Genomic DNA, 55581 nt, shown 5'->3' with positions numbered 1-55581 from the left:
ATGGTGCGCGGTTCCGATCTGGTGGTGACGGCGATCTACGAAGGGCGCCAGGCGGCCGAAGGGATCATGGACTTCCTCGGCGTCTGATCGCGGTTTCCGGGCTGCCTGACCTGAATCAAACCCTGGATAAAAGGCACGGTACCCGCCGTGCCTTTTGTTTTCCGCTTTGCGACAATGCACGGCACTTTTTTGCTGGAACCCTGCCATGACCGCCTTGAAGAACGACCGCTTCCTTCGTGCCCTGCTCAAGCAGCCCGTCGACGTCACCCCGGTGTGGATGATGCGCCAGGCCGGCCGCTACCTGCCGGAATACCGCGCCAGCCGCGCCAAGGCCGGTGACTTCATGAGCCTGTGCATGAATCCGGAGCTGGCCTGCGAGGTGACCCTGCAGCCGCTGGATCGCTACCCGCTGGACGCGGCGATCCTGTTCTCCGACATCCTCACCGTGCCGGATGCCATGGGCCTGGGGCTGTACTTCGAGACCGGCGAAGGCCCGCGTTTCAAGAAGGTCGTCGCCAGCGCCGCCGACATCGAGGCCCTGCCGATCCCGGACCCGGAAAAGGACCTGGGCTACGTGATGGACGCCGTGCGTACCATCCGCCGCGAACTCAATGGCCGCGTGCCGCTGATCGGCTTCTCCGGCAGCCCCTGGACCCTGGCGACCTACATGGTCGAGGGCGGCTCTTCCAAGGATTTCCGCAAGTCCAAGGCCATGCTCTACGAGAACCCGCAGGCCATGCATGCGCTGCTGGACAAGCTGGCCCGGTCGGTCACCAGCTACCTCAACGGCCAGATCCGCGCCGGCGCCCAGGCCGTGCAGATCTTCGATTCCTGGGGCGGCAGCCTGTCCGCCGCGGCGTACCAGGAGTTCTCCCTGGCCTACATGCAGAAGATCGTCGACGGCCTGATTCGCGAGCATGACGGCCGTCGCGTGCCGGTCATCCTGTTCACCAAGGGCGGCGGGCTGTGGCTGGAGTCCATGGCCGCGTCCGGCGCCGAAGCGCTGGGGCTGGATTGGACCTGCGACATCGGCGAAGCGCGCCGGCGCGTCGGCGACAAGGTCGCGCTGCAGGGCAACATGGACCCGAGCGTGCTCTATGCCAAGCCCGAGGCCATTCGTGCCGAGGTGGCGCGGATTCTCGCCAGCTATGGCCATGGCAACGGTCACGTGTTCAACCTGGGCCACGGCATCACCCCGGAAGTCGACCCGGCGCATGCCGGCGCCTTCATCGAGGCGGTGCACGAGCTGTCGGCGCAGTACCACGCCTGATTCGCTCCCGCCTGCACGAAAAACGCCCCGCTTTTGCGTAATGCTGTTCACTTAAGCGACAAGCTGGGTGCAGGATCTCGTAGGAGCGCGCCATGCCCGCGATTCGCGCGCATGGCGCGCTCCTACGAAGAAATCTCTGTGCTTATCTGAACGGCATTACCCGCGTTTGCGGGGCGTTTCGTTTCCGGGTCAGTGCGCGGCGCGCGCTTCGGGCAAGGCCGGTAGCCGCGCCAGATGCAGGGCCACGGCGAGCGATACCAGCAGCAGCGAAGCGATGAACAACCCGACGCCGTCCCAGCCGGCGGCGTGCCAGAACACCCCGCCCAGGGTACCGGCGATGCTGGAGCCCAGGTAATAGCCGAACAGGTAGAGTGACGATGCCTGGCCACGGGCCTGGGTGGCGCGGCGGCCGATCCAGCTGCTGGCGACCGAGTGGGCGCCGAAGAAGCCGAAGGTGAACAGCAGCATGCCCAGCAACACCATCGGCAGCCGCTCGAACAGGGTCAGGCTGATTCCCGCGAGCATCAGCGCGATCACCATCCAGAACACCCTGCGCCGGCCGAACCGGTCGGCCAGGGCGCCGACCTGCGCCGAGCTGTAGATTCCCGACAGGTAGACCACCGCCAGCAGCCCGACCAGGGTCTGGCTGAGCTGGAAGGGGGCGGCGATCAGCCGATAGCCGATGTAGTTGTACAGGGTGACGAAGCTGCCCATCAGCAGGAAGCCCTGGAGAAACAGCCAGGGCAGGCCGGCATCGCGAAAGTGCAGGGTATAGCCCTGTAGCAGCCCCCGAGGACGCAACGGGCGCGGTTGGAAATGTCGCGATTCCGGCAGCAGGCGCCAGAACAGCAGCGCGGCCAGCAGCGCCAGCCCGCCCATCACGGCGAGCACGCTGTGCCAGGATAGATAGTCGACCAGCACCCCGCTGAGCAGCCGCCCGCTCATTCCGCCGATGGCATTGCCGCCGATGTACAGCCCCATCGCCAGCCCGAGGTGCTGCGGATGGATCTCCTCGCTGAGGTAGGTCATGGCGACCGCGGCCAAACCGCTCAGGGCCAGGCCAACCAGTGCGCGCATCAGCAGCACGCCGTGCCAGCTGGGCATCAGGGCGCTGCCCAGGGTGAACAGCGCGGCGGCCAGCAACGAGGCGAGCATCACCGGCTTGCGGCCGATGGCGTCGGAGATCGGCCCGGTGACCAGCAGGCCGACCGCCAGGGTGATGGTCGATAACGACAGGACCAGGCTGCTCTGCGCCGCATTGATAGCGAAGGCCTGCGACAGCATCGGCATCATCGGTTGCACGCAATAGAGCAGGGCGAAGGTGGCGAAGCCGCCGGCGAACAGGGCCAGGGCGGTACGGGTGAAGCGGGGCGTGCCCTTTTCCGTATGGACAGGGGCAGGTTCCTCTTCGGCTTGCGCCGGCTCGCCGGCTGCGCGCTGGAGGCTGTTCATCAGGCTGGATCTCTCTGTTCGTTTTTCCGGCCAAAAGTTACCCGTCACGGGCATTCGCTGTTTCGAGCGTTGGCGCGAGGGAGCTGATCTGGCTTATGGAGAGAAATGATAGGAAGCTTGATTTAATGTATCCAATATATTATTCGACAGAATCAATAGGTATTACGAATCAATGAGGCGCTCATGGAGCTGCGACACCTGCGTTATTTCGTGGCCGTGGCCGAAGAGCTGCACTTCGGTCGAGCGGCGGAGCTGCTGCGTATTTCCCAGCCGCCACTGAGCCAGCAGATCCAGGCGCTGGAACAGGAACTTGGCGTGCGCCTGTTCGACCGGACCAACCGTCGGGTCTCGCTGACCGATGCCGGGCGGATCTTCCTCGAGGAAACCCGGCGGACGCTGGCGCAGGTGGACAAATCGGTGGACGTGGTGCGCCGCGCCGAGCAGGGCGAGATCGGCGAGCTGCAGGTCGGTTTCACCTCATCGGCGCCTTTCACCTCGATCCTGCCGCGGGCGATCCTGGCGTTCCGCCAGGCCTTCCCGGCGGTGCATCTCGCCCTGCAGGAAATGACCAGCAAAGAGGTGGTCGAGGCGGTGCAGGACGAGACGCTGCAGGTCGGCATGATCCGCCCGTTCGCCCTGCCATCCGGGTTGCAGACGGTGGAATTGTTCAGCGAGCCGCTGGTGGCGCTGATGCACGCCGCGCATCCGCTGGCTCAGACTGGCGAGGAGGGGCTGGCACTGGCGGAGCTGGCTGCCGAGCCGTTCGTGTTCTTTCCGCGCAGCTACGGCACCGGGCTCTACGATCAACTGCTCGATCTGGCGCGACAGGCGGGCTTCAGCCCACGGATCGCCCAGGAGGCGAACGAGGCGCTGACCATCATCGGATTGGTTGCCGCGGGGCTGGGGGTTTCGGTGTTGCCGGCGTCGTTTCGGCGCATCCGCATCGACGGCGTGGCGTTTCGTACCCTGCTGGACAAGGACGCCACTACCGCCGTGTGGCTGGTCAAGCGACGCCAGGAGCAGTCACCGCTGGCCCAGGCATTCATCGACCTGGTTACCCGGGCGGCGCTTTCCGGCAGCTGATGCCCCGAAGAGCGGCTCGATGTTGAACCGCAGGCGCCGTGCCGAGACTGCCCGGCACGGAGGTGGAGCTCAGTTGAAGCGGTACTTCGCTTCGATCTTGCGTTTCTGCAGGGTGAACTCGGTCAGATCGATCTGGTTCTGGGCCAGTTGATCTTCCAACTTTTCCATCTCGCGGTTTTCCAGCGTGCTGACGTGGTGCTTGGTGGCGTGATAGTTGATGGTTTCCGCTGCGCTGTGCCCGCTGACCGGGTCCCAGAGAATGGACAGCGGCCAGAACAGCAGGTTGACTACCCCGAAACCATATTCGCGGCCGTAGAACGAGCCACCGCCTGGCAACAGGCCAAGTGCGGTACCCAGGGCAGGGTTCTTTTCCTCGACCACCAGGCCGGCGGCTTCATAGTGGCGCAGTTCGGATTTCTGATAGGAGTTCAGACCGCTCGCGCAGCCGGTGGAAGCGAGAATCGCACCGGTAAGAATGATGGGGGTAAGTTTCACGACAGCTCCTTGTTATTGGCAACGTGCGCGCTCCATGGCGCGCTGGCGCGGAAACTACCATGAGTAATGTCAATATGACATGACCATGCGCAGGTTTACTGATCGTGTCTTGCCCACCGGATGAGTTGCCGACAAACTGGTCCAGCCGCTTTAGCTTGAACCATTCAGCAGTGCCGGGCTTTTCACCTTGACACCGCTTGGCGCTCTGCCAAAGCTACAGCGCAGCCGGCGAGGACGCCGGCTATTTCCCCCTGCACAAGAGAACGATTATGAAACGGATTCTGCTAGCGTCCCTGCTCTTCACCGCTTCCGCCAGCGCCTTCGCCACCGCGCCGGGTGGCCCGGGTTGCGGTTGGGGCAACATGTTGTTCGAAGGCCAGCGCGGCCTGCCATCCCATCTGGTGGCTTCGCTCACCAATGGCACGTCGGGTAACGCCACCTTCGGCATGACTTCCGGAACCAACGGTTGTTCGACCGACGGGGCGCTGCAGTACAACGGCAAGTCAATGCTGGTGCTCGGCAGCATCATGACCGAACTATCCGAGGACATGGCTATGGGCGAGGGCGAGGCGCTGACCACCTATGCCGTCGTGCTGGGTATCAAGCCCGAGGATCGTGCGCATTTCGCAAGCGTCACCCAGGCGCACTTCAGCGAGATCTTCAGTTCCGCCGACGTGACTGCCGAGCAGGTTCATGCCGCCACCCTGGCAGTGCTCAAGCAGGACGCCCGTCTGGCCCAGTACGCCGAGCAGGCCTGAGTTTCCGCCCCTTCCATCGTGCCCGCTCCGGCGGGCACTTTCGTATCTGCTTGCCATTGGCCGAATATGCTTCGACCCCTGCTACTGCTGGCGCTGTGCAGCGCGAGCGCCATGGTGCTGGCTGCCCCTTCCCCTGTTTCCGCCCCGCGGCGGTTGGCCGACGACGCCTACTGGCATTCGCTCGGCCACTACGAGCGCGGCAAGCTGGGCGGCTGGCGCAGCTATGTCGATGACGATGACTTCTTCCTCGCCGACGGCGGGGAACATGACCCGGCCGCCGAGCTTGCGGCCACCCTCGCTGCGCTCTACGCCCCGGCGAGCCAGGGCGATCGCCACGCCCAATGCGTCTATCCGGCGCGCACGCGCTGGCTGCGCGAACAGCTGGAGCTGACCGATCTGCCAGCGGTCGAATGTCCCGAGTTCAGAGCCTGGTACGCCGAGGTCGCCCCGCACGGCACCGTAATGGTCTTTCCTGCGGCCTACCTCAACAGCCCGTCGTCGATGTTCGGCCACACGCTGCTGCGCATCGACCAGGCTGATATCGGTTCCCAGGGCAGCCCACTGCTGAGCTCAGCCCTCAACTTCGGTGCCTTCATCGAGGGGGCGGACAACAGCATTCTCTATGCCTGGAAAGGCCTGATGGGAGGCTATCCGGGGCTTTTCTCGCTGCTGCCGTACCGCGAGAAGATCGGCGAATACAGCCGCCTGGAGAACCGCGATCTCTGGGAATACCGGCTGAACCTGACCGCGGAGGAAACGGGGCGCATGCTCGAGCATGTCTGGGAGCTCAAGCAGATCCGCTTCGACTATTTCTTCTTCGACGAGAATTGCTCCTACCGCCTGCTCGAACTGCTGGAGGTCGCTCGGCCCGGGCTCGAACTGACCGAGCAATTTCCATTGACCGCGATTCCGGCCGATACCGTGCGGGTTGTGATCGATGCCGGGCTCGTCGAAGGCATCGACTATCGGCCATCGCGCGAGCGCGAACTGCTGACCCGTACCGCGCCGCTCGACAGCGAGGAGCTGGAGTGGGTTAGCCAACTGGCCGGTGATCCACAGGTGCTCGGACAGCATGATTACCTGGCATTGCCGGACGAACGCCGCGCGCTGATCCAGGACGGCGCCTACCGTCTGGTCCGCTACCGGGTCACCGGAGAGGAGCGTGACTCTGCCAATGCGGCGCACAGTTATCGTTTGCTGCAGGCGATCAATCGCAACCCACCCCCGCGCCTGGACGTTGTGCGGCCGATCCTGCCGGAGCACGGCCATGAGTCGCGCACCCTGCAGTTCGGGCTTGGTGGCCGTGGCGAACATGCCTTCGCCGAGTACGGGCTGCGCATGGCCTATCACGACTTGCTCGACAATCTCGAGGGCTTTCCGCTGGGGGCGCAGATCGAAATCGCCCAGCTGCAGCTGCGCCAGTACGAAGGCAATCGCTGGAAACTGCAGCGGCTGGACCTGGCTGGAATCCGTTCGCTGACCCCGGTCACGCCGCTGTTGCGGCCCTGGTCCTGGCAGATCGCGGCGGGGCTGGAGCGCGTGCCGTGGGGGGATGGGGACGACCGCCTGGTCGGCCATTTCGATGGTGGCGGCGGGTTCACCTGGCAGCTCGGCGAGGATCTGCTCGGCTTCGCCCTGGCAACTGCGCGCCTGGAAGTGAACCCCGGCTTCAGCGCGGCCGTCAGTCCGGCGGCGGGTTTCGACGGCGGCCTGCTGTGGCGGAATGCGGCGGGCAACCTGCTGCTGGAGGCGCGGGGGGATTATTTCCACAACGGCGAAGTGCGTCGTCGCCTCGACCTGGCCCAGCAATTCGAACTGCGTGGCGATACCGGCCTGCGTCTGAGCCTGGGCCGCAGCTTCAGCCATCGGGCCGAGCCGGAAACGGAGTTCCAGTTGCAGCTGCGCTGGTATTACTACTGAGGCGCGCTAGCCGGCTGGACGGTGGGCCGGCTCATGTTCGTGTATCAGCCGCGTCACGCGAATATCGCTGATGCCGAGGATAGCCGCCTGCTTAAGTAACTCTTCGTCGCGGGCATCCGCTTCGGGCATCACCAGGCTGTTTTCCATGTCGGCATGGTGCAGGCGGATCAGCTGCGCGGCGGCGGCTGCGGTCGAGAGGGAATCGTCTTGCGACTCGATGATCTCGGCACGTGGATCGTTCTGGTAGATGTAGTTCACCTCGAACGTGTGAGTCGTCTTGCCGAACATGAGGCGGGCTCCTGGCAGGTTGCGGGCATGTTCTGTGGACTTGGCCAGGGCATCGATCGTTCCGATCGCCCGGACCCGCGGTCAGATGCCTTGCTGGCCGAGCCAGGCCAGCAGCTGCGGCAACGGCATGGCGCCGCTCTGGCGGGCGATTTCGCGGCCGTCGCGGAACAGGATCAGGCTGGGAATCGAGCGGATGCCGAGCTGGGTCGCGAGCTGCGGGTTGGCTTCGCTGTCCAGCTTGGCCAGGCGGCAGCGGCCCTGCAGCTGCGTGGCAGCCTGGGCGAAGGTCGGTGCGAAGCTGCGGCAGGGGCCGCACCAGCTGGCCCAGACGTCCACCAGCAGCGGCAGGTCGCCCTTGATCTGGTTGGCGAACTGGCCCTGCTGCAGTTCGAACGGCTGGTGCGGCAGCACTTCGGCCTGGCAGCGGCCGCAGCGCGGTGTGTCATGCAGCCGGTCGGCGGGGATGCGATTGAGCCCGGCGCAATGCGCGCAAGGGATGATCAGCGAGTCGCTCATGTGAGGGATTTCCGAGAGGATATTTCCTCCGGTATGGGGCCGCCGATCGAGATATCAAGGCTATGCGGCGCCTCGTGATGCGCGCGCGTTCGCAGGCCTGCCCGCGCCGAAGCGCGGACAGGCCCCGGGGCCGATCAGCGCTTGGCCGCGTCCAGCGCCTGGGCGAGGTCGGCGAGGATGTCGTCGATATGCTCGATGCCGATGGACAGGCGGATCAGGTCCTGGGACACGCCGGCCCTGGCCAGTTCCTCGGCGTTCAGTTGGCGGTGGGTGGTGCTCGCCGGATGGCAGGCCAGCGACTTGGCGTCGCCGATGTTGACCAGGCGCACGATCAGCTTGAGCGCATCGATGAAGCGGGCGCCGGCTTCCATGCCGCCTTCGATGCCGAAGCAGAGAATCGCCGCCGGCTTGCCGCCCATGTAGCGCTGCGCCAGGGCGTGCTCGGGATGCTCCGGCAGGCCGGCGTACTTGACCCAGGCCACCTGTGGGTGACTTTGCAGGTAGTCGGCGACTTTCAGCGCATTCTCGCAGTGGCGCTCCATGCGCAGCGCCAGGGTTTCCAGGCCCTGCAGGATGAGGAAGGCGTTGAACGGCGAGAGCGCCGCGCCCATGTTGCGCAGCGGCACCACGCGGCAGCGGCCGATGAAGGCGGCCGGGCCGAAGGCTTCGGTGTAGGTGACGCCGTGGTAGGACACGTCCGACGTGTTGAGCAGGGCGAAGCGCTCCTTGTGCTGCGCCCAGGGGAATTGGCCGGAGTCGACCACGATGCCGCCGATGCTGGTGCCGTGGCCGCCCATGTATTTGGTCAGCGAATGCACGACGATGTCGGCGCCATGCTCGAACGGGCGGCACAGCACCGGGGTGGCGACGGTATTGTCGACGATCAGCGGCACGCCATGGCGGTGAGCGGCGTCGGCCAGAGCCTGCAGGTCGATGACGTTGCCGGCCGGGTTGCCGATGGATTCGCAGAACACCGCTTTGGTCCTGTCGTCGATCAGCGCTTCCAGTGCGGCGATGTCGTCATGGGCGGCGAAGCGCACTTCGATGCCCTGGCGCGGCAGGGTATGGGCGAACAGGTTGTAGGTACCGCCATAGAGCTTGGCCACCGAGACGATGTTGTCGCCGACCTCGGCGATGGTCTGGATGGCATAGGTGATCGCCGCCATGCCGGAGGCCACCGCCAGGGCCGCCACGCCGCCTTCCAGCGCCGCGACGCGCTGTTCGAGCACGTCGGTGGTGGGGTTCATGATGCGCGTATAGATGTTGCCCGGCACCTTCAGGTCGAACAGGTCGGCACCGTGCTGGGTGTCGTCGAAGGCATAGGAGGTGGTCTGGTAGATCGGCACCGCCACGGCCTTGGTGGTCGGGTCCGGGCTGTAGCCGGCGTGGATGGCGAGGGTTTCCAGTTTCATGGCATGTTCCTGTTCTTGTTCGATGGGCCGAAAGCTGCGGAGCATGAAAGGGAACGCGCAAATCTTCAATGACCCAGCGCAAGCCCTGTGGTCATAGCGGGGTGAGCGGCCAGAACCGCGGGATGACCAACGTGGCGACCAGCCACAGCAACAGGTTCAGCGGTATCCCGACCCTGAGGAAATCGGTGAAGCGATAGCCGCCGGCGTTGTAGACGAAGGTATTGGTCTGGTAGCCGATCGGCGTGGCGAAGCTGGCGCTGGCGGCGAACATGACGGCGACGACGAAGGGGCGCGGGTCGACACCCAGGTGCTGCGCCAGGCCGATGGCGATCGGGGTGATGAGCACTGCCACCGCGTTGTTCGACAGCATCTCGGTGAGCAGCGAGGTGAGCAGGTAGATGAACGAGAGCATGAACAGCGGCCCGGCCCAGGGCGTCAGCGTGGTCACGTTCTGCACGATCAGCTGGACCAGGCCGACCTTGTCCATGGCGATGCTGATCGCCAGCATGCCGAAGATCAGGCTGAGGATCTTCCAGTCCACCGCCTTGTAGGCGTCCTCGACATCCAGGCAACGGGTCGCCAGCACCGCGGCGGCACCGATGATCGCCAGGCCCTCGATCGGCATCACGCCGAAGGCGGCCAGCAGCATGACGGCCAGGGTGGCGAGGATCGCGATGGGCGCCTTGTCCCGGCGGAAGGCGCGCTCCTGCACCGCGTTGAGGCTGATCAGCTCGCCGTTGTCGGCGAAGCGCTTGATCTGTGCCGGGGTGCCTTCGACCAGCATCACATCGCCGAACTGCAACTGGAAGTCGTCGAAGTTGCCCTGGATGTTTTCATCCTGGCGATGCACGGCGAGTACGTTGATGCCGTAACGGGCGGTCAGGTCGAGATCGCGCATCGGCCGGTGGCTGTAGCGCGAGCCGCGGCCGACGATGGCCTCGGCGAGGCTCACGTCCTCGCTGCTGATGGTCTCGAAGGCATCGCTGCGGTTGAACGTCAGGTGGCCGCTTTCGCGCAACTCCACCACATCCTTGACCTGGCCATGGATCAGCAGCAGGTCGCCGGCATTGAGAATGAAGTCGTGCTCGGGGCGGCTGAAATATTGATTCTCACGGCTGACCTGCAGCACCTGAAGGCCACTGCCGCCGTTGAGGTTGGCCTCGCCGATGGTCTTGCCGAGTACCGGCGAGTTGGGCGCGACCCGCAATTCGCTCATGAAGGTACGGTCGAGGCGCGGGCCGAGCAGCTTGGACAGCGTGTCGCGTTCGGGAAGCAGGTGCTTGCCGATCGTCAGCAGGTAGAGCATGCCGGCCGCGGCGAGAATCGATGCCGCCGCGGTGATCTCGAACATGCCGAATGGCGCGAGCCCGGCCTTGCGCGCGACGCCATCGACCAGGATGTTGGTCGACGTGCCGATCATCGTCAGCGTGCCGCCGAGGATGGTGGCGTAGGACAGCGGGATCAACAGCTTCGACGGCGTGGTGCCGGCGCGCTTGGCCAGCGATATCGCCACCGGCGTGAGGATCGCCACCACCGGGGTATTGTTCAGGCAGGCGGAAATCACCAGGGCGGTGATCGTCAGGCCGCCCAGTACGCGGGTCGGACTGGTCCCCACCAGGTCGCCCAGCCAGTTGCCCAGCGCATCGATACAGCCGGTGCGCTCCAGGGCGGCGGAGATAATGAACATGCAGGCGATGGTCACGGGGGCGGAGTTGGACAGCACTCCCAGCACTTCGCCCGGCGTCAGCAACTGGGTGGCCAGCAGTACCGCCACGGCGATCGCGACCACGATGTCCGGGCTCCAGCTCTCGCGCACGAAAGACACCAGCACCCAGATCAGCAAGGCGCAGACGAACAGCAGCGGCAGCGAATCCGGGAGCATGGAGGTCCTTAACGTGACGATGGCCAATAAACATCAGGCCGCACGGCGACCTCGCGCGCACGATAGTGGGCCGGACTTAGAGAGTCCAGAAACCAATACTGCTTTTTATATTCGATTTGGTTATTTGGTCTTTTTTCGGATGATGCTGCGGCCGATAGCCGTCATCCGTGAGCTACGAGCTTCGCCGTTGGCTCGATCGCAGAGCGTGGCGCGGGGCTTGGAGATGATACGGAAAAGCCGCGCAATGCGCGGCTTTGAAGGTGGTGGGCCCACACGGACTCGAACCGTGGACCAAAGGATTATGAGTCCTCTGCTCTAACCAACTGAGCTATAGGCCCCCAGAAGGCCGGCGGATTATACCGGCCGGGTCCGGGGGAGCCAACTGATTGCTGGGCTCAGCAGCAGTCGTCTTCCACCTGCTGCAACAGGGTGACGATCTCATGGTCGCCGTTGCGCTCGAAGAGTTCGTGGATGACGTTGATCTGCGCGTGGAGGATGAGCCGGGCATCGGGCTCGAAGCCATTGCGGTTGCCGATCTTGTCGCGCAAATAACCGCACAGGTGGCAATTGCCGTCATCCTGGCCGATGTAGTACTGAATGCGCGAGTAGAGGGTGCGGATGCTGCGGTCGCATTCGATGTAGGGCAGTGGCTGGTCGCCGGCGACGCTGCGATAGGTTACGACGCTGGGCATGGTGCGCCTCCGTGTCTGGTTGGGACGACTTCGGTTGGGGAGGCGCTGATCCTAGAAGATGCCTGCGCATGTGTCTGTCAGCCAGGCGACACCTGGCTGCGCTGTTTCAGCAGGTCGGGGCGGTGGATGTCGAGAATGCCAGGGGCGACGCGAGTGAGAATGCCCTGGCGGGCCAGGCGGCTGATCAGCGAGGAGACGGTTTGCCGGGTTGTGCCGAGCAGGTGGGCAATGTCTTCGGTGCTCAGGTTCAGTTCCAGGCGCTGTACGCCGCTTTCGTGCGAGAGCCCCCTGCGTGCGAGCATGCCGTCGAGGAAGCGCGCCAGGCGGCCTTCGACGTCGCGGAAGGCGAGGTCTTCGATCAGTTGCATGGAGTTGGCCAGGGTCTGGCCCAGTACGCGGATGATGGTCGCTGCGGCGCCGGGGAGTGCCAGCATGCGGCTCATCTGGGCCGTTTCGCCAATCAGTACCTCGCTCGGTTTGAGTGCCTGGAGATAGGCGCCGCTGTGGGTGCTGTAGATGTCGCCGCCCTCGAGAAAGGTGAGGGTGTATTCCTTGTCTTCGGAGGCGAGGTACACGCGGATGCGTCCGTTGCGCACGATGAACACGCTGTCGCTTGGGGCGCCTGGACTGCCGAGCAGCTCGCCTTCGACCAGGTTGCGCTGGCGGAAGCCCTGGCGCAGGGCTGCTTGTTCCAGAGCCTGGCGGTATGAGCTGTCGGATCCGTGCATGGCCGTTCGGTCCGTCGTGGGCGAGAGCGGAGGATAGCGCGGTTGGCGGGATGGCGCAGGTTGGTGGCAGCCGGCAGATAGCAAAAGCCCCGGTGGGACCGGGGCTTTGTTTTCACTCGTCGAGGAAGGAGCGCAGGTGCTCGCTTCGCGTCGGGTGGCGCAGCTTGCGCAGTGCCTTGGCTTCGATCTGGCGGATGCGTTCGCGGGTGACGTCGAACTGCTTGCCGACTTCCTCGAGGGTATGGTCGGTGTTCATGTCGATGCCGAAGCGCATGCGCAGGACCTTGGCTTCCCGGGCGGTGAGGCCGGAGAGCACTTCGCGGGTGGCTTCCTTGAGGCTTTCCACGGTCGCCACGTCGATCGGCGATTGCATGGCGGAGTCCTCGATGAAGTCGCCCAGGTGCGAGTCCTCGTCGTCGCCGATCGGGGTTTCCATGGAGATCGGTTCCTTGGCGATCTTCAACACCTTGCGGATCTTGTCCTCGGGCATCTCCATGCGCTCGCCCAGCTCTTCCGGCGTGGGCTCGCGGCCCATCTCCTGCAACATCTGGCGGGAGATGCGGTTGAGCTTGTTGATCGTCTCGATCATGTGCACCGGAATGCGGATGGTGCGCGCCTGGTCGGCGATCGAGCGGGTGATCGCCTGGCGAATCCACCAGGTGGCATAGGTCGAGAACTTGTAGCCGCGGCGGTATTCGAACTTGTCCACTGCCTTCATCAGGCCGATGTTGCCTTCCTGGATCAGGTCGAGGAACTGCAGACCGCGGTTGGTGTACTTCTTGGCGATGGAGATCACCAGGCGCAGGTTGGCCTCGACCATCTCCTTCTTCGCCCGGCGGGCCTTGGCCTCGCCGATGGACATGCGGCGGTTGATGTCCTTGATGTCGGCGATCGCCAGCGCGCATTCCTGCTCCAGCTCGACCAGCTTTTGCTGGCAGCGCTGGATGTCTTCCTTGCGATTGCTGATGGCTTCGGCGTACTTGCTCTTGCCGTTGGCCAGCTCATCGGCCCAGCTGAGGTTGGTTTCGTTGTTGGGGAACTGGCGCAGGAAGTCGGCACGCGGCATGCGCGCATCGCGCACGCACAATTGCATGATGGCGCGTTCCTGGGCGCGAATCTGGTTCAGGGCGTTGCGCACGCGCTCGACCAGGGCGTCGTACTGCTTGGGTACGAGCTTGATCGGCATGAACAGCGTGGCCAGGGCTTCGAGCTCCTCGGTGGCCTGCTGGCTGGCGCGGCCGTGCTTCTTCAGCGCCTTGTTGGCCTTCTCCAGTTGCTCGGCGACGGCACCGAAGCGCACGCGGGCGACTTCCGGGTCCGGGCCGCCATCGCCTTCTTCCTCTTCGCTGTCGGAGTCGTCCTCGTCCTCGTCGTCCTTGTCGTCGTCCACCGGCTTGCTGGTGGTCTGCGGCGTCTGCGGTTCGACTTCCTGAGGCGCGGCGGCGCCGTCGTCGTCGGGATCGATGTAGCCGCTGAGGATATCGGACAGACGGCCGCCTTCGCTGGTGACGCGCTCGTAGTCGGCGAGGATGCTGTCGACGGTACCGGGGAAGTGGGCGATGGCGCTCATCACTTCGCGAATGCCTTCCTCGATGCGCTTGGCGATCTCGATCTCGCCTTCGCGGGTCAGCAGTTCGACGGTACCCATTTCGCGCATGTACATGCGCACGGGGTCGGTGGTGCGACCGATGTCGGTCTCGACCGCGGCGAGGGCCGCTGCGGCCTCTTCGGCGGCGGCTTCGTCGGTATCGGCTTCGGCCAACAACAGGGCATCGGCATCCGGAGCGGTCTCGAATACGTTGATGCCCATGTCGTTGATCATGCGAATGATGTCTTCCACCTGTTCCGGATCGGAAATATCCTCCGGCAGGTGGTCGTTGACCTCTGCGTAAGTCAGGTAACCCTGCTCACGGCCACGCTGGATCAACTCTTTGAGGCGGGACTGCTGTTGCGCTTTTCCGGACATATAACCCTATCCACTGAAGGTTCTGGCGGGCTGAAAACAAGCTGAGCATTATAGCCGAGCTAGGACCTCACGCGCCAGTTGAGGTCGATGCAGCGGGTGTCGCGTTGCGACTCAGTAGGTTGCGCAGCTGGTCTTTTTCCTCTGCGCTGAGCTCACCCTGGCGCGCCTTGCGCAGCAGGCCTTCGAGGCTGCGTTCGCGTTGTCGGGCGGCAAGAGTGTTAATGGTGTCGAAAAACTGTTGTTCAAGGTTGTCGGCCGAAATCAGCCATTCCTTCTCGGCCAGGGCGCATAGCAGGCGCCCCTGGTCGGTGCCGTGCCAGCGAGCGATCAGTTGCAGGCTGCGCAGCTTGGGGTTCTTCTGCAGGGCGCCGAGCAGGGCGACCAGCAGTTGGGCATAGGTGTCGTCCTCTGCGGCGAAATGACTCACATCCTCGACCTTCTGCGCCAGTTCGGGGTGGTGCAGGAGCGTGCGCAGGGTGGACAGTGCCGGTGGCTCGACCGTGGCGGGCGTGCGTGGTGCCCTTGGCTTGAAGTCTGGACGCTGTCCGGATTTTTTCCAGTCCTTCTTCCATTCCTTCTTGCCGCCGCGCGGCTGCTGGGGCGGCTCCTGCGGCTCGAAATAGGCGGCTTCGTCGTACGCCGGGCTGGCATCGTAGTAGATGCTGTCGTCGTAGTGGGGGGCGCTGCCGGCGGATGACGGAGCCGGTGCGGCTGTCATCTGTTGCAATGCCTCGCCGTTCAGTCCGGTCAGTTCGGTCAGGCGCTGGCGCATCAGTGCGCGCAGGTTGGCGCCGGGGATCTTCTCGATGAGCGGTGCCGCCAGCGTGGCCAGGTGGGCCTTGCCTTCCAGCGAGCGCGGATCGGCCTCTTCGCTCAGTTGCTGGAAGAAATAGTCGGCCAGCGGTTGCGACTGCTGCTGGATGCGCGCGCGGAACGCATCGGTGCCCTCGGCACGGACCAGGGTGTCCGGGTCTTCGCCGTCGGGCAGGAACAGGAAGCGTGCGCGGCGGCCGTCCTGCAGGTTGGGCAGGGTGGCTTCCAGGGCGCGCCAGGCGGCCTTGCGCCCGGCGGCGTCGCCGTCGAAGCAGAACAGCACGCTGGGCACGATGCGGAACAGGCGCTTGAGGTGCTCCTCGCTGGTGGCGGTACCGAGCGTGGCGACGGCATTGCGCAGGCCCTGCTGGGCCAGGGCGATGACGTCCATGTAGCCCTCGACCACCATGATCTCGTCCAGATCGCGATTGGCCTGGCGTGCTTCGAACAGGCCGTAGAGCTCCTGGCCCTTGTGGAATACCGGGGTTTCCGGCGAGTTCAGGTACTTGGGCTTGTCGTCGCCCAGCACCCGGCCGCCGAAGGCGATCACGCGGCCACGGCTGTCGCGGATCGGGAACATCACGCGGTCGCGGAAGCGGTCGTAGCGCTTGCCGGTCTCGGCGTTCTCGATCAGCAGGCCGGCGTCGATCAGCGCCTTGTGCTGCAGCGGGTCGCCGCCCAGGTGCTTCATCAGGTTGTCCCAGCCGGGCGGGGCGAAGCCCAGGCCGAAATCGCGGGCGATCACCCCGGACAGGCCGCGGCCCTTGAGGTATTCCACCGCCGCCTTGCGGGTCGGGTGGCTCTTCAGCGCCTGGCGGTAGTAGTCGGCGGCAGCGGACAGTAGCGGGTAGAGGGGCGAGTCGACCGGCTGGCGCGGCTTGTGCCGGCGCCCGCTGTCCTCGTGCGGCACCTCCATGCCGGCGCGCTTGGCCAGTTCCTCGACCGCCTGGGGGAAGTCCAGGTTGTCGTGGTCCATGACGAAGCCGAGCGCATTGCCGCCGGCGCCACAGCCGAAGCAGTAGTAGAACTGCTTGTCCGGGCTGACGCTGAAGGAGGGGGTCTTCTCCTTGTGGAAGGGGCAGAGCGCGCTGTAGTTCTTGCCGGTCTTCTTCAGCTGGATGCGCGAGCCGACCACTTCGACGATGTCGGAGCGGTTGAGCAGGTCATCGATGAACGATTGCGGGATCAGTCCGGCCATAGGGGTATCAGGATACGCTCGCAGTGATCAGGCCGGAAACGAAAAAACTCCGGCCATTCGCCGGCTGGCGAAGCGGAGTCTGGTGCAATGCAAAGCCCGGCCTGAGCCGGGCTTGATGCGGTGTCAGCCGTACCGGATCAGTACAGGCGGACGCTGCGGCGCTGCTCGCGCTGCACTTTCTTGGCGTGACGCTTGACGGCGGCAGCGGCTTTGCGCTTGCGCTCGGCGGTCGGCTTCTCGTAGAACTCGCGCGAACGGACTTCGGCCAGAACGCCGGCTTTTTCGCAGGAACGCTTGAAGCGACGCAGTGCTACGTCGAAGGGTTCATTCTCTTTAACTTTGACAGCGGGCATCCAGGACTTACCTTCACTTGATTACCGGTGGCAACGCGCTTCGGCAAATGACTCGCAAGCACGCTGGTTTTAAGGGTTGCGGATGTTACCCGCTCCAACCATGGAATGCAAAGCCCCTTATCGAAAAGCGCTGGTCGGTCGGATGGCCCGCCGATTAATATGCACGGCTTCTTTCGCCTGAAGGTTTGGAACCCATGCTGGTGCTGGGGCTGGAAACATCCTGCGACGAGACCGGCGTCGCGCTTTATGACAGCGAGCAGGGGCTGTTGGCCGATGCGCTGTTCAGCCAGATCGATCTGCATCGCGTCTACGGCGGCGTGGTGCCCGAGCTGGCTTCCCGGGATCACGTCAAGCGCATGCTGCCGCTGATTCGCCAGGTGCTCGGCGAGGCCGGGCGCGAGGCCGCGCAGATCGACGCCGTGGCCTACACCGCCGGCCCCGGGCTGGTCGGCGCGCTGCTGGTCGGTGCGTCCTGTGCCCAGGCGCTGGCGCTGGCCTGGGGCGTGCCGGCGGTGGGCGTGCATCATATGGAAGGCCATCTGCTGGCGCCGATGCTCGAGGAACAGCCGCCGGCGTTTCCCTTCGTCGCGCTGCTGGTGTCCGGCGGGCATACGCAACTGGTGCGGGTCGACGGCATCGGTCGCTACGAACTGCTTGGCGAGTCGGTGGACGACGCCGCTGGCGAGGCGTTCGACAAGACCGCCAAGCTGATGGGCCTGCGTTACCCCGGCGGGCCGGAGATCGCCCGCCTGGCCGAACAGGGCACGCCCGGGCGCTTCGTCTTCCCGCGGCCGATGACCGATCGCCCCGGGCTGGATTTCAGCTTCAGCGGGCTCAAGACCTTCACCCTCAATACCTGGCAGCAATGCCGCGCCGCGGGCGACGAATCCGAACAGACCCGTTGCGACATCGCCCTGGCCTTCCAGCAGGCGGTGGTCGAGACGCTGACCATCAAGTGCCGCCGTGCCTTGAAGCAGACCGGGCTGAAATCGCTGGTCATCGCCGGCGGGGTCAGTGCCAACCAGGCGCTGCGCCAGTCGCTGGAGAAGATGCTCGGCGAGCTGAAGGGGCGGGTGTTCTATGCGCGGCCGCGCTTCTGTACCGACAACGGTGCGATGATCGCCTACGCTGGCTGCCAGCGCCTGCTCGCCGGTCAACAGGACGGCCCGGCGATTTCGGTGCAGCCACGCTGGTCGATGGAGACGCTTGCGGCAGTATGACCCCTTGCCCCGGCCTGCGGCTTGCCGCTCAGAAGTGCCTTTCCCGCCCTGCGAACAGGTCGCGCAGATTGCTGCGGTGGCGCCAGACGATCAGCACGGCCAGCACGCTCATCGGCAGCAGGGCCGCCGGTTGTTGCCAGGCCAGCAGCGGCAGGCAGAGGGGCAGGGCGATGAGCGCGGCGAGCGAGCTGGTGCGGCTCAGGCGAAACACCAGCAGCCAGGCGACGATGGCCAGCAGTGCGGCCGGAGGGTAGAGGGCGAGCAGGGCGCCGGCGGCAGTGGCGACACCCTTGCCGCCACGAAAACGGAAGTACAGGGGGTAGAGATGGCCGCACACCGCCGCCAGACCGATCCAGGCCTGTTGCTGGACGGTCAGGCCCAGCCAGGCGGCCAGCAGCACGGGCAGCAGGCCCTTGCACAGGTCGCCGAACAGTGTCCAGATCGCCAAGCGCTTGCCGGCCAGGCGCAGCATGTTGGTGGCGCCGGGATTGCCCGAACCGCCAACGCGCGGGTCCGGCATGCCGGCCCGGCGGCTGAGCAGAATGGCGAATGACAGCGAACCGATAAGGTAGGCGAGCAGTGTCAGCAGCCAGAACATGGAATCCATCCGGGGCAGGGAGCTCCTGAGTCTAACGGCGCGCCTCGAGCTTGTCGTGCCGTAGGAGAAAGTTGCGTGGATACAGTCTTCATCGAAGGTCTGGAAGTGGATACGGTGATCGGCGCCTATGACTGGGAGCGGGGCATTCGTCAGTGCCTGCAGCTGGACCTGGCGTTGGGCTGGGATATTCGCCCGGCCGCCGAGCATGACGAGCTGGGCAAGGCGCTGGATTATGCCGAGGTCGTCGCGGCGATCGAGCGCTTCGCCGGCGAGGCCCGCTTCGAGCTGGTGGAGACCTTCGCCGAACGCCTGGCGGCAACGCTGATGAGCGAGTTCGGCATCGTCTGGTTGCGCCTGCGGGTGACCAAGCCCGGGGTCAATCCGCGCGCACGCGCGCTGGGCGTGGAGATCGAACGCGGATGTCGCTGACCCCCGTGCTGCTCGGCCTGGGCAGCAATGCCCAGCGCGAAAGTCACCTGCATGCCGGCCTCGACGCCTTGGCCGAGCTGCTGCAGGATATGCGTTGCTCGCCGGTCTTCGAAAGCCTGGCGGTGGGCTACAAGGGCGACAATTTCTACAACCTGGTGGTGGCCGGCAACACCGAGTTGCCGCTGACCGAGCTGGACCGCCGGCTGAAATTCATCGAGGCGGACAATGGTCGCTATGCGCCGGAGCGCAAGGGGCTGCCGCTGGACATCGACGTGCTGCTCTACGATGACCTGGTCGGCAACTTCCATGGCTTGCTGTTGCCGCGCGCGGAAATCCTGAAGAACGCCTTCGTGCTCTGGCCGCTTGCCCTGCTGGCGCCCAGCGCCCGCCATCCCGCGCTCGATGAGCGCTTCGCCGAGCTGTGGGCACGCTCGTCCATCGATCAGCAGCTCTGGCCGGTGCCATTCCAGTGGCGTGGCATCGAGCTGACCCCGCCGGAGTTGCTGCGCGAGCATCCGCCGCTGCAGGGCTGAGCGCCTGCTCAGGCGCTCTGCTGCCGGTAGTCCTCAAGCCGTTCGAGACGCTCGCGCTTGAGCGCCTCGCCCAGCTCGGCGCCCTGGTAGCCCTGTTCCAGCAGCGGCCTGACCGCCACCGAACGGGCCGCGGCAGCCGCACCGCGCAGGTAGTCGGCCTGGGGAAAGCCGCGCCGCTCGAAATCCGGGCGGGCGCGGGCGTCCATCTCGCAGGCGGCGAGGAACTGCTCGAAGCGCTCGGGGCGGCGGTAGATGTCGAAATGCTGCAGCAGGTCGAAGAGCGCTTCGGCCGGCAGGTCGCCGGCATGGGCGGCATGATCCTGGTATTGCCCGACCAGCAGGGCCAGCTCCTGGCAGTCACGCGGCGCCTTGCTGCGCCGGTTAACGGCATCGATCAGGCGCACGTCGTTCGCTTCATGGCTGGGCTCCTGGGGCGTCGCGGCGCAGCCCTGCAGCAGGCAGGCCCAGCGTACGGGCAACGGTTGCCCGTGTGTCGCGCACTGGCGCAGCACGCCGAACAGGTGTGCGCCGCAGCCGTGTTCGATCACGGCCTCCACTTCCGGCCACAGCTCGGCCAGGGCGCCGCAATCGTGCAGCACCTGGACGAACACGTCCGGGCGCGGCTCCATCAGTGCACGGGAGATTTCCTTCCAGCTGCGCTCCGGCGTCAGCGCCGACAGCTCGCCGGAACGGGCCAGCTGGCGCATCAGCGCGCGGGTTTCCTCGGCGACGCTGAAGCCGAGCCCGGCATAGCGGGCGGCGAAGCGGGCGACGCGCAGCACGCGCAACGGGTCCTCGGCGAAGGCGGGGGAGACATGCCGCAGCAGGCGCGCCTGGAGGTCGCGCTGGCCGCCGTAGGGGTCGACCAGGTGCCCGGCTTCGTCCTCGGCCATGGCGTTGATGGTGAGATCGCGACGGATCAGGTCGTCCTCGAGGGTGACGTCGGGGCTGGCGTAGAAGGTGAAGCCGCCGTAGCCGCGGCCGCTCTTGCGTTCGGTGCGTGCCAGCGCGTACTCCTCGCCGGTCTGCGGATGCAGGAATACCGGGAAATCGGCACCGACCGGGCGGAAGCCCCTGGCCTGCATCTCCTCGGCGCTGGCGCCGACCACCACCCAGTCCACCTCGCTCACCGCGCGGCCCAACAGGCGATCGCGCACTGCGCCGCCGACTTTGTAGATCTGCATTGTTCACCTCCGTTGGCGCGGAGGATAAAGGATAAGCGCGCCCGGGCCACCCCTTGCCGCGAGTGGCGCCGGGCGCGCCCCTCAGGCGAAGTTCATGCCCGGGAAGCGGCTTTCGGTTTCCACCTCGCCGTTGCTGCGCGGCGGCATGTGGTGGCTGTCGACCAGTTTGTCGTCCTGCATCGACTGCAAATGCACATCGAAGCCCCACAGCCGATGCAGGTGCTTGAGCACTTCGTCGGTGGAGCTGCCCAGCGGTTTGCGGTCGTGTTGCTGGTGGCGCAGGGTCAGCGAGCGATCGCCGCGGCGATCGACGTTCCACACCTGCACGTTGGGCTCGCGGTTGCCGAGGTTGTATTGCGCGGCCAGCAGTTCGCGAATGGTGTGGTAGCCGCCTTCGTCGTGGATCGCCGGCACCAGCAGCTCCTCCTTGCGATCGTCGTCGAGGATGCTGAACAGCTTGAGGTCGCGGATCACCTTGGGCGAGAGGAACTGCAGGATGAAGCTCTCGTCCTTGAAGTTGGCCATGGCGAACTTGACCGTGGTCAGCCAGTCGCTGCCGGCGATGTCCGGGAACCAGCGCTTGTCCTCCTCGGTGGGGTGTTCGCAGATGCGGCGGATGTCCTGGTACATGGCAAAGCCCAGGGTGTAGGGGTTGATGCCGCTGTAGTAGGGGCTGTCGAAGCCCGGTTGGTAGATCACGCTGGTGTGCGACTGGAGGAATTCCATCATGAAGCCGTCGGTCACCAGTCCCTCGTCGTAGAGGTCGTTGAGCAGCGTGTAATGCCAGAAGGTCGCCCAGCCCTCATTCATGACCTGGGTCTGGCGCTGCGGGTAGAAGTATTGCGCGATCTTGCGCACGATGCGCACCACTTCGCGCTGCCAGGGCTCGAGCAGCGGCGCGTGCTTCTCGATGAAGTAGAGGATGTTCTCCTGCGGCTCGGCCGGGAAGCGCTGGTCGCGTTCGCGCTCGTCGCCCTTGTCGCCGGCCTTGGGAATGGTCCGCCAGAGATCGTTGATCTGCTTTTGCAGGTGCTCCTCGCGATCCTTCTGCCGGCGCCGTTCTTCTTCCGCGGAAATGGGGTAGGGCCGCTTGTAGCGGTCGACACCGTAGTTCATCAGCGCATGGCAGGAATCGAGCAGGTCTTCCACCGCTTCGATGCCGTGGCGCTCCTCGCACTGGGTGATGTACTGCTTGGCGAACACCAGGTAGTCGATGATCGAGCTGGCGTCAGTCCAGGTGCGGAACAGGTAGTTGCCCTTGAAGAAGCTGTTGTGGCCGTAGCTGGCGTGGGCGATCACCAGCGCCTGCATGGTCATGGTGTTCTCTTCCATGAGGTAGGCGATGCACGGGTCGGAATTGATCACGATCTCGTAGGCCAGGCCCATCTGGCCGCGCTTGTAGTGCTTCTCGGTGTGCAGGAACTGCTTGCCGTAGGACCAGTGGTGGTAGCCCAGCGGCATGCCCACCGAGGCGTAGGCATCCATCATCTGCTCGGCGGTGATCACCTCGATCTGGTTGGGGTAGGTGTCCAGCGCGTAGCGTTCGGCGATCCGGCCGATTTCGCGGTCGTAGGCGCGGATCAGGTCGAAGGTCCATTCCGAGCCGGTGGAAATGGGCTGTCGTTTCATGCGCACCTCAACTGGTCATCCGTCGCTGGAAGAGTTCGCGGAACACCGGGTAGATGTCCGCCGCGCTCACCAGTTGCTGTTGGGCGAACGCCTCGGCGAAGGTTTCGGCCACTTGGTTGTACTCGTACCAGAGCGCCTGGTGCTCGCGTGGGGTGATTTCGACGTAGGTGAAATACTGCACGAACGGCATGATCTGGTTGATCAGGATGTCGCGGCACAGCGGCGAATCGTCGTTCCAGTTGTCGCCGTCGGAGGCCTGCGCGGCGTAGATGTTCCACTCGTTGGCCGGATAACGCTCGGCCATGATCTCCTGCATCATCTTCAGCGCGCTGGAGACGATGGTGCCGCCGGTTTCCCGCGAGTAGAAGAATTCCTCCTCGTCGACTTCCTTGGCGCTGGTGTGGTGGCGGATGAACACCACGTCGATCTTGTCGTAGTTCCGCTTGAGGAACAGATAGAGCAGGATGAAGAAGCGCTTGGCGATGTCCTTGGTCGCCTGGGTCATCGAGCCGGAGACGTCCATCAGGCAGAACATCACCGCCTTGGAGCTGGGGTTGGGCTGCTTGACCAGCAGGTTGTACTTGAGGTCGAAGGTGTCGAGGAACGGCACGCGGTTGATGCGCGCCTTGAGCCGTTCGATTTCCTCCTCCGCCGCCTTGATATCGCCGAAGTTGTGCGGTTCCTCCAGGCGCAGCCGTTCCAGTTCTACCTTCAATTCGCGCAGCCGCGAACGGCTGCTGCCGGACAACGCGATGCGCCGGGCATGCGCCGAGCGCAGGGTGCGCACGATGTTGATCCGCGACGGGTTGCCTTCGTTGGCGATGCCGGCGCGCACCGTCTTGAAGGTATCGGCGCCGGTGAGGTGGCGCTTGACCAGGTTGGGCAGTTCCAGGTCCTCGAACATGAAGTCGAGAAATTCCTCCTGGGTGATCTGGAACACGAAGTCGTCCATGCCTTCGCCGCTGTTGCTGGCCTGGCCGGCGCCCTGGCCGCCGCCGCCCCCCTGCGGCCGCGGGATGCGTTCGCCGGCGATGAATTCCTTGTTGCCGGGGTGGACGATGGTCTGGCGTCCGCCGCGGCCGTGGTGCAGCACCGGCTCGTCGATATCGCGGCCGGGGATGCTGATCTGTTCGCCATGTTCCATATCGGTGATGGAACGACGGCCAACGGCTTCCTCCACCGCTTTCTTGATGTGCCCACGGTACCGCTGCAGGAAGCGCTGGCGGTTCACCGTGCTTTTGTTCTTGCCATTCAGGCGACGGTCGATCACGTAGCTCATAGGCCCTCCGGGCTAGGCTGAAAAGCATATACCCGAAGCCGGAAGCGGAGCGTTCCGTTCCCGGCTTCAGGCTTCCAGCCGCTTACTGCGATTTACGCACCCGCAGATACCACTCGGAGAGCAGGCGAACCTGCTTTTCGGTATAGCCGCGCTCTACCATGCGCACGACGAAATCGTTGTGCTTCTTCTGGTCTTCCTTGCTGGCCTTGGCGTTGAAGCTGATGACCGGCAGCAGGTCCTCGGTGTTGGAGAACATCTTCTTCTCGATGACCACGCGCAGTTTCTCGTAGCTGAGCCATGAGGGATTCTTGCCGTTGTTGTTGGCGCGGGCGCGCAACACGAAGTTGACGATTTCGTTGCGGAAATCCTTCGGGTTGCTGATGCCGGCCGGCTTCTCGATCTTCTCCAGCTCCTCGTTGAGCGCCACGCGGTTGAGGATCTCGCCGGTTTCCGGATCGCGGTATTCCTGGTCCTGGATCCAGAAGTCGGCGTACAGCACGTAGCGGTCGAAGATGTTCTGCCCGTACTCACTGTAGGACTCGAGGTAGGCGGTCTGGATTTCCTTGCCGATGAACTCGACGTAGCGCGGCGCCAGGTATTCCTTGATGAAGCGCAGGTAGCGTTCGCGCACCTCGGCGGGGAACTGTTCCTGCTCGATCTGCTGCTCCAGCACGTAGAGCAGGTGCACCGGGTTGGCGGCGATCTCGTGGGGGTCGAAGTTGAAGACCTTGGAGAGGATCTTGAAGGCGAAGCGGGTGGAAAGCCCGTTCATGCCCTCGTCGACCCCGGCCGCGTCGCGGTATTCCTGGATCGACTTGGCCTTGGGGTCGGTGTCCTTCAGGTTCTCGCCGTCATAGACACGCATCTTCGAGTAGATGTTGGAGTTCTCCGGCTCCTTGAGCCGCGACAGTACCGAGAACTGGGCCAGCATCTTCAGCGTATCCGGCGCGCAATGCGCCTGGGACAACGAGCTGTTGGTCAGCAGCTTGTCGTAGATCTTGATCTCGTCGCTGACCCGCAGGCAGTAGGGCACCTTGACGATGTAGATGCGGTCGATGAAGGCCTCGTTGTTCTTGTTGTTGCGGAAGCTGTGCCATTCCGATTCGTTGGAGTGGGCCAGCAGGATGCCGCTGTAGGGGATCGCGCCGAGGCCCTCGGTGCTGTTGTAGTTGCCCTCCTGGGTGGCGGTCAGCAGCGGGTGCAGCACCTTGATCGGCGCCTTGAACATCTCGACGAATTCCATCAGGCCCTGGTTGGCCCGGCACAGGGCGCCGGAGTAGCTGTAGGCGTCGGGATCGTTCTGCGGGAATTCCTCCAGCTTGCGGATATCCACCTTGCCCACCAGCGAGGAGATGTCCTGGTTGTTCTCGTCGCCCGGCTCGGTCTTGGCCACGGCGATCTGGTTGAGGATCGAGGGGTAGAGCTTGACCACGCGGAACTGGCTGATGTCGCCGCCGAATTCCTGCAGGCGCTTGGTCGCCCAGGGCGACATGATGCTGTTGAGGTAGCGCCGCGGGATGCCGTAGTCCTCTTCGAGGATCTGCGCGTCCTCGGCGGGGTTGAACAGGCCGAGCGGCGACTCGAAGACCGGCGAGCCCTTGATGGCGTAGAACGGCACGTGCTCCATCAATTGCTTGAGCTTTTCCGCCAGCGAGGATTTGCCGCCACCGACCGGGCCGAGCAGGTAGAGGATCTGTTTCTTCTCCTCCAGGCCCTGGGCGGCATGGCGGAAGTAGGACACGATCTGGTCGATGCATTCCTCCATGCCATGGAAGTCGGCGAAGGCCGGGTAACGGCGGATCACCTTGTTGGAGAAGATGCGCGACAGCCGCGGGTCGGTGGAGGTGTCCACCAGTTCGGGCTCGCCGATGGCCGTCAGCAGCCGCTCGGCGGCGCTGGCATAGGTTCCCGGGTCCTGCTTGCACAGATCGAGGTATTCCTGGAGCGAATACTCTTCCTGGCGGGTCGCTTCGAATCGTTGCTGGAAGTGGCTGAAAATGCTCATGACTTCACCTCGGTCGATGCACGAATGGCGTGTCATCAGGCATCCTGGAGCCCGGCCGAAGTGGCGGCCAGTGGAGTTCCCCCGAACACCTAATGGTCGAAACCCTGAATTCCGGTAGCCGTTTCCCGGCTTTCATTCATTGGATGGCCTGAACTCAAGGATAGTTCGGATTCGGCGTGGTCAAGAAGAGCGAATGCATTTAGGCCCTGCCGTTCGGCTGGCGGCAGGGCTCAGGCCGCGGCTGGCGCGGCACCGGCGGGAAATATTTTTTTACGCTTGCTCGTCGCGTTCGACATGCGCGGGGTAGGCGTGGCGCCAGAGCTCGAAACCGCCGTCGAGGCTGTAGACCTCGGAAAAACCCTGGTTGGCCAGGTAGGCTGCGGCGCTCTGGCTGGAATGGCCGTGGTAGCAGGTCACGATCAGCGGCTGGTCGAGGTCGGCGGCGGCGATGAAGTCCGGCAGCGAATGGTTGTCCAGGTGCACGGAACCGGCGATATGGCCGTTGGCATAGCTGTGCGGGTCGCGGATGTCGACGACCACCGCGCCAGCTTCGCGCATGGCCAGGGCCTGTTCGGGGGCGATGCGTTTGAAGTCGGTCATAGCGGTTTCCCGTGGTCGCAGTTGCAGCGATGCAGCTCGCCGCTGTCGAGGTTCATCAGCGTCATGGCATTGCCCCAGACGCAGCCGGTATCCAGGGCGAAGACGTTCGGCTCGTCGCAGCGGCCTTCGAGGGCGGCCCAGTGGCCGAATATCAGCTTGACGTTGCGGGTCTTGCGGCCCGGATGGCTGAACCAGGGCGCGTAGCCGGACGGTGCGCTGTCGACGCCTTCCTTGGCTTCCAGGTCGAGGGTGCCGTCGGCCTTGCAGAAGCGCATGCGGGTGAAATAGTTGGTGATCAGGCGCAGGCGCGGCACGCCGTGCAGCTCCTTGCTCCACTTGGCCGGCTGGTTGCCGTACATGCCGTCGAGGAACGGCAGCAGCAGGGCGTCGTCCTGCAAGGCCTGTTCGACTTCGGCCGCGCGCCGGAGCGCCTTCTCCAGCGTCCATTGCGGCGGGATGCCCGCATGCACCAGCACGGTATGCCGCCCGGCGTCGTAGTGGATGAGCTTCTGGCGGCGCAGCCAGTCGATCAGGTCGTTGCGGTCGGGCGCGGCGAGAATCGGCTTGAGGGTATCGGATTTGCGCAGGCGCTCGATGTCATGCGCCACGGCCAGCAGATGCAGGTCGTGGTTGCCGAGCACGGTGATGGCGGCCCCTTCGAGGTCGCGGACGAAGCGCAGGGCCTCCAGCGATTGCGGGCCACGGTTGACCAGATCGCCGGCCAGCCACAGGCAGTCGCGCGACGGGCTGAAATCGACCCGCTGCAACAGGCATTTCAGGGGTTCCAGGCAACCCTGCAGGTCGCCGACTGCATAGGTGGTCAATGCAGTGCTCCGGGTACGGCCAGGCGGAACGGCGCGATGACGGCGTCGAAGCGGTGCCCATCCTCCGCCAGCATCTGATAGCTGCCCTGCATGCTGCCGACGCAGGTCGGCAACAGGGTGCCGCTGGTATAGACATGGTGCTCGCCCGGGGCGATCAGCGGCTGTTCGCCGATGACCCCGGCGCCGCGCACTTCCTGCACCTGGCCATCGCCATCGGTGATGATCCAGTGCCGTGAAAGCAGCTGCGCCGCAATCTCGCCAGTGTTTTCGATGGTTACCGTGTAGGCAAAGGCGTAGCGGTTTTGTTCCGGCTCCGACTGTGCGGCCAGGTAGCGGGGCGTGACGCTGACATCGATGCGATAGCGTTGATCTTCGGACATTAGCCGGCTCGCTGGAGTGCAGCCCGGGACCGTGGCCCTAGCTGCGCTCGGTCAGTTGATCGGAAAGGCGGACGAAGGCCGCCAGGTCCAGCTGCTCGGGGCGCAGGCTGCCATCCACCTCGGCGGCCTCGATGGCCTGCGCGTCGAGCAGCCCCTTGAGGGTATTGCGCAAGGTCTTGCGACGCTGGTTGAAGGCCTCGCGCACGACGCGTTCCAGCTGGCGGTGATCGCGCGCCGGATGCGGCAGCGTCTCGTGGGGCACCAGCCGGACGATGGCCGAATCGACCTTGGGCGCCGGGTTGAAGGCGCCCGGACCGACGTTGAACAGATGCTCCACGCGGCAGTGATACTGCACCATGATAGACAGCCGGCCCCAGTCGCCGCCGCCTGGCTGAGCGGCCAGGCGTTCGACCACTTCCTTCTGCAGCATGAAGTGCATGTCGCGGATCAGCCGCGCATGGTCGAGCAGGTGGAAGATCAGCGGCGTGGAAATGTTGTACGGCAGGTTGCCGACGATGCGCAGGCTGGCCGGCTGGTCGCTGAGGCGAGCGAAGTCGAACTTCAGCGCATCGCCCTGGTGCAGGGCGAAATTGGCCCGCTCGGCGAATTTGCTTTGCAGGATCGGGATCAGATCCAGATCGAGTTCGACCACGTCCAGGTGTGCGCCGCTGTCGAGCAGCCCCTCGGTGAGTGCGCCCTGGCCAGGGCCGATCTCGACCAGACGCTCACCTTCCTTGGCATGAATCGCCCGCAGGATGCGGTGGATCACCCCGGCGTCGTGCAGGAAGTTCTGGCCGAAGCGCTTGCGCGCACGGTGTTGATAGTCGGACATGAAGGCAGCTCCAAGCTTCAAGCCGCAAGCGTCAAGCAAGAGCGTAAAGCGAAAATGCAAAGACGCGAAGCTTAACAGGTGCGCCTGCTATCGGCATCCTCTCGGCTGGCGGCCTGGTTCGAGCGTCCGGCCATCTGGTAGGCCGTCTCCAGCGCAACCTGCAGGCTGCCGATGTCGATCCGGCCAGAGCCGGCCAGATCCAGCGCGGTTCCGTGGTCCACCGAGGTGCGTACGATCGGCAGGCCGAGGGTGACATTGACCGCGGCGCCGAAGCCCTTGTACTTGAGCACCGGCAGGCCCTGGTCGTGGTACATCGCCAGAACGGCGTCGCAGCGTTCGAGATGCTTCGGCGTGAACAGCGTGTCGGCCGGCAGCGGGCCGATCAGATTCATCCCTTCGCCACGCAGTTGCTCGAGTGTCGGCTCGATGATCTCGATTTCTTCGCGCCCCAGGTGGCCGCCTTCGCCCGCGTGGGGATTCAGGCCGCAGACCAGGATGCGCGGCTGCGCGATGCCGAACTTGCCGACGAGATCGGCGTGCAGGATACGCGTGACCCGCTGCAGGCGCTCGGCGGTGATCGCGGCGGCGACGTCCTTGAGCGGCAGGTGGGTGGTGACCAGTGCCACGCGCAGGCCATGCGTGGCCAGCATCATCACCACCTGCTCGGTGTGGGTCAGCTCGGCGAGGAATTCGGTGTGCCCGGAGAAGGGAATGCCGGCTTCGTTGATCACGCCCTTGTGCACCGGGGCGGTGATCATGCCGGCGAAACTGCCGTCCAGGCAGCCGCGCCCGGCGCGGGTCAACGTCTCCAGCACATAGTGGGCGTTGCGCGGGTCGAGCTGGCCTGCCGTCACCGGCGCGGCGAGCGGGGTGTCCCAGACGTACAGGCAGTTGGCCGGCGCCGGTTCGCCTGGCCAGTTCTGCGGCCCGGCATCGCGCAGTTCGATGGCCAGCCCCAGTTGCTCGGCACGCTGCGCCAGCAGGGCACGGCTGGCAATGGCCACCAGGGCTTGCGGTTGCGCCTGGCGCGCCAGCAGCAGACAGAGATCCGGGCCGATGCCGGCCGGTTCGCCAGGGGTGAGAACGAAGGGGCGGGAAAGAGTCATCGGTGTGCTCTCGGCATGGGGCGGCGGGCGCCCGCCTGAAATGCAAACGGGGTGGCGACCCTTCGGCCATCACCCCGCATCCTGGCGTGCAGCTTCGTAGGGTGGATCGCGCTTCATCGATCCACCGCGCGGAGTTGCGGTGGATGTAAAAAGCGACATCCACCCTACGCTTTTCTCCAGCTTAAAGCTTTATTTCCACATAGGCTTCGTCGCGGATCTGACGCAGCCAGGCCTGCAGTTCTTCGTCGTACTTGCGGTTGCGCAGCAGGGTCAGGGCCTGTTGCTCGCGGAACTCCTCGCTGGCATCGGTGGCGCGGCGACCGAGGACTTCGAGGATATGCCAGCCATAGGGCGACTTGAACGCCTGGGACAGCTCGCCGCTGGCGGTATTGGCCATGACCTCGCGGAACTCGGGCACCAGCGAGGCGGGATCGATCCAGTTCAGGTCGCCGCCATTGAGGGCCGAGCCCGGGTCCTCGGAAAAGCTTTTCGCCAGCTGGGCGAAGTCTTCGCCGGCGCCGATGCGGTCGCGCAGGCGCTGCACCAGCAGGCGGGCTTCGTCGTCGCTGCGAATGGCGCTCGGCTTGATCAGGATGTGACGCACATGCACTTCGTCGCGCACCTGGGTTTCGCCGCCGCGCTTGTCCAGCAGCTTGAGCAGGATGAAGCCCGGTGGCGTGCGTACCGGCTGGGTCACTTCGCCGACGGTCAGTTCGCGGACCTGGCTGTCGAAGGGCGGTGGCAGCTGGGCAGCCTTGCGCCAGCCCATGTCGCCGCCCTCCAGGGCATTCTCGCTGGCCGAACGGGAGACCGCGAGGCGGGCGAAGTCGGCGCCCTGCTGCAGTTGCTGGTAGGTGTCCATGGCGGTGCGTTCGGCGGCCTGGATGGTCGCCGAATCGGCGGCTTCCGGCACGGCGATGAGGATGTTGGCCAGGTGGTATTCCTCGGACAGCTGCAGCTTGCCGAGGTCGGAGGCGAGGAAGTTCTGCACCTCCTGGTTGGAGACCTGGACGCGCTCGGCGATCCGGCGCTGGCGCACGCGGCTGATGATCATCTCGCGGCGGATCTGCTCGCGGGCGGTTTCCAGGCTCAGGCCGTCGCGGGTCAGGGCGTCGCGAAACTGCTCCGGGGTCATGTTGTTGCGCTGGGCGATGGTGCCCATGGCCTGGTTGAGCTCTTCGTCGGAAATGCGAATGCCGGAGCGCTCACCGATCTGCAGCTGCAGGTTCTCGGTGATCAGGCGCTCCAGCACCTGCTGCTGCAGCACGTCCATCGGCGGTGCGTCGGCGCCGCGCTTGTCGATGGTCTGCTGCACTTCGCGTATCCGCTGCTCCAGCTGGCTCTGCATGATGACGTCGTTGTCGACGATGGCCACCACGCGGTCCAGCGGCTGGACCTGGGCAAGGGCTGTGGGCGCGAGGGTCGCACCGCCCAGCAGCAGGGCGCCGAGCGCGAGCGGGCGGAGTACTTCAGAAAGCTTGATCTTCACGTTCACGGTAACCTTGGATGCCTTCGTCGAGGAAAGTTTCGGTCGCATTGCCGACTACGCCGCCGAGTCCCTTGAGGACGATCTGCAGGAAGATGCCGCGGTCCGGCTCATCATTGCGGTCGGGGTTGAGACTGGTCTCGTCGTAGTCGATCCAGTAGCGGTTGATCAGGCGCAGTTTCCAACAGCAGCTGTCGTACTCGAAGCCACCGAAGGCTTCCAGGGTGCGGCTGCGGCTGTAGTCGTGCTGCCAGCGGGCGATGACGCTCCATTGCGGGACGATCGGCCAGATGACGGAGAAGTCGTGCTGGTTGATCTTGTAGTAGTCCTTGATGCAGTTGGCCGGGTCGGTTTCGCAGTTGCCGTAGTCTCCGCCGTAGGTCCACTCGCCGGTCGCCTGGTCGAAGCGCATGGTGTCGTTGCGGTAGCGATAGCCGACGTTGACGATCTTGCCCGGGTTGTCGGCCGGCTGGTAGTGCCACATGGCGCTGCCGGAGCGGGTGCTGTGGCTGTCTGGGTCCCAGTTGAAGGTCGAGGTGAAGCGCCAGTCGCGGTTGTAGCGGTACATGTACTCCAGCGCATAGGGCGATACGTCGGACGTGGCACTGGCGCGGGTGCGGTAGTCGATGCCACGCAGCTGCACCTTGCGATCTTCGAAGTAGAACGCCTGGCCGATGCTGAAGCGCTGGCGCTCGAAGCCGTTGGCCTCGACCCAACGGTTGGTCACGCCGAGGGAGACCTGGTTGGCGTCGCCGATGCGGTCCTTGCCGGAGAAGCGGTTTTCGCGCCACAGCGAGGAGTAGCTGAAGCTGCTTTCGCCGGTATCGAAGACCGGGATGTCGTCCTGGTCTTCTTCCGGCACGTAGAGGTAGAACAGTCGGGGTTCGAGCGTCTGGTTGTAGTCCTTGCCGAACCATTGGGTGGCCCGGTCGAAATACAGGCCGCTGTCGACGCTGAAGATCGGTACGCTGCGGTTCTGGCTGCTGTCGAACGACTCATAGCTGGCCAGCGTGCTCTGCCCACGGCCGTCCAGGTCCAGGTCGTACTGGGTATAGGCATATTTTAGCGACGGCTTGAGGAAGCCCCACGACCAGTTCAGCGGCAGGCTGACGCCCGGTTCCAGGTGCAGGCGTTCGCCCTCGGCGCGGGTCAGGCCGCGCAGGCGGTCGTCGTACCACTGTTCCGGGTTGCCGTCCTCGTTGATGAAGTCGCCACTGCGCAGGTTACGCTGGAAGCTGACGAACTCGGTCTTGTAGGCGAAGTTCAGGCCGCCCGGCTGGAACGGCAGGCGTCCGTCGAGGGTCAGCTGCGGCAACCGCTCGTAGGGGGTGATGTCGGCTACCGTGGCACGCTCGTAGGCATGCATGTTCAGGCGGGCGGTGTAGCTGTCGCCGCGGTAGGTCAGGGTGCCGCGCTGGTCGAGGTGATCCGGCTGGTTGATGCCCAGGTTGCTGTCCAGGTCCTGGAAATAATACGGATCGCTGATATCGGTGTAGTCGACCTCGGCGAGCCAGCGCGAATCCAGGCCGGTGCGGTGTTGCCAGCTGTACATCCAGCGCTGGTCTTCGTACTCCGACTGCAGCTCGCGGTCGTCGTTGCTGTCGTCCAGGTAGGCCGCGCCGAACTGGCCTTCGCTGCTGCGCGTGAGGTAGCGGAACTGGCCTTCCATCAGCAGCCCGCGGTCGGTCATCAGGTGCGGGTACAGGGTGGCGTCGAAGTTCGGTGCCAGGTTGAAGTAGTAGGGCGTCTGCAGCGAGAAGCCGGTGTCGCTCGACGAGCCGATGCTCGGCGCGAGAAAGCCGGACTGGCGCCGGTCATCGATGGGGAAGTGGATATAGGGTGTGTAGAACACCGGAATATCCTTGACCCGCAGCGTGACGTTGGTGGCCGAACCGAAGCCGGTGGCGGGGTTCAGCGTGACGTTGTTGCCCTTCAGGTGCCAGCTGTTCTCGCCCGGCTCGCAGCTGGTGTAGGTACCGTCCTTGAGGCGGATGATCGCGGTCTCTTCGCGCTTGGCATATTGCGCGCTGCCGCGAACCTTGCCGGAGTGCACCACGTACTCGACGTTCTCGACCTTGGCCTCGCCACTGTCGAGGAAGATTTCCGCGCGGTCGCCGACCATCAGTGCGTTGCGATCGCGAAAGCGCACGTTGCCGCTCAGCTCGCCGCGATTCTCCAGCTGGTACAGATTGCCTTCGTCGGCCTCGGCCTGGATGCTGCCCTGGCGCAGGACCACGTCGCCGGCCAGGGTGGCGATTTCCTGTTCCTGCTCGTAGCGCGTGGCCTTGGCCGAGACATAGGTCGGCGCTTCGCTCATCGGGGTATCGTCGAATTTGCCGGGACGATCCGGCTCGACGTAGGTGCCGGCGCAGTAGGGGCCGGTTTCGGCGAGCTGGGCGGGCGTCAGCTGGTCGCGCGGGACCCAATCGAGATGGCTGTAATCGGCGCTGCGCGAGGCCAGGGCGCGGCCCTTGCTCTCGGTAACCAGGCGGGTGGTGGCGGTCGGCGCATCGGCCTTGGCGGTCGCGGGCGTGGCTGCGCTTGGCGTGCTGACGGCGCTGCCGCTGTGTACCGGGCGCGGCGGCAGGTCGGGCCTGGCGGCATTGGATGCGCAGTTCCAGCTGCCCGACGCGTCGGGCTGGCAGGCGAACTGTTCGGCCGCAACGACAAAAGGCACGGCTACCGGTTGCAATGCAAGCAGACCGCCAGTAACCAGTAGGGGGAATTTTCTACGAAACGCGGGGTATTTGACTGCCATCTTGTTCTTTGGTCCGTGCTTGCGGCGAGCCATCGTCCGGCTGGGCCGCACGCCTCTCGATGGGCTGAGAAAGATGCAGGATAATAAAGCATGACCCGCCTATCGGCTAGCGCCATGGAGACCCCTGGATGCCGCATCAAGATCAACGCCTGCTGGACGTCAGCGCCTGGCTGGAGCAACGACTGCCCGAGCTTTTCGCCCGCTGCGGCTGGGGCGAAGTGCCGGCCGCGCAACTGACCGCCGCGAGCAGCGACGCCAGTTTTCGCCGCTATTTCCGCTGGCAGGGCGGGACGCGCAGCCTGATCGTCATGGATGCGCCGCCGCCCCAGGAAGACTGTCGGCCCTTCGTCAAGGTCGCGCAGATGCTGGGTGCCGCCGGAGTGCACGTGCCGCAGGTGCTGGCCGCCGATCTCGAGCGCGGCTTCCTGTTGCTGACCGATCTGGGCCGCCAGACGTACCTCGATGTGATCGACCGGGACAACGCCGAGCGGCTGTTCGGCGATGCCATCGATGCGCTGCTGAAATTCCAGACGCATCCGGTCACGCAGGCCATGCCTGTCTATGACGAGGCCCTGTTGCGTCGCGAACTGCAATTGTTTCCCGAATGGTACGTGCAGCGTCATCTGGGCTGCGAATTCAGCGAGGCGCAGCAGGCGGCCTGGGCGCGGATCTGCCGGCTGCTGATCGATTCGGCGCTGGCGCAGCCGCAGGTGCTGGTGCATCGCGACTACATGCCGCGCAATCTGATGCTCAGTGAGCCCAATCCCGGCGTGCTGGATTTCCAGGATGCGGTGCTCGGTCCGGTCAGCTACGACATCACTTCACTGTTCAAGGATGCCTTCCTCAGTTGGCCCGAAGAGCAGGTGCGGGGCTGGCTGGAGGGCTACTGGCACAAGGCGCGCGCGGCGGGCGTGGCGCTGCCCGGCTCGCTCGACGAATTCCTGCGGGCCAGCGACCTGATGGGCGTGCAGCGCCACCTGAAGGTGATCGGCATCTTCGCGCGGATCTGTCACCGCGACGGCAAGCCGCGCTATCTGGCCGACGTGCCGCGGTTCTTCGACTACATCCGGGCGGTGCTGGCGCGGCGGCCGGAGCTGGCCGAACTGCAGCGCCTGCTGGACGAGCTGGCGCAGGAGGTGCGGCCATGAAGGCGATGATCCTCGCCGCGGGCAAGGGTGAACGCTTGCGCCCCTTGACCCTGCATACGCCCAAGCCGCTGGTGCGCGCCGGTGGTGTGCCGCTGATCGAGTATCACGTTCGCGGCCTGGCCGCGGCGGGGTACAAGGACGTGGTGATCAATCACGCCTGGCTCGGGCAACAGATCGAGGATTACCTCGGCGACGGCGCGCGCTTCGGTGTGCGGATTCGCTATTCGGCGGAGGGCGAGCCGCTGGAGACCGGCGGCGGTATTCAGCGCGCGCTGGGGTTGCTCGGCGGCGAGCCCTTCATGGTGGTGAACGGCGACATCTGGACCGACTACGACTTCGCGCGGCTACGCCGCCCGCTGGCGGGGTTGGCGCATCTGGTGCTGGTCGACAACCCGCAGCACAACCCGGAGGGGGATTTCCATCTCGTTGGCGGCGCCGTCACGCAGATCGACGGGGGCGGGGAGGGCCTGACCTATAGCGGCATGGCGGTGCTGCATCCCGAGCTTTTCCTCGGTTGCCAGGCCGGCGCGTTCAAGCTGGCGCCGCTGTTGCGTAGCGCGATGGTGGCGGGGCGGGTGAGTGGCGAGCACTACGCGGGAACCTGGGTGGATGTCGGTACCCACGAGCGCCTGGCCGAGGTCGAGCGGATTCTGGAGGCGCGACGCTGAATGTTCTGGCCCATCACGCTGTTGGGTGTCCTGATCGGCTGGCTCCTGGCGAGCATTCCCGGCGCCTTGCTCGGCGGATTGCTGGGGCAGGTGCTGGATCGCCGGTTGGGACTCGATTCCTGGGCCAGCCTGCGCGAACGCCTGGCGGGCAAGCCTGCGCTGCAGGGCAGCGAGTTGTTGTTCTTCCTGCTGGGGCGACTGGCCAAGAGCGGTGGCCGGGTCAGCCCGGCGCACATCCAGGCGGCGCGGGCCGAGATGCAGCGGCAGGGCTTCGACGGGCCGGCGCAACGCGCGGCCATCGAGGCGTTCAACCGCGGCAAGGCCAGTGGCGACGGGCTGCGTGCACCGCTGCAGCGGCTGCGCGGGCGCCGGGAGGAAAGTCGGCGCATCCTCCAGGCCTGCTGGAGCATGGCACGTGCCGAAGGACGCATGGGCTCGCGCGAGCATGAGCTGGTGCTGCTCTGGGGCAAGTGGATGGGCTGGGAAGCGGCAGAGGTAGCCGCGCTCGACCTGGGCGCGACTCGCCGGCAGGAGGCGCCAGCCGGCCGGGGCGGCGCCTACGAGCAGGCGCTGCAACTGCTGGGCGTTCGCCGGGACACCGACCCGCAACTGATCAAGCGCGCCTACCGGCGCCTGCTGAGCAAGCACCATCCGGACAAGCAGGCGGGCGCGGGAGCGAGCGCGGCCCAGGTCCGCGAGGCCACCGAGCGCACCCGCGAACTGCACAGCGCCTATGCGTTGATTCGCGAGCGCAGAGGCTTTCGCTGAGCGATTGCTCAGGGATGTCTCGTCAGCCAGCCGCGGATGCGCCGGTAGAGCTGTTCCTGTTCGTTGGCGCGGTCAGCCGGCAACACTGGCAGGGCGACCTGACTGTAGTCCGGATGACGTAGCCGGCGGCTCGTGTTGAGCCGTTCTCGGGCAGCTGCGCGAGTGGCGTCGCGATCCTCGAAATAGAAGTCGCCGGTGGCCAGTCGGAGTTCGCCGAGCAAGCGCTCCAGCGAGGGCTCCTGATCCGCCGGCGTGCGAACCTGCACCAGCAGCAGGTGCCGGACATCCGCCGGCGCCTGCTGCTGAAGATAGCGGGCCGCCCAGTAGGCGCCGCTGCCGTGCCCCAGCAGGACGATGGTTGCGGCGTTCTGCTGGCGGGCGAAGGCCAGTGCGCTGTCGATACGTGCACGGATCCGCTCGGCCTGGCTGGGTGCGGCTGTTGCCGGTTCGGGCTCGGCAGCCGGCTCGCTTTCTTCGTCGAGCGGGGGCGCTGTTTCGGCCGGCAGATAGCCGGCTTCGCTCGGCGGGTCGTCCGGGCGATTTTTCGTTGCGTCGTCTGCTTTGCTATCCGCTGGTGGAGCGGATTCGGGCGCCGCTTCGGCTGCGCTCGTGCGACTGAACAGCGGCTCGTCGGCATTCGGCAGGCTCAGGCTGAGGGTGTGCCAGCCGGCATCCGGCAGGCGCCGGCGCAGCGGGCCGATGGCGCTCGGCCAGTCGGCATTCTCGCCGGTGCCGGGCAGCAGGATCACCAGGCCCTTGGGCTGGCCGTCGTTGGCAGGCAGGTGGAGCGCGACGAAACGTTCGTCGCCGGCCTGCAGCCGCACCGCCTGTTGTGGCAGCAGGCGCGCCAGCTCTTCGGCTTCCAGGGTGCTGCGCTCGGCCAGTGCCGGACGCAGGGCAACGGGCGCGGCGGGTGGTGTCTCGGGCTCGGTCGGCGTTGCGTTATCTTCGGCCCAGGTGCCGAGCGGCACGAGCAGCGCCAGCGCGCCAACCAGCATCTTCAACGTCATCGATGGACTCCTTGGCAGATCGCCAGCCTAGCCGCCGCCGGCGTATCTGGCCAGACGTCGCCCCGCCCCGGGCCGGGCTCGGTTACACTAGCCGGCTCGTGTTTTACGCCGCCAGAGGTGCGTCATGCAGCCGTTCGCCATCGCCCCGTCCATCCTCTCCGCCGACTTCGCCCGCCTGGGCGATGAGGTCGACAAGGTCCTCGCCGCCGGCGCGGATATCGTCCACTTCGACGTGATGGACAACCACTACGTGCCCAACCTGACCATCGGCCCGATGGTCTGCGCGGCACTGCGCAAGTACGGCATCGGCGCGCCGATCGACGTGCACCTGATGGTCAAGCCGGTGGACCGCATCATCGGCGACTTTCTCGAGGCCGGCGCCAGCTACATCACCTTCCACCCCGAGGCCTCCGAGCACATCGATCGCTCGCTGCAGCTGATCCGCGACGGCGGCGCCAAGGCCGGCCTGGTGTTCAACCCGGCGACGCCGCTGGACGTTCTGAAGTACGTCATGGACAAGGTCGACATGGTGCTGCTGATGAGCGTCAACCCGGGCTTCGGCGGGCAGAAATTCATTCCCGGCACCCTCGCCAAGCTGCGCGAGGCGCGCGCGCTGATCGACGCCAGCGGTCGCGACATCCGCCTGGAGATCGACGGTGGGGTGAACGCCGGGAACATCGGCGAGATCGCCGCGGCTGGCGCCGATACCTTCGTCGCTGGCTCGGCGATCTTCGGCCAGCCCGACTACAAGACGGTGATCGACAGCATGCGCAGCGAGCTGGCCCGGGTACGTCCATGACGGCGCTGGAGCGGCTGTTCGAGGGCGCTCTGCCGCGCCTGGTGATGTTCGACCTGGACGGCACGCTGATGGATTCCGTGCCGGACCTGGCCGCCGCCGTGGACAGCATGCTGCTGCAACTGGGGCGCGCGCCGGCCGGGATCGAGCGCGTGCGCGACTGGGTCGGCAACGGCTCGCGGGTCCTGGTACGCCGCGCCTTGGCCGGGCAGTACGAGCACGCCGGCGTCGACGAGGGCGAGACCGAGTTGGCGTTGGCGCTGTTCATGCAGGCCTACGCCGGCGGCCATGCCCTCACCCGCGTCTATCCGGGCGTGCGCGAATGCCTGGACTGGCTCGCTGCGCGGCAGGTGGGCCTGGCGGTGATTACCAACAAGCCGGCACAGTTCGTCGCCCCGCTGCTCGCGGAAAAGGACCTGGGCGGCTATTTCGGCTGGCTGGTCGGGGGCGATACGCTGCCCCAGCAGAAGCCCGATCCGGCGGCACTGTTCTGGGTGATGGACAAGGCCGGGGTCAGCGCGGCCGCGTCGCTGTTCATCGGCGACTCGCGCAACGACGTGCAGGCCGCGCACGCGGCCGGGGTGCGTTGTGTCGCGGTCAGCTATGGCTACAACCACGGCCGGCCGATCGCCGAGGAGGCGCCGGAACTGGTGCTGGACGACCTGCGTCTGCTGGTTGCTTCGGATTCGGGGCTGCGCTAGTGTGACCGGACTCTTTTTGCCCCGCCGAAGAGATCAGCTCGTGGTGATTACCCGCAAACAATGGATGAAAGTCATCAAGGCCCTGGCCCGCTGGCGCTGGCGCGCCTGACTTTTTCCTGCCGGCGCCGCCGGTACGTTTGCCCTTTTTTTGTTCGTCCCTCCTCAGACCACGAGGCTGACATGACCCGCGAAGAATTCCTGTGCCTGGCCGCTGAAGGCCATAACCGCATCCCGCTGTCGTTCGAAACGCTGGCCGATTTCGATACGCCGCTGTCGCTCTACCTGAAGCTGGCCGATGCGCCCAACACCTATCTGCTGGAGTCCGTGCAGGGCGGCGAGAAGTGGGGGCGCTACTCGATCATGGGCCTGCCGTGCCGCACCGTGCTGCGGGTGCATGACCACCAGGTGCGCGTCACGGTGGATGGCGTCGAGACGGAACGCTGCGAAGCCGACGATCCGCTGGCTTTCGTCGAGGCCTTCAAGCAGCGCTACCGCGTCGCCCCGGTGGCCGGGCTGCCGCGCTTCAACGGCGGGTTGGTGGGCTATTTCGGCTACGACAGCGTGCGCTACGTCGAGCGCAAGCTGGCCCACTGCCCCAATCCCGATCCGCTGGGCACGCCGGACATCCTGCTGATGGTCTCCGATGCGCTGGTGGTGTTCGACAACCTGGCCGGCAAGCTGCATTGCATCGTGCTGGTCGATCCCGCGGCGGAGAATGCCTACGAAGAAGGCCAGGCCTACCTGCGTCAGCTGCGCCAGCGCCTGCGGCAATCCATCACGCCGCGCCTGGGGCTGGATTTCGAGGCCGGGCCGGGGACCGAGCCGGCCTTCCGTTCCAGTTTCAGCCATGCGGATTTCGAGCAGGCGGTGCGCCGTATCAAGGACTACATCCTCGCCGGCGACTGCATGCAGGTGGTGATTTCGCAGCGCATGTCCATCCCGTTCCGCGCGGCACCCATCGACCTCTACCGGGCGCTGCGCTGCTTCAACCCGACGCCCTACATGTACTTCTTCAATTTCGGCGATTTCCACGTGGTGGGCTCGTCGCCGGAGGTGCTGGTGCGGGTCGAGGACGGCCTGGTCACCGTACGGCCGATCGCCGGCACTCGCCCGCGTGGCGCCAGCGAAGAGGCCGACCTGGCGCTGGAGCAGGACCTGCTGTCGGACACCAAGGAGCTGGCCGAACACCTGATGCTGATCGACCTGGGGCGCAACGACGTCGGCCGCGTGGCCGAGACCGGCTCGGTCAAGGTCACCGAGAAGATGGTCATCGAGCGCTATTCGAACGTCATGCATATCGTCTCCAACGTCACCGGCCAGTTGAAGGCGCCGCTGTCGGCCATGGATGCGCTGCGTGCGATCCTGCCGGCGGGCACCCTGTCCGGCGCACCGAAGATCCGCGCCATGGAGATCATCGACGAGCTGGAGCCGGTCAAGCGCGGCGTCTACGGCGGTGCCGTGGGTTACCTGGCCTGGAACGGCAACATGGACACCGCCATTGCCATCCGCACCGCGGTGATCAAGGACGGCGAGCTGCACGTGCAAGCCGGCGCCGGCATCGTCGCCGACTCGCAGCCGGCGCTCGAATGGGAAGAAACGCTGAACAAACGCCGCGCCATGTTTCGCGCGGTGGCCCTCGCCGAGCGCGACGAGCAGGAGAACTGATCATGCTGCTGATGCTGGATAACTACGATTCCTTCACCTACAACGTGGTGCAGTACCTCGGCGAGTTGGGCGCGGACGTCAAGGTGGTGCGTAACGACGAGCTCAGCGTGGCCGAGATCGAGGCGCTGCAGCCGGAGCGTATCGTGGTGTCGCCGGGCCCCTGCACGCCGAACGAGGCGGGCGTGTCGCTGGAGCTGATCCGCCATTTCGCCGGCAAGCTGCCGATCCTTGGGGTCTGCCTGGGCCACCAGAGCATCGGCCAGGCCTTCGGCGGCGACGTGGTGCGCGCGCGCCAGGTGATGCACGGCAAGACCAGTCCCGTGTTCCACCACGATCAGGGTGTGTTCGCCGGGCTGAACAATCCACTCACCGTCACCCGCTACCACTCGCTGGTGGTCAAGCACGAAACCCTGCCCGACTGCCTGGAGATTACCGCCTGGACCCGTCTGGAAGATGGCTCGGTCGACGAGATCATGGGCCTGCGGCACAAGACGCTGAATGTCGAGGGCGTGCAGTTCCACCCCGAATCGATCCTCACCGAGCAGGGCCACGAGCTGTTCGCCAATTTTCTGAAGCAGACCGGAGGTGTGCGCTGATGGATATCAAGGAGGCCCTCAACCGCATCGTCGCCCAGCTGGACCTGACGACCGAAGAGATGCAGGCGGTCATGCGCCAGATCATGACCGGGCAGTGCACCGACGCCCAGGTCGGCGCCTTCCTCATGGGCATGCGTATGAAGAGCGAGACTATCGACGAGATTGTCGGTGCCGTGCAGGTGATGCGCGAGCTGGCCGAGCCGGTGCCGTTCGACACCGACAAGCTGGTTGACACCTGCGGGACCGGCGGCGACGGGATGAACATCTTCAACGTCTCCACCGCCGCGTCGTTCGTGGTGGCGGCGGCCGGCGGCAAGGTGGCCAAGCACGGCAACCGGGCGGTTTCCGGCAAGAGCGGTAGCGCCGACCTGCTCGAGGCGGCCGGAGTCTATCTGGCGCTGACGCCGCCGCAGGTGGCGCGCAGCGTCGATACCGTCGGGGTCGGCTTCATGTTCGCGCCGGCTCATCATGGCGCAATGAAGTTCGCCGCCGGGCCACGGCGCGAGCTGGGCCTGCGTACCCTGTTCAATATCCTCGGGCCGATGGCCAATCCGGCCGGGGTCAGGCACCAGGTGCTCGGCGTGTTCAGCAAGGCGCTGTGCCGGCCGATGGCCGAGGTGCTGGCGCGGCTGGGCAGCAAGCATGTGCTGGTGGTGCACGCGCAGGACGGGCTGGACGAGATCAGCCTGGCCGCACCGACGTTCGTGGCCGAGCTGAAGGACGGCGAAATCCGCGAATACAGCATCCAGCCGGAGGACTTCGGCATCAAGAGCCAGAGCCTGATCGGGCTCAACGTGGACGATGCCCAGGGTTCGCTGACACTGATCCGCGATGCGCTGGGTCGCCGGCAGACCGAGAATGGCCAGAAGGCCGCCGAAATGATCGTACTCAACGCCGGCGCCGCGTTGTATGCCGCCGACGTGGCGGCGAGCCTGAAGCAGGGAATCGAAATGGCGCATGATGCCCTGTGCACCGGCCTCGCCCGGGACAAGCTGGAAGAACTGGTTTCCTTCACCGCCGTGTTCCGCCAGGAGAATCAGCAATGAGCGTGCCGACCGTGCTGGAGAAGATCATCGCACGCAAGTTCGAGGAGGTTGCCGAGCGGCGCAGCCGCGTCCGGCTGGCGGAACTGGAGCAGCGTGCGGCCGTCGCCGACCCGCTGCGCGGCTTCGCCAGGGCGCTCGAGCAGCGTGTGCGCAACAAGGAAGCGGCAGTGATCGCCGAGGTGAAGAAGGCTTCGCCGAGCAAGGGCGTGATCCGCGATCCCTTCCATCCGGCCGAGATCGCTGCCAGCTACGAGGGCGGCGGTGCCGCCTGTCTGTCGGTGCTGACCGATATCGATTTCTTCCAGGGCGCTGACGCCTACCTGCAGCAGGCCCGTGCGGCCTGCTCGTTGCCGGTGATCCGCAAGGATTTCATGGTCGATCCCTACCAGGTGGTCGAGGCGCGGGCGCTGGGCGCCGACTGCATCCTGCTGATCGTCGCCGCGCTGGACGATGCGCGCATGCACGAGCTGGCCGCGGTGGCCAAGGAACAAGGGCTGGACGTGCTGGTCGAGGTTCATGACGGTGACGAGCTGGAGCGGGCGCTGCGCCTGGAAACGCCGCTGGTGGGCATCAACAATCGCAACCTGCATACCTTCGAGGTCAGCCTGGAAACCACCCTGGACCTGCTGCCGCGAATTCCGCAGGACCGCCTGGTGATAACCGAGAGCGGCATCCTCAATCGTGCCGATGTCGAGCTGATGGAGATCAACCAGGTCTACGCATTCCTGGTCGGTGAAGCCTTCATGCGTGCCGAGCAGCCAGGGGTGGAGTTACAGCGGCTGTTCTTCCCCGAGCGCGCGCGCAGCCGCACCGTGGTGGCCGATCCGGAGTGACGGGGCCGCCGCTGCCTGCGCCTGCAGGCAGCGGTAGTCGGGGCGTTCAGCGTGTGCCGAACACCACCATGGTCTTGCCCTTGACGTAGACCAGGCCCTGGGACTCCAGGCTCTTGAGCACGCGGCCGACCATCTCGCGGGAGCAGCCGACGATGCGGCCGATCTCCTGGCGGGTGATCTTGATCTGCATGCCATCGGGATGGGTCATGGCATCCGGCTGCTTGCACAGGTCCAGCAACGTGCGGGCGACGCGGCCGGTGACATCGAGGAAGGCCAGGTCGCCGACCTTGCGCGTGGTGTTGCGCAGGCGCTCGGCCATTTGGCTGCCGAGGGCATAGAGGATGTCAGGGTCCTGTTGGGTCAGTTCGCGGAACTTCGCGTAGCTCAGCTCCGCGACTTCGCATTCGGTCTTGGCGCGCACCCAGGCGCTGCGTTCCTTTTCGGCGCCTTCCTTTTCGAAAAGTCCCATCTCCCCGAAGAAGTCGCCCGCGTTGAGGTAGGCGATGATCATTTCGCGCCCGTCATCGTCCTCGATGAGAATGGTGACCGAGCCTTTGACGATGAAGAACAAGGACTCGCAACGGTCGCCGGCATAGATGATCGTGCTTTTGGCGGTGTAGCGGCGCCTATGGCAATGCGCGAGCAACTTGTCGATGTTCTTTATCTTGGGCGTAAGTGTGATAGCTACCATGCTGTGGGTCCCGGATAAGTACTCAATTAAGGCTGATTCTTCTTATATGTCGCTTATGTCGCTGTCATTTAGCTGGCGTCAGCTTAACAGACGTAGGTAGACCGGCAACACGTTGCGACAATGGAAACGAGATGGTCAAGGGCACCTTTAGTCGCGTGTGCTGTCGTCGGCTATCCAGGCGCGCATGTTAAGCTATCGGCCCCGTTTTTTATGGAGTTGGCGATGAAAGCGCGCATTCAATGGGTCGACGGCGCCATGTTCGTCGGCGAGTCGGGCAGCGGTCATGCGGTGGTGATGGATGGGCCACCTGAAAATGGTGGGCGCAACCTCGGCGTGCGGCCGATGGAGATGCTGCTCCTGGGGCTCGGCGGCTGCAGCAATTTCGATGTGGTGAGCATCCTGAAGAAGTCCCGCCAGGCGGTGGAAAGCTGTGAGGCTTTCGTCGAGGCGGAGCGCGCCAGCGAAGATCCCAAGGTGTTCACCCGGATTCACCTGCGCTTCGTGGTAAAAGGCCGCGGCCTGAAGGAGGCCCAGGTCAAGCGTGCGGTAGAACTGTCGGCGGAGAAGTACTGCTCGGCTTCGATCATGCTGGGCCGGGCCGGGGTCGAAATCACGCATGCGTACGAGATCGTCGAGCTCGGCTGACTCGCGTTCCCGCTCTTCTGCTTCGTGTGTCCGCGTTTACGTCCATAAGAGGTGGCGAACGCGGGTATCGACGCCACACGTTCTGCATAATGCGCGCCCCGATTTGCTCGGGTCGTTTCATTCAATCCGCAAAAACCATAAATCGCCGGTGCGAAGAGGTGTTTTCCGTCCTACGCAGGTGCCTCGGCATCTGACGGGCATGCTCATCACGCGGTAGTGCCGCAACAAGGGAGTGCTTCCCAATGGTGAAAAGCAAACTCAAGCTCCACGGGTTCAACAACCTGACCAAGACCTTGAGCTTCAACATTTATGACATCTGCTATGCCGAGACGCCTGAAGATCAACAGGCCTACGTGCAGTACATCGATGAAGAGTACGACGCCGAGCGGCTTACCCAGATTCTGACCGATGTTGTCGACATCATTGGTGCCAACATTCTGAACATTGCCCGCCAGGATTACGAGCCGCAAGGCGCCAGCGTGACGATCCTGATCTCCGAGCAGCCGGTGACGCCGACCGACAGCCAGATCGAGGAATCTCCGGGGCCGCTGCCGGAGACCATCCTGGCGCACCTCGACAAGAGCCATATCACGGTCCATACCTATCCGGAAATCCACCCGGTGGAGGGTATCGCCACCTTTCGCGTGGACATCGATGTGTCGACCTGCGGCGTGATTTCACCGTTGAAGGCACTCAACTATCTGATCCATCAGTTCGATTCGGATATCGTCACCGTGGATTACCGCGTGCGTGGCTTCACGCGCGATGTCGAGGGCAAGAAGCACTTCATCGATCATGCGATCAACTCGATCCAGAACTACCTTTCCGAAGACACCCGTTCGGCTTATCAGATGACCGACGTGAATGTGTATCAGGAGAATCTGTTCCACACCAAGATGCTGCTCAAGCACTTCGCGCTGGAGAACTACCTGTTCGGCGACGCGACCCGCAATCTTTCAGCGGAGCAGCGCAAGCAGGTCGAAGACCGCCTGCGCCACGAGATGCTGGAAATCTTCTACGCCCGCAACATGCCCGGGCAGGCGTAACGCGCCGTAAAGGAAAAAGGGCACTTCGGCGCCCTTTTTCCTTGGGTGCTGCTCGCCTCAGATCCGGTAGGTGGCCTTGGTCATCACCTTGGAAACCAGGCTCATGCCGAACTTGACCGGCGCCGGGAAGCGCAGGCCGCCAGCCTCCAGTGCGCTGGTGGCATGCTGTGCTTCGTCCTCGCGCATTTGCTGCAGGATCGCACGGGATTTCTCGTCGTTCGCCGGCAGCTGGCCCAGATGGTCGTCCAGATGCTTGCAGACCTGATCTTCGGTCGCGGCGACGAAGCCCAGGCTGATGCGGTCGCTGATCAGGCCTGCGGAAGCACCTATGCCGAACGATAGCCCGTAGAACAGGGGGTTGAGCACGCTGGTGTGGCTACCCAGTTGGCGGATCCGCTGCTCGCACCAGGCCAGGTGATCGACCTCCTCGTCGGCGGCCTGCTCCATGGCCTGGCGCACCTGCGGCAGCCGGGCGGTGAGGGCCTGGCCCTGGTACAGCGCCTGGGCACAGACCTCGCCGGTATGGTTGATGCGCATCAGGCCGGCGACATGGCGGGTTTCGCTGTCGTTGAGCTCGGCCTCGTTTTTCAGGACGGCGGGTGACGGCCGGGCCGGCTGCCCGCTGAACGGAAGCAGGGTTCGTAGCGCGGCATCGGCCTGCATCAGCAGGCGGTCGGCTGGGGAGTAATGGCGTTGGCTGGGCATATGTCCTCCGGGCAGGTCGGGAGCTGGCGAGTCGCGTCAACGGGCTCGCCATCAGCCTGGCGGCCAATGCATCTGGCGTTGACCGAGTACGTGCATGTGAATGTGGTAGACCGTCTGGCCGCCGAGGTCGTTGCAGTTCATCACCACCCGGAAGCCGTCCTGGCAGCCTTGCTCTTCGGCCAGGCGCTGGGCAGTGAAAAGAAGGTGCCCGGCCAGTATCTTGTCGTCGTCCTCGCTCAGGTCGTGCAGCGTGGCGATGTGCTTCTTCGGAATCACCAGAAAGTGTACGGGGGCCTGAGCGGCGATATCGTGGAAGGCGATAATCTGGTCGTCTTCGTAAAGCTTGCGCGCGGGAATGTCCCCGGCCACGATCTTGCAAAACAGACAGTCCATGGCAGTTCTCCGGGAGAGATCGGTCAGACAGTGTAACAGGGCGTCAGGGTGAGCCTGTACAGGGAGGTGGCGTGAAGAACGATATACATGATCTGGGCCTGGTCCTGGAGTCCCGGGTGAGGCTGGTGCTGGTCGAGTCGTGGGACGAGCAGCGAGTGCTGGAGACGCTGACCGGGCTTGCGGTCAGGCAGGGGCTCGGCTTCTACGTATGGTCCGTGACCGAGGGGCTGCGCCATCTGGCCTTCGGCGGCGAACTGCAGGGCGGCGAGCAAAGCTGCACCCCGGAAATCGCGCTCAAGCTGGTCAAGCACGACCCGGGGGCTAATCTCTATGTCTTCTGCGATTTGCACCCGTTTCTCGATGAACCGCGGTTGGTCCGGCTGCTCAAGGAGATCGCCATGAGCGGAGCGCCGTCGGCGCCGACCGTGGTGCTGGTCTCCCATGCGCTCAAGCTGCCTGCGGAAGTGCAGCGGCATGCGGCGCGATTCAGCCTGTCGTTGCCAGCCGAGGAGGAACTGCTCGCCATCGTCCGTGACGAGGCGACCCGCTGGAGCGAGCGCAATCGCGGCGCGCGGGTGCGTACCGACAATCGAACCCTGCAGCAGGTGGTGAAGAATCTTCGCGGGCTGAGTCATGCCGAGGCACGCGCCTTGGCGCGTAACGTGATCTGCGACGATGGAGCCATTACCCAGGAAGACCTTCCCGAGCTCAACCGCAGCAAGTTCCAGTTGCTGGATCTCGATGGCGTGCTTGGTTTCGAGTACGAAACGGCACGCTTCGCCGAGGTGGGTGGGCTGGCGCAATTCAAGCGCTGGCTGGCCGAGCGCCAGGGTGCCTTTCTGAGCGGGCAGGGTGATGATCTGCCGCGGGGGGTGATGCTGGTCGGGGTGCAGGGTGGGGGCAAGAGCCTGGCGGCCAAGGCTGTGGCGGGCCTGTGGGGGCTGCCGCTGCTACGGCTGGATTTCGCCTGCCTGTACAACAAGTACTTCGGCGAGACCGAGCGCAATCTGCGCGATGCGCTGAAACTGGCCGAGCAGATGGCGCCGTGCGTGCTGTGGATGGACGAGATCGAAAAGGGCCTGGCGACCGGCGACATGGATGGCGGGGTCAGTCAGCGAGTCCTGGGCACGCTGCTGACCTGGATGGCCGAACGTGCCGCGCCGGTGTTCCTGGTCGCCACCGCCAATGCGATCGAGCGTCTGCCGCCAGAGCTGCTGCGCAAGGGGCGTTTCGATGAGCTGTTCTTCGTCGACCTGCCGGACCTGGAAACCCGGGCGGAAATCTTCCGCATCCATCTCGCGCGCCGAGAATTGCGGGCCGAGGATTTCGGGCTGGCGGTGCTGGCCGAGGCCAGCGAAGGCTTCTCCGGCGCCGAGATCGAGCAGGTGGTGGTGAGTGCCGTCTACGCCGGGCAGGCCCGGCAGCGGCAGGTCGACCAGGCGATGCTGCTCGAGAGCATTCGGGCGACCTCGCCGCTCTCCGTGGTGATGGCTGAGGGCCTGGCCGCGCTCCGGCAGTGGGCCCATGGGCGCACGGTGCCGGCCGGTTAGGGTAGCCCGGCCGGACGGCTAGAAGCCTGCGCCTTGGCGTAGGTGAACCAGTTCCGGTACGGTCAATGCCGCTACCAGGCCGCCGAGGACCGCGACCAGCCAGAGGGCTGCGAGGATCTTCACCGATCGGCTGTTGGGTGGCGGCGGTGAGCCGTAGCGATTGACTTGCCGATTGCCGGGCATCAGCAGCATGACGAGCGGAAAGAGGCTGCCTACGACCGGTACCAGATTCAGCAGGATCAGCCAGCCGGACCAGCCGAAGTCATGCAGGCGCTGCACGCCGATCTGCACGCTGACCACCAGCAGGCCGACGCCGATCAGGCCCATGCAGATCAGGCCGGCAGTGCTGGATATCGCCATGACGATCGCGGCAATGCCGAACAGGCCCATCGCCGCGGCCATGACTACCAATGACCAGGCCAGATAGCGCAGCCGGCCGATACGACCGGTGACGGAAAGAGGCCGGAGTTCGCCATAGGTGGGTAGCGCTTCGCCGATAGATGCCGACGGCGGTGCATAGGGTGAGGCCGGTGTGCTGGAGGCTTTGCTTGTCGCCGGGGCGTTGGCCGACAGCGCCTGGCGCGCCAGGTATTTCTCGATGATGATGCCGCAGGCCTGGCACTCGCTGGACTTGTCCTGGAGATGGCCGCACTTGGGGCATGTCATGCGTGCCATGGCCGATACGGCCGGCTGTGCAGCCTGCTCTTCTTCGGTTTGCACCAGGCTGAGTGGTACGCCGGGGTGTTCGGCTTCCTTGTATGCCTTGGCGCCGGCGCGCTGCAGAGCGCCGAGGTAGCGGTCGGCTTCAGCGCTGTTGAGTTTGCTCTTGAGGACCGCCGCCTGGCCGCCGAATAAGCGCTCGATCTTGCCGGCGTCGGTCTTGAACAGGTTCGCCAGATTGGCCTTCACGGTTTCCAGCGGCATCCCGGGGAGCAGTTCGCCATCGAAGACGATCTTGTAGTGAGCTTCTTGCATACGGCATCCATGTCACAAGGAGTCGGAAGGCAAAGAGTAGAGGGCCTGGCCGGTCGAAACAAGAAGTGCCAGCCGGGCCTTCGAAGCGGGTAACGATTTCCTTGTCGACCCGCGGGAAAAAACGGCGTTGATCCGATTCTCAGAACGGTTTGACCACCACGAGGATCACGATCGCCAGCAGGAAAAGAACCGGAATCTCGTTGAACCAGCGGTAGAACACATGACTGCGGGTATTGTCGTCGCGGGCGAAGCGTTTGAGCTGGGCACCGCACATGTGGTGATAGCCGATCAGCAGGAGGACGAGGGCCAGCTTGGCATGCAGCCAGCCGCCGGTGCTGAACAGGCCAGGGTTGACCAGGATCATCCAGATGCCGAACACCAGCGTGGCGATCATCGACGGCAGCATGATGCCGCGATAAAGCTTGCGTTCCATGATCTTGAAGCGCTCCCGGCTGGGCTGGTCCTCGCTCATCGCGTGATAGACGAACAGGCGTGGCAGATAGAACAGGCCGGCGAACCAGCAGACGACGGCAATGATGTGCAGCGCTTTGAGCCAGAGGTAGAGCATCGATTGAATCCTTGGTCGGCAAATGCGTCGATAGTAGTGGCAGTCGAGGCGCAGGTCATCCTGGCGGTTGGCCCACGATCAAAGCGGCTTTATCATCGGCGTCTTTACGGGTTCAGTTGAGGGCAGGTCATGGTCAAGGTCGGTATCGTCGGCGGCACGGGCTACACCGGGGTCGAATTGCTGCGTCTGCTGGCCCAGCATCCCCAGGCCGAAGTGGCGGTGATCACCTCGCGTTCCGAGAACGGGGTGAAGGTCACCGACATGTACCCGAACCTGCGCGGTCACTATGACGATCTCGCCTTCAGCGTGCCTGACGTGGCCACGCTGGGCGGCTGCGACGTGGTCTTCTTCGCCACCCCGCATGGCGTCGCCCATGCGCTGGCCGGCGAACTGCTGGCTGCCGGCACGCGGGTGATCGACCTGTCTGCCGATTTTCGCCTGCAGGATGCCGAGGAGTGGGCGAAGTGGTATGGGCAGGCGCACGGTGCTCCCGAACTGCTTCCGGAGGCGGTCTACGGGTTGCCTGAAGTCAATCGCGAACAAATCCGCAAGGCTCGGCTGATCGCCGTTCCCGGTTGCTACCCCACGGCGACCCAGCTGGGGTTCCTGCCGTTGCTGGAAAGCGGTCTGGCCGATGCTTCGCGGCTGATCGCCGACTGCAAATCGGGTGTCAGCGGCGCCGGGCGGGCGGCCAAGCTTGGCTCGCTGTTCACCGAGGCCGGCGAAAGCATGATGGCTTATGCGGTGAAGGGGCATCGGCACCTGCCGGAAATCGGCCAGGGACTGCGGCGTGCCGCCAAGAGTGAGGTGGGGCTGACCTTCGTCCCGCACCTGACGCCGATGATCCGTGGTATCCATGCCACCCTGTACGCCACGGTTGCCGATACTTCCGTCGATTTGCAGCGCTTGTACGAGCAGCGCTATGCCAACGAGCCTTTCGTCGACGTGATGCCCGCTGGAAGCCATCCGGAGACGCGCAGCGTGCGGGGGGCCAACGTCTGCCGTATTGCGGTGCACCGCCCTCAAGGCGGGGAACTGGTCGTCGTACTCTCGGTGATCGACAATCTGGTGAAAGGCGCGTCCGGCCAGGCCATCCAGAATATGAATATCCTGCTGGGGCTGGACGAGCGGCTGGGGCTTGGCAACGTGGCGCTGCTGCCCTGAGGGGGCGCTTGTGTTTGCAGGCCGGGACGACCACTGCTTTGCTGAAGTGGTCGAGCCCTCATGGTGAATAGTTGACCAGTTTTGTCAGGAAAGCCGATAATGCATCGTCAAAGCAGTAGGGCGTTTCACGCCAGGAGAACCCAATGAGTGTCGAATCCTTCACGCCCACCGCCATCCAGTTCAGTCAGGGGGCTGCGAGCAAGGTGAAGAATCTGGTCGATGAGGAAGGCAACCCGCGTTTGAAGCTGCGCGTCTTCGTCACGGGTGGCGGTTGCTCGGGGTTCCAGTACGGCTTCACCTTCGATGAGGATGTGGCGGACGACGATACGGTCATCGAGCGAGAGGGGGTGAGCCTGGTCGTCGATCCCATGAGCTACCAGTACCTGGCAGGTGCCGAGGTTGATTACCAGGAGGGCCTGGAGGGTTCTCGTTTCGTCATCAAAAATCCGAATGCGACAACGACCTGCGGTTGCGGACAGTCGTTTTCCATCTAACGCCCGTCAATTCGCATGCGCCGTGCCTTGCACGGCGTTTTTTTGGAGGTCAGGCAGGGTAGATGGCCCCGAGGATTCGGCTGCCGCGAGCGCCGGTTACGGCAGGGCGATTGGCTGGAATGCCTTCGAGGCAACAATGGGCGAGCCAGGCGAAAGCCATTGCCTCCACCCAATCCGGAGGAACGCCGTGGCGGTCGGTGCTGCTGACTTCGCAGGACGGGAGCAAGGCCTGCAGGCGTCGCATCAGTGCGCTGTTATGCGCGCCGCCACCACACACCAGCAGTGCCTGGGTCTGCGGTTGAGCTTCGAGGAGTGCGTTGCTGATGGTTTTGGCCGTCAACTCCAGCAATGTCGCTTGCACATCCTCCGGGCGCAACCCGCTGTGACGGGCCAGATGAGCGTCGAGCCATGGCAGGTTGAATAGCTCGCGCCCCGTGCTCTTTGGTCCGCGTGTGGCGAAGAAGTCTTCGCCGAGCAGCGCCGCGAGTAAGTCCTGGTCGATCATGCCGCTTGCCGCCCATTCTCCGTTCCGGTCAAACGGGAGATTCTTTTCGCGCTGGATCCAGGCGTCCATGAGCACGTTACCGGGGCCGCAGTCAAAGCCACGCGAGGGCGTACTGGGCGATAGAAGGCTGAGGTTGCTGAATCCGCCAATATTAAGGACCGCACGAATCTGTTGATGGCAGCCAAATGCGGATTCGTGAAAGGCGGGCACCAATGGCGCGCCTTGGCCTCCGGCGGCTACATCGCGGCGGCGAAAATCGCTGATGACGGTAATGCCGGTCAGTTCTGCCAATAGCGCCGGATTGCCGATCTGGATGGTGAATCCCCGGTGTGGCTCGTGCCGCACGGTCTGTCCGTGACTGCCAATGGCCCGCACCGCTTGAGGTGATAGCTGCTGTTCACTGAGCAGCCGCTGAATACTGTCGGCGGCCAGTTCGGCCCAGCGCTGCTCGGTGATGGCTGCACGAGCGAGTTCATCGTTTCCCGGGGAGCACAGCGCCAGCAGCTCGTGACGAAGCTGGGCAGGCATCGGCTGGAACAGTGTCGCCAGCAATCGGGTGCAGGGGCCTTGCTCGATGAGCGCGATGTCCAGGCCATCCAGACTGGTACCCGACATCACTCCCAGATAGAGCGCCATGTTTACTGCTGGCTGAGCGCAAGCATGGTGGCTTTTTCTTCATCCATGCGCGCCATCAAGGGCTGGCTCAGCTGAAGAAAGCGCTGCTTCTCGTTCTTGGCAATCGGGTCGGCCATCGGTAGCTTGAGTCCCAGGGGGTCGACATGTACGCCGTCGACCTGGAATTCGTAGTGCAGGTGTGGCCCGGTGGATAGCCCGGTAGTGCCGATATAACCGATGATCTGGCCCTGCTTTACTGCAGAGCCATTGCGTACACCTTTCGCAAAACCCTGCATGTGTGCATAGAGGGTGCGGTAGCGCTGACCATGCTGGATGATCACGGTATTGCCGTAGCCGCCCTTGCGGCCCGCGAGCAGGACCTTGCCATCGCCAGCACTCTTGATCGGCGTTCCGCGGGGGGCTGCATAGTCGACGCCTTTGTGCGCGCGGATCTTGTTCAGGATCGGATGCTTGCGTCCGTTGGAAAAGCGTGAGCTGATCCTGGCGAAGTCTACCGGCGTCCGGATGAACGCCTTGCGCATGCTGGTACCGTCGGCATTGTAATAGCTGGTGGCGCCATCCTTGTTGGTATAGCGCACGGCGGAATACGTCTTGCCGCGATTGGTGAATCGCGCTGCGAGAATGTTGCCGGTTCCGACGCGCCGGCCTTCGACGGTCTTCTCTTCATAAATGACTTCGAAGCTGTCGCCTTTGCGAATGTCCAGCGCGAAGTCGATGTCGTAACCGAAGACGTTGGCCAGGTCCATCGTCAGGTTATGGCTGAGGCCGGCGCGCTTCGCGGCGAGGAACAGGCTGCTGTCGATTTCGCCATGAGCATAGACAGGGGTGGTCTCCGGCTTGATCTGTTCCTTCTTGAAGGCGTAGCCGTCGGTGGTCTTCTCGAGCTGCAGGCTTTCCAGGCTGTTGAGTTTGCTGCGCAGGCTGGCCAGTTCTCCTTGGTCGGTAAGCTGGAACTCCAGGGTCTGGCCGATCTTCAGGTGAGAGAATTGCTTGGCATCCTTGCTGCTTGCCAGCACTGCATGGACTTCCGACGACGGGAGGCCCACCTTTGCAAATACCGTCGATAGCGTATCTCCATTGGCTACCACGACGGTCTTCGATAGAGCATCGACCTCGGCTTCCTTCGCCGCGGCAATGGCTTCTTCCGGAGTGCGTTGATCGTTGGTCTCGGCGTTGGTCTCGGTCGCGCCGGTGCGTGCGAAAGGGGAATCCTCGGAGGCGCTCGAATTGCTATCGGGTGCGCTGAAGATCTGTTCCGATGCCGACTCGAGCTTCAGGTCGATAAAGGTCTTCTTAGCTTCGACTTCGCGTGAGGGAAATACGAGGAGAGCCAGGCTCAGCAGCGCGGCTACACCACTGGCAGCCAGAAGATGGCTTTTGGGGTAGTTCGGAGCTTTTGATTTGGAGTGCATCATTAGGCTTCTGGCATTTTGGCACGGAAATAACTGTCTAAAATATAAGCAAACCCTAGCGGAGGCAACCCTCGAAATGGCTCATCTGCCGGCCGGTTGCAGGCATGTGGTTTGTAAATGGCCGGCGATCTTGTAATGTTGTCGCCCTTAATATTTTCGGTATGGGACTTGCCATGAAGTCGGTTGAAGAGCAGTTGTCGGTGATCAAGCGGGGCGCTGATGAAGTGCTCGTCGAGTCCGAATTGATCGCCAAGCTGAAGCGGGGCCAGCCTTTGCGTGTCAAGGCTGGGTTCGATCCTACCGCTCCCGACCTTCATTTGGGCCATACCGTGCTCATCAACAAGATGCGCCAGCTTCAGGATCTGGGGCATCAGGTGATCTTCCTTATAGGGGATTTCACGGGGATGATTGGTGATCCAAGTGGCAAAAGTGCTACCAGGCCTCCCCTGACGCGTGACCAGGTACTCGAGAATGCCGAGACCTACAAGGCCCAGGTGTTCAAGATTCTCGATCCGGCAAAGACCGAGGTGGCGTTCAATTCGACCTGGATGGACAAGCTCACGCCGGCCGACTTCATCCGGCTCGCCTCGCAATACACCGTTGCGCGCATGCTCGAGCGCGATGACTTCAGCAAGCGCTACTCCAGTAACCAGCCGATCGCCATTCACGAGTTCCTTTATCCGCTGGTCCAAGGATATGACTCGGTGGCGCTCAAGGCCGATATCGAGCTCGGTGGCACCGACCAGAAGTTCAACCTGCTGATGGGGCGTGAGCTGCAGCGAGCGTACGGGCAGGAATCTCAGTGCGTGATTACGATGCCGCTTCTTGAAGGCCTTGATGGTGTCAAGAAGATGTCCAAGTCCCTTGGCAACTACGTCGGCATCCAGGAGGCGCCTGGTGTCATGTATAGCAAGCTGGTGTCGATACCCGATGCGCTGATGTGGCGCTACTTCGAGCTGCTCAGCTTCCGCTCCGTCGAGGAGATCAATGCATTTCGTGTTGACGTCGCACATGGTGCGAATCCGCGTGATATCAAGATCAAGCTGGCTGAAGAAATCGTTGCGCGCTTCCATGGCGAGGAGGCGGCGGCAGCTGCGCATCGCTCGGCTGGTAATCGAATGAAGGATGGCGAGCTGCCGGAAGATTTGCCGGAAGTCGAACTGGTGTCCGATCAGGACATGCCAATCGCATCAGTCCTTAATAAGGCGGGGCTCGTTAAAAATGCCGCCATGGCACGCGACCTGCTGGGGGCTGGGAGTGTGCGGGTGGATGGTCAGGTCGTTGATCGCGGCTTTGTATTCCGCTGCGGGGTGAGTCATGTCTGTCAGGCGGGCAAGAAGGCATTCGCGCGTATTTCCCTGAAGTTGGAATAAACCCGAAATAAACGGTTGACGGGGGAAATCAGGTCCCTATAATGCGCACCACTTCCGGCGCAGTCCTCAAGCAAAACCTCTTGTAAATCAAAAGGTTAGCGAAATAAAGAGGTTGCGCTGGCGGCGAATTCGAGTAGAATGCGCCGGGCTGGCAGAGGCGATGGTCGAGTCCTGTCGGTGCTTCGGTCGGTTCGATCGAAAGCGGTTGAAAGAGGTGGTTGACAGTGGTTTTGAACGCTGTATGATTCGCCTCCCGCTGACGAGAGATGCAGGTTGATCGAAGGCGCAAGCGGTTGAGTAGAAAAGAAATTTTCGAAAAACAGCTTGACAGCGAGAAAGGCTGCTGTAGAATGCGCGGCCTCGGTTGAGACGAAAGGCTTGATCGAAACGCTCTTTAACAACTGAATCAAGCAATTCGTGTGGGTGCTTGTGAGTGTAAGACTGGTAGTCGCAAGATTATCAGCATCACAAAGCAACACTCGTGAATTCGAGAGTTACTCTTTC

Annotated in this window: 54 protein-coding genes and 1 tRNA gene (1 of these 55 only partly in view); 23 read left to right on the top strand and 32 right to left on the bottom strand. The window is 64.4% G+C overall.

Going from position 1 to position 55581, the window contains the following annotated elements:
• On the top strand, positions 1-87 hold the end of the coding sequence (locus CXK94_RS00280; protein ID WP_037037845.1) for an FAD-dependent oxidoreductase. Its footprint begins 1335 nt before the window's first position; the window shows 87 of its 1422 coding nt (coding positions 1336-1422); its start codon lies off the left edge, out of view; its stop codon occupies positions 85-87.
• Positions 88-205: 118 nt separating this feature from the next.
• A complete protein-coding gene (gene hemE, locus CXK94_RS00275) occupies positions 206-1270 on the top strand; it encodes a uroporphyrinogen decarboxylase (RefSeq protein WP_037037844.1) in 1065 nt (354 codons plus the stop codon).
• A 189-nt stretch (positions 1271-1459) separates the two neighbouring features.
• On the opposite strand, the gene CXK94_RS00270 is transcribed toward hemE, so the two are convergent.
• The gene (locus tag CXK94_RS00270) at positions 1460-2722 is read right to left on the bottom strand and encodes an MFS transporter (RefSeq protein ID WP_102892843.1); all 1263 of its coding nucleotides are present in this window, start codon (positions 2720-2722) and stop codon (positions 1460-1462) included.
• Between the two features lie 183 nt (positions 2723-2905).
• On the opposite strand from CXK94_RS00270, the gene CXK94_RS00265 reads away from it, so the two are divergent.
• Complete coding sequence (locus tag CXK94_RS00265; RefSeq protein ID WP_037037843.1) at positions 2906-3805, top strand: LysR family transcriptional regulator; 900 nt, start codon at positions 2906-2908, stop codon at positions 3803-3805.
• 69 nt (positions 3806-3874) lie between these two features.
• Here the strand turns inward: CXK94_RS00265 and CXK94_RS00260 are convergent, their stop codons facing one another.
• The gene (locus CXK94_RS00260) at positions 3875-4300 is read right to left on the bottom strand and encodes a hypothetical protein (RefSeq protein WP_037037842.1); all 426 of its coding nucleotides are present in this window, start codon (positions 4298-4300) and stop codon (positions 3875-3877) included.
• Positions 4301-4569: 269 nt separating this feature from the next.
• Between CXK94_RS00260 and CXK94_RS00255 the strand changes: the two genes are divergently transcribed.
• On the top strand, positions 4570-5058 hold the full coding sequence (locus CXK94_RS00255; protein WP_037037841.1) for a DUF3015 domain-containing protein: 489 nt from the start codon (positions 4570-4572) through the stop codon (positions 5056-5058).
• 66 nt (positions 5059-5124) lie between these two features.
• The gene (locus CXK94_RS00250) at positions 5125-6978 is read left to right on the top strand and encodes a DUF4105 domain-containing protein (protein ID WP_102892842.1); all 1854 of its coding nucleotides are present in this window, start codon (positions 5125-5127) and stop codon (positions 6976-6978) included.
• Between the two features lie 6 nt (positions 6979-6984).
• Here the strand turns inward: CXK94_RS00250 and CXK94_RS00245 are convergent, their stop codons facing one another.
• The 10 genes from CXK94_RS00245 to rpsU all read right to left on the bottom strand — a co-directional run bounded on the left by CXK94_RS00245 (position 6985) and on the right by rpsU (position 16826).
• Positions 6985-7266 carry a hypothetical protein gene (locus CXK94_RS00245; RefSeq protein ID WP_102892841.1) on the bottom strand — a complete coding sequence of 94 codons (282 nt, stop codon included), beginning with the start codon at positions 7264-7266 and terminating at the stop codon, positions 6985-6987.
• 81 nt (positions 7267-7347) lie between these two features.
• Positions 7348-7782, bottom strand: coding sequence for a thioredoxin TrxC (gene trxC, locus CXK94_RS00240; protein WP_102892840.1), 435 nt, complete (start codon positions 7780-7782; stop codon positions 7348-7350).
• Positions 7783-7916: 134 nt separating this feature from the next.
• Positions 7917-9194 carry a bifunctional O-acetylhomoserine aminocarboxypropyltransferase/cysteine synthase gene (locus tag CXK94_RS00235; RefSeq protein ID WP_102892839.1) on the bottom strand — a complete coding sequence of 426 codons (1278 nt, stop codon included), beginning with the start codon at positions 9192-9194 and terminating at the stop codon, positions 7917-7919.
• 91 nt (positions 9195-9285) lie between these two features.
• A complete protein-coding gene (locus CXK94_RS00230; RefSeq protein WP_102892838.1) occupies positions 9286-11076 on the bottom strand; it encodes an SLC13 family permease in 1791 nt (596 codons plus the stop codon).
• Between the two features lie 261 nt (positions 11077-11337).
• Positions 11338-11414, bottom strand: a tRNA-Ile gene (locus CXK94_RS00225).
• Between the two features lie 57 nt (positions 11415-11471).
• Entirely contained in the window at positions 11472-11768 is a 297-nt protein-coding gene (gene cowN / locus CXK94_RS00220; RefSeq protein ID WP_102892837.1) for a N(2)-fixation sustaining protein CowN, read from the bottom strand.
• Positions 11769-11845: 77 nt separating this feature from the next.
• Complete coding sequence (locus CXK94_RS00215) at positions 11846-12496, bottom strand: Crp/Fnr family transcriptional regulator (RefSeq protein WP_102892836.1); 651 nt, start codon at positions 12494-12496, stop codon at positions 11846-11848.
• Positions 12497-12608: 112 nt separating this feature from the next.
• Complete coding sequence (gene rpoD / locus CXK94_RS00210) at positions 12609-14462, bottom strand: RNA polymerase sigma factor RpoD (protein WP_102892835.1); 1854 nt, start codon at positions 14460-14462, stop codon at positions 12609-12611.
• Positions 14463-14529: 67 nt separating this feature from the next.
• Complete coding sequence (gene dnaG, locus CXK94_RS00205; protein WP_102892834.1) at positions 14530-16473, bottom strand: DNA primase; 1944 nt, start codon at positions 16471-16473, stop codon at positions 14530-14532.
• Positions 16474-16610: 137 nt separating this feature from the next.
• Positions 16611-16826: a 30S ribosomal protein S21 gene (rpsU, locus tag CXK94_RS00200; RefSeq protein ID WP_003290642.1), complete on the bottom strand. Its 216-nt coding sequence runs from the start codon at positions 16824-16826 to the stop codon at positions 16611-16613.
• Between the two features lie 194 nt (positions 16827-17020).
• Here rpsU and tsaD point away from each other — a divergent pair, with 194 nt between their 5' ends.
• Positions 17021-18046, top strand: coding sequence for a tRNA (adenosine(37)-N6)-threonylcarbamoyltransferase complex transferase subunit TsaD (tsaD, locus tag CXK94_RS00195; protein ID WP_102892833.1), 1026 nt, complete (start codon positions 17021-17023; stop codon positions 18044-18046).
• A 28-nt stretch (positions 18047-18074) separates the two neighbouring features.
• Here the strand turns inward: tsaD and plsY are convergent, their stop codons facing one another.
• Positions 18075-18644, bottom strand: a complete 570-nt coding sequence (plsY, locus tag CXK94_RS00190) for a glycerol-3-phosphate 1-O-acyltransferase PlsY (protein WP_037037893.1) — start codon at positions 18642-18644, stop codon at positions 18075-18077.
• A gap of 75 nt (positions 18645-18719) precedes the next feature.
• Here plsY and folB point away from each other — a divergent pair, with 75 nt between their 5' ends.
• The gene (gene folB, locus CXK94_RS00185) at positions 18720-19073 is read left to right on the top strand and encodes a dihydroneopterin aldolase (protein ID WP_102892832.1); all 354 of its coding nucleotides are present in this window, start codon (positions 18720-18722) and stop codon (positions 19071-19073) included.
• Positions 19064-19606 carry a 2-amino-4-hydroxy-6-hydroxymethyldihydropteridine diphosphokinase gene (gene folK / locus CXK94_RS00180; RefSeq protein WP_102892831.1) on the top strand — a complete coding sequence of 181 codons (543 nt, stop codon included), beginning with the start codon at positions 19064-19066 and terminating at the stop codon, positions 19604-19606. The genes folB and folK overlap by 10 nt, the downstream gene beginning before the upstream one ends.
• Before the next feature lie 8 nt (positions 19607-19614).
• On the opposite strand, the gene CXK94_RS00175 is transcribed toward folK, so the two are convergent.
• From CXK94_RS00175 to CXK94_RS00125, 11 genes are all read right to left on the bottom strand, one after another.
• The gene (locus CXK94_RS00175; protein WP_102892830.1) at positions 19615-20790 is read right to left on the bottom strand and encodes a multifunctional CCA addition/repair protein; all 1176 of its coding nucleotides are present in this window, start codon (positions 20788-20790) and stop codon (positions 19615-19617) included.
• Positions 20791-20871: 81 nt separating this feature from the next.
• Complete coding sequence (locus CXK94_RS00170) at positions 20872-22419, bottom strand: SpoVR family protein (RefSeq protein WP_102892829.1); 1548 nt, start codon at positions 22417-22419, stop codon at positions 20872-20874.
• Between the two features lie 7 nt (positions 22420-22426).
• On the bottom strand, positions 22427-23698 hold the full coding sequence (locus tag CXK94_RS00165) for a YeaH/YhbH family protein (protein WP_102892828.1): 1272 nt from the start codon (positions 23696-23698) through the stop codon (positions 22427-22429).
• 82 nt (positions 23699-23780) lie between these two features.
• Entirely contained in the window at positions 23781-25703 is a 1923-nt protein-coding gene (locus CXK94_RS00160) for a PrkA family serine protein kinase (RefSeq protein WP_037037817.1), read from the bottom strand.
• 270 nt (positions 25704-25973) lie between these two features.
• Positions 25974-26303, bottom strand: coding sequence for a thiosulfate sulfurtransferase GlpE (glpE, locus tag CXK94_RS00155; RefSeq protein ID WP_037037815.1), 330 nt, complete (start codon positions 26301-26303; stop codon positions 25974-25976).
• Positions 26300-27127, bottom strand: coding sequence for a symmetrical bis(5'-nucleosyl)-tetraphosphatase (locus tag CXK94_RS00150; RefSeq protein WP_102892827.1), 828 nt, complete (start codon positions 27125-27127; stop codon positions 26300-26302). The genes glpE and CXK94_RS00150 overlap by 4 nt, the downstream gene beginning before the upstream one ends.
• A complete protein-coding gene (gene apaG / locus CXK94_RS00145; RefSeq protein ID WP_102892826.1) occupies positions 27124-27507 on the bottom strand; it encodes a Co2+/Mg2+ efflux protein ApaG in 384 nt (127 codons plus the stop codon). The genes CXK94_RS00150 and apaG overlap by 4 nt, the downstream gene beginning before the upstream one ends.
• 37 nt (positions 27508-27544) lie before the next feature.
• Positions 27545-28339 (bottom strand): 16S rRNA (adenine(1518)-N(6)/adenine(1519)-N(6))-dimethyltransferase RsmA, encoded by a 795-nt coding sequence (rsmA, locus tag CXK94_RS00140; RefSeq protein ID WP_037037811.1) that lies wholly within the window; start codon positions 28337-28339, stop codon positions 27545-27547.
• Between the two features lie 71 nt (positions 28340-28410).
• On the bottom strand, positions 28411-29445 hold the full coding sequence (gene pdxA, locus CXK94_RS00135) for a 4-hydroxythreonine-4-phosphate dehydrogenase PdxA (RefSeq protein WP_102892825.1): 1035 nt from the start codon (positions 29443-29445) through the stop codon (positions 28411-28413).
• 181 nt (positions 29446-29626) lie between these two features.
• A complete protein-coding gene (locus CXK94_RS00130; RefSeq protein WP_102893322.1) occupies positions 29627-30934 on the bottom strand; it encodes a peptidylprolyl isomerase in 1308 nt (435 codons plus the stop codon).
• Positions 30915-33689, bottom strand: a complete 2775-nt coding sequence (locus CXK94_RS00125; protein WP_102892824.1) for an LPS-assembly protein LptD — start codon at positions 33687-33689, stop codon at positions 30915-30917. Before CXK94_RS00125 ends, CXK94_RS00130 begins: the two co-directional genes overlap by 20 nt.
• Positions 33690-33817: 128 nt before the next feature.
• Here CXK94_RS00125 and CXK94_RS00120 point away from each other — a divergent pair, with 128 nt between their 5' ends.
• Genes CXK94_RS00120 through CXK94_RS00110 form a run of 3 tightly spaced genes read left to right on the top strand, consistent with a single transcriptional unit; the run spans position 33818 to position 36273 of the window.
• Positions 33818-34837, top strand: coding sequence for an aminoglycoside phosphotransferase family protein (locus CXK94_RS00120; protein ID WP_102892823.1), 1020 nt, complete (start codon positions 33818-33820; stop codon positions 34835-34837).
• Entirely contained in the window at positions 34834-35505 is a 672-nt protein-coding gene (gene murU, locus CXK94_RS00115) for an N-acetylmuramate alpha-1-phosphate uridylyltransferase MurU (protein WP_102892822.1), read from the top strand. The genes CXK94_RS00120 and murU overlap by 4 nt, the downstream gene beginning before the upstream one ends.
• Positions 35506-36273, top strand: coding sequence for a DnaJ domain-containing protein (locus CXK94_RS00110; protein ID WP_102892821.1), 768 nt, complete (start codon positions 35506-35508; stop codon positions 36271-36273).
• Between the two features lie 8 nt (positions 36274-36281).
• On the opposite strand, the gene CXK94_RS00105 is transcribed toward CXK94_RS00110, so the two are convergent.
• The gene (locus CXK94_RS00105; protein ID WP_256046067.1) at positions 36282-37283 is read right to left on the bottom strand and encodes an alpha/beta hydrolase family protein; all 1002 of its coding nucleotides are present in this window, start codon (positions 37281-37283) and stop codon (positions 36282-36284) included.
• A gap of 124 nt (positions 37284-37407) precedes the next feature.
• Here CXK94_RS00105 and rpe point away from each other — a divergent pair, with 124 nt between their 5' ends.
• The 6 genes from rpe (at position 37408) to trpC (ending at position 42920) form a co-directional block, all read left to right on the top strand.
• Positions 37408-38082 (top strand): ribulose-phosphate 3-epimerase, encoded by a 675-nt coding sequence (rpe, locus tag CXK94_RS00100; RefSeq protein WP_102892820.1) that lies wholly within the window; start codon positions 37408-37410, stop codon positions 38080-38082.
• A complete protein-coding gene (locus tag CXK94_RS00095) occupies positions 38079-38780 on the top strand; it encodes a phosphoglycolate phosphatase (RefSeq protein ID WP_102892819.1) in 702 nt (233 codons plus the stop codon). Before rpe ends, CXK94_RS00095 begins: the two co-directional genes overlap by 4 nt.
• A 180-nt stretch (positions 38781-38960) precedes the next feature.
• Positions 38961-40445 carry an anthranilate synthase component I gene (gene trpE / locus CXK94_RS00090; RefSeq protein WP_102892818.1) on the top strand — a complete coding sequence of 495 codons (1485 nt, stop codon included), beginning with the start codon at positions 38961-38963 and terminating at the stop codon, positions 40443-40445.
• A 2-nt stretch (positions 40446-40447) separates the two neighbouring features.
• On the top strand, positions 40448-41041 hold the full coding sequence (locus CXK94_RS00085; RefSeq protein ID WP_102892817.1) for an aminodeoxychorismate/anthranilate synthase component II: 594 nt from the start codon (positions 40448-40450) through the stop codon (positions 41039-41041).
• A complete protein-coding gene (trpD, locus tag CXK94_RS00080) occupies positions 41041-42087 on the top strand; it encodes an anthranilate phosphoribosyltransferase (RefSeq protein ID WP_102892816.1) in 1047 nt (348 codons plus the stop codon). The genes CXK94_RS00085 and trpD overlap by 1 nt, the downstream gene beginning before the upstream one ends.
• Entirely contained in the window at positions 42084-42920 is an 837-nt protein-coding gene (trpC, locus tag CXK94_RS00075; protein WP_102892815.1) for an indole-3-glycerol phosphate synthase TrpC, read from the top strand. The genes trpD and trpC overlap by 4 nt, the downstream gene beginning before the upstream one ends.
• Positions 42921-42966: 46 nt before the next feature.
• On the opposite strand, the gene crp is transcribed toward trpC, so the two are convergent.
• Positions 42967-43611 (bottom strand): cAMP-activated global transcriptional regulator CRP, encoded by a 645-nt coding sequence (gene crp / locus CXK94_RS00070; RefSeq protein WP_037037793.1) that lies wholly within the window; start codon positions 43609-43611, stop codon positions 42967-42969.
• 222 nt (positions 43612-43833) lie between these two features.
• Here crp and CXK94_RS00065 point away from each other — a divergent pair, with 222 nt between their 5' ends.
• Together CXK94_RS00065 and speD are read left to right on the top strand one after the other, a co-directional pair.
• Positions 43834-44256, top strand: coding sequence for an OsmC family protein (locus CXK94_RS00065; protein WP_037037791.1), 423 nt, complete (start codon positions 43834-43836; stop codon positions 44254-44256).
• A gap of 245 nt (positions 44257-44501) precedes the next feature.
• Entirely contained in the window at positions 44502-45302 is an 801-nt protein-coding gene (gene speD / locus CXK94_RS00060) for an adenosylmethionine decarboxylase (RefSeq protein WP_037037890.1), read from the top strand.
• A gap of 57 nt (positions 45303-45359) precedes the next feature.
• Here speD and coq7 read toward each other — a convergent pair whose 3' ends face one another.
• Together coq7 and CXK94_RS00050 are read right to left on the bottom strand one after the other, a co-directional pair.
• Entirely contained in the window at positions 45360-46007 is a 648-nt protein-coding gene (gene coq7 / locus CXK94_RS00055; RefSeq protein ID WP_037037789.1) for a 2-polyprenyl-3-methyl-6-methoxy-1,4-benzoquinone monooxygenase, read from the bottom strand.
• Between the two features lie 51 nt (positions 46008-46058).
• The gene (locus CXK94_RS00050; protein ID WP_037037787.1) at positions 46059-46400 is read right to left on the bottom strand and encodes a histidine triad nucleotide-binding protein; all 342 of its coding nucleotides are present in this window, start codon (positions 46398-46400) and stop codon (positions 46059-46061) included.
• Between the two features lie 71 nt (positions 46401-46471).
• On the opposite strand from CXK94_RS00050, the gene CXK94_RS00045 reads away from it, so the two are divergent.
• Positions 46472-47950: an AAA family ATPase gene (locus tag CXK94_RS00045; protein WP_102892814.1), complete on the top strand. Its 1479-nt coding sequence runs from the start codon at positions 46472-46474 to the stop codon at positions 47948-47950.
• A gap of 18 nt (positions 47951-47968) precedes the next feature.
• On the opposite strand, the gene CXK94_RS00040 is transcribed toward CXK94_RS00045, so the two are convergent.
• Both CXK94_RS00040 and hemJ read right to left on the bottom strand, forming a co-directional pair.
• The gene (locus tag CXK94_RS00040) at positions 47969-48925 is read right to left on the bottom strand and encodes a DUF805 domain-containing protein (RefSeq protein ID WP_102892813.1); all 957 of its coding nucleotides are present in this window, start codon (positions 48923-48925) and stop codon (positions 47969-47971) included.
• A 139-nt stretch (positions 48926-49064) separates the two neighbouring features.
• On the bottom strand, positions 49065-49493 hold the full coding sequence (hemJ, locus tag CXK94_RS00035; protein WP_037037784.1) for a protoporphyrinogen oxidase HemJ: 429 nt from the start codon (positions 49491-49493) through the stop codon (positions 49065-49067).
• Positions 49494-49622: 129 nt separating this feature from the next.
• On the opposite strand from hemJ, the gene argC reads away from it, so the two are divergent.
• Together argC and erpA are read left to right on the top strand one after the other, a co-directional pair.
• Positions 49623-50657 (top strand): N-acetyl-gamma-glutamyl-phosphate reductase, encoded by a 1035-nt coding sequence (gene argC / locus CXK94_RS00030; protein WP_102892812.1) that lies wholly within the window; start codon positions 49623-49625, stop codon positions 50655-50657.
• 143 nt (positions 50658-50800) lie between these two features.
• Entirely contained in the window at positions 50801-51151 is a 351-nt protein-coding gene (gene erpA / locus CXK94_RS00025; RefSeq protein ID WP_037037781.1) for an iron-sulfur cluster insertion protein ErpA, read from the top strand.
• A 49-nt stretch (positions 51152-51200) separates the two neighbouring features.
• On the opposite strand, the gene CXK94_RS00020 is transcribed toward erpA, so the two are convergent.
• Both CXK94_RS00020 and CXK94_RS00015 read right to left on the bottom strand, forming a co-directional pair.
• Positions 51201-52292, bottom strand: a complete 1092-nt coding sequence (locus tag CXK94_RS00020) for an anhydro-N-acetylmuramic acid kinase (RefSeq protein ID WP_102892811.1) — start codon at positions 52290-52292, stop codon at positions 51201-51203.
• A gap of 2 nt (positions 52293-52294) precedes the next feature.
• Entirely contained in the window at positions 52295-53707 is a 1413-nt protein-coding gene (locus CXK94_RS00015) for a peptidoglycan DD-metalloendopeptidase family protein (protein ID WP_102892810.1), read from the bottom strand.
• Between the two features lie 170 nt (positions 53708-53877).
• Here CXK94_RS00015 and tyrS point away from each other — a divergent pair, with 170 nt between their 5' ends.
• Positions 53878-55077: a tyrosine--tRNA ligase gene (gene tyrS / locus CXK94_RS00010; RefSeq protein ID WP_102893320.1), complete on the top strand. Its 1200-nt coding sequence runs from the start codon at positions 53878-53880 to the stop codon at positions 55075-55077.
• Positions 55078-55581 lie beyond the last annotated feature (504 nt).

It is taken from the genome of Stutzerimonas stutzeri (assembly GCF_002890915.1).
GTDB classification, from domain to species: domain Bacteria; phylum Pseudomonadota; class Gammaproteobacteria; order Pseudomonadales; family Pseudomonadaceae; genus Stutzerimonas; species Stutzerimonas stutzeri_AF.
This window is presented reverse-complemented; position numbering and strand designations above follow the sequence as displayed.

Bases quoted from the DNA above. Each gene is read 5' to 3' on its own strand.
- hemE (WP_037037844.1), top strand. From the start codon at position 206: ATGACCGCCTTGAAGAACGACCGCTTCCTTCGTGCCCTGCTCAAGCAG.
- CXK94_RS00270 (WP_102892843.1), bottom strand. From the start codon at position 2,722: ATGAACAGCCTCCAGCGCGCAGCCGGCGAGCCGGCGCAAGCCGAAGAG.
- CXK94_RS00265 (WP_037037843.1), top strand. From the start codon at position 2,906: ATGGAGCTGCGACACCTGCGTTATTTCGTGGCCGTGGCCGAAGAGCTG.
- CXK94_RS00255 (WP_037037841.1), top strand. From the start codon at position 4,570: ATGAAACGGATTCTGCTAGCGTCCCTGCTCTTCACCGCTTCCGCCAGC.
- CXK94_RS00250 (WP_102892842.1), top strand. From the start codon at position 5,125: ATGCTTCGACCCCTGCTACTGCTGGCGCTGTGCAGCGCGAGCGCCATG.
- CXK94_RS00245 (WP_102892841.1), bottom strand. From the start codon at position 7,266: ATGTTCGGCAAGACGACTCACACGTTCGAGGTGAACTACATCTACCAG.
- trxC (WP_102892840.1), bottom strand. From the start codon at position 7,782: ATGAGCGACTCGCTGATCATCCCTTGCGCGCATTGCGCCGGGCTCAAT.
- CXK94_RS00235 (WP_102892839.1), bottom strand. From the start codon at position 9,194: ATGAAACTGGAAACCCTCGCCATCCACGCCGGCTACAGCCCGGACCCG.
- CXK94_RS00230 (WP_102892838.1), bottom strand. From the start codon at position 11,076: ATGCTCCCGGATTCGCTGCCGCTGCTGTTCGTCTGCGCCTTGCTGATC.
- cowN (WP_102892837.1), bottom strand. From the start codon at position 11,768: ATGCCCAGCGTCGTAACCTATCGCAGCGTCGCCGGCGACCAGCCACTG.
- CXK94_RS00215 (WP_102892836.1), bottom strand. From the start codon at position 12,496: ATGCACGGATCCGACAGCTCATACCGCCAGGCTCTGGAACAAGCAGCC.
- rpoD (WP_102892835.1), bottom strand. From the start codon at position 14,462: ATGTCCGGAAAAGCGCAACAGCAGTCCCGCCTCAAAGAGTTGATCCAG.
- dnaG (WP_102892834.1), bottom strand. From the start codon at position 16,473: ATGGCCGGACTGATCCCGCAATCGTTCATCGATGACCTGCTCAACCGC.
- rpsU (WP_003290642.1), bottom strand. From the start codon at position 16,826: ATGCCCGCTGTCAAAGTTAAAGAGAATGAACCCTTCGACGTAGCACTG.
- tsaD (WP_102892833.1), top strand. From the start codon at position 17,021: ATGCTGGTGCTGGGGCTGGAAACATCCTGCGACGAGACCGGCGTCGCG.
- plsY (WP_037037893.1), bottom strand. From the start codon at position 18,644: ATGTTCTGGCTGCTGACACTGCTCGCCTACCTTATCGGTTCGCTGTCA.
- folK (WP_102892831.1), top strand. From the start codon at position 19,064: ATGTCGCTGACCCCCGTGCTGCTCGGCCTGGGCAGCAATGCCCAGCGC.
- CXK94_RS00175 (WP_102892830.1), bottom strand. From the start codon at position 20,790: ATGCAGATCTACAAAGTCGGCGGCGCAGTGCGCGATCGCCTGTTGGGC.
- CXK94_RS00170 (WP_102892829.1), bottom strand. From the start codon at position 22,419: ATGAAACGACAGCCCATTTCCACCGGCTCGGAATGGACCTTCGACCTG.
- CXK94_RS00165 (WP_102892828.1), bottom strand. From the start codon at position 23,698: ATGAGCTACGTGATCGACCGTCGCCTGAATGGCAAGAACAAAAGCACG.
- CXK94_RS00160 (WP_037037817.1), bottom strand. From the start codon at position 25,703: ATGAGCATTTTCAGCCACTTCCAGCAACGATTCGAAGCGACCCGCCAG.
- glpE (WP_037037815.1), bottom strand. From the start codon at position 26,303: ATGACCGACTTCAAACGCATCGCCCCCGAACAGGCCCTGGCCATGCGC.
- apaG (WP_102892826.1), bottom strand. From the start codon at position 27,507: ATGTCCGAAGATCAACGCTATCGCATCGATGTCAGCGTCACGCCCCGC.
- rsmA (WP_037037811.1), bottom strand. From the start codon at position 28,339: ATGTCCGACTATCAACACCGTGCGCGCAAGCGCTTCGGCCAGAACTTC.
- pdxA (WP_102892825.1), bottom strand. From the start codon at position 29,445: ATGACTCTTTCCCGCCCCTTCGTTCTCACCCCTGGCGAACCGGCCGGC.
- CXK94_RS00125 (WP_102892824.1), bottom strand. From the start codon at position 33,689: ATGGCAGTCAAATACCCCGCGTTTCGTAGAAAATTCCCCCTACTGGTT.
- CXK94_RS00120 (WP_102892823.1), top strand. From the start codon at position 33,818: ATGCCGCATCAAGATCAACGCCTGCTGGACGTCAGCGCCTGGCTGGAG.
- murU (WP_102892822.1), top strand. From the start codon at position 34,834: ATGAAGGCGATGATCCTCGCCGCGGGCAAGGGTGAACGCTTGCGCCCC.
- CXK94_RS00110 (WP_102892821.1), top strand. From the start codon at position 35,506: ATGTTCTGGCCCATCACGCTGTTGGGTGTCCTGATCGGCTGGCTCCTG.
- CXK94_RS00105 (WP_256046067.1), bottom strand. From the start codon at position 37,283: ATGACGTTGAAGATGCTGGTTGGCGCGCTGGCGCTGCTCGTGCCGCTC.
- rpe (WP_102892820.1), top strand. From the start codon at position 37,408: ATGCAGCCGTTCGCCATCGCCCCGTCCATCCTCTCCGCCGACTTCGCC.
- CXK94_RS00095 (WP_102892819.1), top strand. From the start codon at position 38,079: ATGACGGCGCTGGAGCGGCTGTTCGAGGGCGCTCTGCCGCGCCTGGTG.
- trpE (WP_102892818.1), top strand. From the start codon at position 38,961: ATGACCCGCGAAGAATTCCTGTGCCTGGCCGCTGAAGGCCATAACCGC.
- CXK94_RS00085 (WP_102892817.1), top strand. From the start codon at position 40,448: ATGCTGCTGATGCTGGATAACTACGATTCCTTCACCTACAACGTGGTG.
- trpD (WP_102892816.1), top strand. From the start codon at position 41,041: ATGGATATCAAGGAGGCCCTCAACCGCATCGTCGCCCAGCTGGACCTG.
- trpC (WP_102892815.1), top strand. From the start codon at position 42,084: ATGAGCGTGCCGACCGTGCTGGAGAAGATCATCGCACGCAAGTTCGAG.
- crp (WP_037037793.1), bottom strand. From the start codon at position 43,611: ATGGTAGCTATCACACTTACGCCCAAGATAAAGAACATCGACAAGTTG.
- CXK94_RS00065 (WP_037037791.1), top strand. From the start codon at position 43,834: ATGAAAGCGCGCATTCAATGGGTCGACGGCGCCATGTTCGTCGGCGAG.
- coq7 (WP_037037789.1), bottom strand. From the start codon at position 46,007: ATGCCCAGCCAACGCCATTACTCCCCAGCCGACCGCCTGCTGATGCAG.
- CXK94_RS00050 (WP_037037787.1), bottom strand. From the start codon at position 46,400: ATGGACTGTCTGTTTTGCAAGATCGTGGCCGGGGACATTCCCGCGCGC.
- CXK94_RS00040 (WP_102892813.1), bottom strand. From the start codon at position 48,925: ATGCAAGAAGCTCACTACAAGATCGTCTTCGATGGCGAACTGCTCCCC.
- hemJ (WP_037037784.1), bottom strand. From the start codon at position 49,493: ATGCTCTACCTCTGGCTCAAAGCGCTGCACATCATTGCCGTCGTCTGC.
- argC (WP_102892812.1), top strand. From the start codon at position 49,623: ATGGTCAAGGTCGGTATCGTCGGCGGCACGGGCTACACCGGGGTCGAA.
- erpA (WP_037037781.1), top strand. From the start codon at position 50,801: ATGAGTGTCGAATCCTTCACGCCCACCGCCATCCAGTTCAGTCAGGGG.
- CXK94_RS00020 (WP_102892811.1), bottom strand. From the start codon at position 52,292: ATGGCGCTCTATCTGGGAGTGATGTCGGGTACCAGTCTGGATGGCCTG.
- CXK94_RS00015 (WP_102892810.1), bottom strand. From the start codon at position 53,707: ATGATGCACTCCAAATCAAAAGCTCCGAACTACCCCAAAAGCCATCTT.
- tyrS (WP_102893320.1), top strand. From the start codon at position 53,878: ATGAAGTCGGTTGAAGAGCAGTTGTCGGTGATCAAGCGGGGCGCTGAT.